This is a genomic window from Streptomyces sp. NPDC093111 (assembly GCF_040683955.1).
Lineage (GTDB): Bacteria > Actinomycetota > Actinomycetes > Streptomycetales > Streptomycetaceae > Streptomyces.
In genome coordinates this window covers 110,986-168,656 of sequence record NZ_JBFBNW010000006.1, presented here as the reverse complement: position 1 = coordinate 168,656, position 57,671 = coordinate 110,986, and the positions used below count along the sequence as shown (strand labels likewise).

Here is a 57,671-nt window from a genome sequence, read left to right as displayed (position 1 = left end):
CCCCGAGCCAGGCGTTCCACGTCGCCGCCGTACGCCCCAGCTTCCGGGCTTGCTCATACTCACCGCGCAGCCGTGTCCCGACCTCGGGGACAGCTTTGACCTGCTGCTCAAGGTCAGTCTCTGCCGCCTTAACCTGCTTCTGCAGGTCGGCGAGGAGGCTCTTGCGGTCGATCACGGAACGGCTCCTGTGGAGAAAACGGAGAGGGCGGAAGGAGATCAGGTCAGAAGGAGAAGAGGCTCAGGCGTCCTGCACAAGGTGTTTACGCGCGACCCAGGCGTCGGGCACGACAATCCACTCGTCGAACCCTGCCTGGTACGGCACGCTCTGCCCGGCCAACCGCGGCGCCCGTGCCGGGTCGGACTGGGCAACGAGCAGCCACAGCGGGCTACCGCCCTGCCGCGCTTCCTCCGCGAGCCGGCCCAGCAGGTCCAAGGCGTCATACCGGGCGAGCACCGCAGTGTCGGTGAGGAGCAGCGGACCTTGTCCCTCCGCGAGGCACTCTCGCAGCCGCGGTTCGATGCGCCCCCATGCCTTGTCGGTTCGGATGCGGAGCTGCTGGTGGGCACGGCTGCCCGGTTCGGCGGCGTCCGCCTTGAGAACGGTCTCCCAGGTCGGACGGGGCGCCTCGCCGACTACGCCGCGCAGTTCGTCCACGAAGAGACGTGTCAGTGATACCGGCCGCGCCCCGTACGACTCGCCGGCCAGGTGCCGCACCGCGTCCTCGGCGCGCCGCTGGGGCACGGTCAGGACCCGGAAGCCGTCCTGCCGCGACGAGTGCTTGAGCCGTTGCTCGGCCTTGACCGCAGCAGCGACGGCCGCGTCCGCGTCGTACTGGGTGGGGGCGGAGCGGCGCGCCGCCGAGGTACTCCAGCTCGCCGAGGTCAGGCCGGCGGTGGCGTCCCCGGACGGGCGGTCCGGGATGAGGCGGAGGACCTTGTCGTAGCGGGTGGCCAGCTTCAGGTCGAAGCCGGCCTGCTTCAGGTCGCGGACCAGGGCGCTGCCCGTGGGCAACTGGCGCGGCGTCAGCGGGTCGGTGCCCAGGTCGGGGAAGCGGGTGGTGACTCGCTTGTGCAGGGCGTCCACCGTCAGACCCGGCTGCAACTCTTCCTCGACGCCCTGCTGTACGGCGACCACACCGGCCTGGGTGATCCTCAGCGCGCGCACCAGGTCCAGGTCGCGCGGGTAGATCTCCAGTCGGGGGGTGAGGGCGGCCCCGGTGGAGGCTGCAACCGCGATCTCGGCGGTGCGCCGCTCGTCCCAGCCCAGGCTTCCCGGCGGCCGTCGCACCGCGTCCAGCTCGGTGAGGACGGTGCTCGCCGTCGGCAGGGACTCCAGCTCCGCGAGCCGGTCGGCCCGCGCACCCAGGTTGAGCGCGTAGTCCTGCAGAGCGGGCAGCGTCGGGGTGTCCGGGCCGTCCACTCCCTCCCGGACATCCAAGGCGAGCAGTCCGAGCACCGGATCGGCGCCCTTGGGCATCCGGGCATGGAAGTAGCGGAACAGCGGCGGCGACTCGTTGTCGAAGCTCTCCCGCTCCACCACCGCGCGCAGCAGCGACAAAGCGAGGGCCCGTCGATCGCGCCGCTCCACGTGCTGGGTGCCACGTCGGGCGATCAGCGCGTCGGCGAGCTCGATCACCGGCGCCACCCGGCCACGTTCGGCAAGGAGCTCCACCACCTCCTCGCGCAACAGCCCAAGAGCGGCGTCCTCGTACCAGCGCTCGCGCGCCTTCTTCACGATCTGCGGGATTCGGCCCGCGGTCAGGCCCACCGCGTCAGCGACGTCCCGCTGCCGGACCCACGCCAGGCCCTTGGGTAGCTCGCCCGCCTCGTTGGGCAGCCGCAGCAGCAGCCGGACCGCTTCGCGCTCCTTGGCGTTGGAGCGGGCGCTGCCGCTGGATGGCTTCGGGACCAGGCGAGCGGCCAGCGCGTCCAGGCTCAGTGCGCCCAGCAGCTGCGGATCGGTGACCTTTCCGCCGCCGGCGGCGACCGATTCGGCGACCGCCTGTTCCAGCTCGGTGATCTCCTGGCCAGCTGCCTTGCGGGCCTCCGCGCTCAGTGGTGCGGGGGCCGCCTTGCCGAGGCGAAGGTTCCACTCCTTCTGCCGGCGCTGAATCTCCTCCCGGGTGCGCGAGCCCATGCCCGGTGCAGTGAGGAACTTCCTTGCCGAGTAGTCCAGTACGTCCCCGACAGTGTTCAGTCCCATAGCGAACAGCTGGGACTGCGCGGAGAGTGTCAGACCTGCCACGGACAGAGGCGTCGTACGGTCAGCCCTAGCCGCCTGCTGGTCACGAACCTGCTCGACGGAGGTATCGTCGTCCTCGCGTCCGATCTGCGGCCCGGCTTCCTGCGTGGTCCCTACGGCGCTTTCCGCCGTACCGTGCCCGGAGCTCGGAGCCGTTGTCCGCTGCGCATCCAGGAAGAGTGCCTGCCAGGCACGTTCCATCGGCTTCAGGTCCGAGAACCGGTCCTTCACGTCCCGCGCCAGAGCCTTGCGGAAGAAGGCGACCAGGCCGTCACGGACCGCCGGCTCGAAGGCGTCGGCGGCAAGCTGCGGGTACGGCCACTCCTTCAGATCGGTCTGCCTGGCTGTGACGGCACCGTCACCCCATCGGGGCAGCTCGTTCGACGCCATCTCGTGCAATGTCGCCGCGAGCGCGTACCGCTCGGCGTGCCCGTCGTACGAGCCGCGCGTGATGATTCCCACGAACGGGTCGAGATACCCCTCGGTGCCTGCGTCGATCTCCTTCGCCGGGTAGCCGGCGAGGGAGAAGTCGATGAGCACGAGCTGTCGAGTGCCGTTGGGACGGATCCGGATTGCGATGTTGTCCGGCTTCAGGTCCCGATGCCAGATTCCTTCCGCCTCCAAGTGCTCCACCGCGCCGAACAGGTACTTCCCGTACGCCTCCAGCTGATCCATGCCCAGGCGGCCGTTATCCCGCAGCTGACGGGCGACGGTGTCCTCACGCCGCCTCGGTCCCTTCCCGTCACCACGGTCCTGGTCCTTCAGCTCTCGGCTGTCGCCGACGTATTCGAGCGCGAGCACCCGACGACCCGCGAGAGTGATCGGCTCCCGCTCGTAAAGCGCGATGATGCTGGAATCCCGGTGGATGCGGCCCAAGATCTGGGCCTCCCGGTCAAGGACCGCGTGCTTGGCCTCGCTCAGCGCGACCTTCAGCACAGCCACCGGCAGGGTGCCGCTACGCCGCGGCTCGCCCGCGAGATCCCGCACCAGGAACGCCCGAGAGGTCGAGCCTGTGCCGAGCCGACGAACAACCTCCCACCGCCCGGCCAATACATCCCCGGCCACGGCCTCCAGCGGGTCCTTTTCCGGCTCGCCCCGATCCTCGTCCGTTTCCGATCCCGACCCGCCGTCCCCGCCCGTGCCTGCGGCTGCGGCCGAGCCGACGGAGTCCTTTTCGGTGAACGCCTGCTCGACGTACTCCAGCATCTCCATGAAGTCGTCGACCGTGGACAAGCGCCGGCCCGGTTCGTACGCGGTGGATGCCTCCACCAGGTCATCGATGTCCGGGTTGAGTCCGTCGACCAAGGCACTCGGGCGCAGGCTCTCACCGGCTTCCAGGCGTGCCATGACCTCACTCTGGCTTGCGCCTGGCGCCTGCCCGGTGACCAGCAGATACGTGAGGACACCGAGCCCGTACACATCGAGGCGCACCGGATCAGCCTTCGGAATCCTCAGTTCCGGCGCCAGATACGGATCAGCCTGCTCCGAGACGTGGAACCCGGACACGTTTGTAGGAGCCAGGGTCAGGGGCCGGCCTCGGCTGGCGCTCTGGCCTGTAGCGATCTGCCAGTCCGCGATCTGCGGCCAAGGGCTCAGCCAGCGCTGCTCCTCGCTAAGCTCCCGCCCGCGCGGGCCGCGGTCACGCGGAATGATGTGGACCGCGTGCGCCGACAGCGTGCGGTGATGGACACGGCGAGAGTGCGCGGAGCGCACTGTCTCCGCAAGCTGCCGTACGAGCGCGAGGCGGCTCCGCAGGTCCAGCTGCTTCCCGTGCTGCACCAGAAAGTCGTCCAGCCGCAGAGTCTCCGGGTGGTAGTCAAACAGGATCGTCGGCCCGGCCGGATGGCCCGACGGCAGATAACTCTTCAGTTGCACCGCACCGGGGTGCCGGAACCGGCTGAGCACCAGCGCCTCGCGAGCAGCGGCCTGCTCTACCGAACGCCGCTCGGCGTCCGAAGCACCGCGCTCGCTGAGGAAGACCCGGACTCGCGCCAGATCGTGCAGCTGGGAGTGACGGCCCAGGTAGTCGGCCCAGGTGGGCCCTGAGTCGAACGCCTTCGCATCCAGAAGATAGGAGCCCACCTCATGCTGGCGGCGGATCGGTGCGATGCCGAGCTTCTTCAGGGCCACGTCGACGCGGCGAGAGGTCTCGGACGTTATCCGGCGCCGGGCGTCCGCCGGCGGCTCGGACAACATGTCCACGAGCTGCTTGACCGTGAACACGCCGTTCAAATCGGCGGCCGGAAGGTTCACCCGGAGCTTGTCATCGGTGAAGCAGACCGCCTCGCCCACCCAGATCTTCGGCCGATCCCCGGGCCGGCCGGAGACATCGTTGATCAGGCCGGACAGCTCCTTGGCCTTCCGGTTCGCCAGGTGCAGGGGGTTGCCGTGTCGCCGCTGGGTCCCGCCGGGCGTGGTCTGCACCCAGTCGTTACCGCCGCCGTGTACCGATCCGTGCCAGTCCTTCAGCTCGAGGAGGAACACCCCGGCCGGTACTGTCACCAGAAGATCGATCTCGCGGACATGGCCACTGTTCGCGGTGAACGTGAAGTTCGACCAGGCGCGCCACGGCTCCTCGTCCGGCATGCGCCTGCGGATCGCTTCCAGACCGCGGCGCTCGTGCTCGTGCTCGGACTCGGTGACCGTCGTCCACCGACCTTCCAGCATGCGACTCCCCGCCTGTGTCCGTTTGCGCACATTTGCGCGTACCGCGATCCTGCCGCCGTTCGCAGGAACGTCGGGCTGCCCCCGCTGGATGAATCTTAGAGGGCAGGACTGACAGCAAGAGGGGGAGTGGGCTTCCTGGAGGTCTTTGCCCTTCGAGCGTGATCACCGGGTTCCCGCTGGTCAGGTACAGATTCGGCCACCGCATGTCAGTGATGGCCCCCCGCGCTGCCGCTTGCGTAAAGGCGCAGGAAGTCATCGGCGGTGGGGCTACGGCAGGAGCGCTGTTGCCATGCATCACTGATCTCCCCCCTGCGCCGTGCCAGCCGGAGCCGAGACGAATCACGGCCTTGGCCAGGCTTGTGCGGGCCAAGCGCCGGGCAAAGAGCTCGCATGGGTGATCTGACCGAGGAATGGGCGACGCGGGTCGCGGAGGCCGAGCTCAGCAGCACGCTTCCACGGAGGTGGGCGCATTCACAGGGAGTGGCCAAGCGCGCAGTCGAAGTAAGTCAGGTTCTCGGCCAGGACGCTGGCCTCCTCATTGCTGCCGCCACGCTGCACGACATCGGGTACGCGCCGCGGCTGGCCGTGACGGGGTTCCATCCACTAGACGGAGGGCGGTTCCTTCGAGACGAGCACGGGGCCGACGAGCGGCTGGCGCGGCTTGTTGCGAACCACTCGTTCGCGCTCCTGGAGGCTGAGGAGCGGGGGCTGCGGGAGGAACTCGCGAGCGAGTTCCCCTTGCTGGAGGAGCCGCTGCTGGTGGACGCGCTCGTGTACTGCGACATGACGACCACGCCCGACGGCGGCCGGACCACCGCCGAGGAGCGTGTCGCGGAGATCCTTGGCCGCTACGGTGACGACAGTGTGGTCGGGCGGTTCATCCGCCGGGCAGCTCCGGAGATCTTCGCCGCCGTGGGGCGGGTGGAGACGGTGCTGGCGGCTCAGCCGAGGTAGGGGTAGGTGCCGGCGAGGTAGTCGCCGATCTGTTGGCGCATGCTGGCGTGGATGTCGTACTGGTCGAGGTCGGCCGGCTGGACGAAGCGGACGCCGTCGGCCTCGTCGTTGATCGTGGGCTCGCCGCCGACGGGGCGGCCGATATAGGTGTTCTCGTACTGCTGGCGGATCTCGCCGTCGGTGTACGCCACGATGTGGTTCGGGTTCGTGTAGACGCCGAGGAAGCCGGTGATCTCGGCGACGATGCCCGTCTCCTCCAGGCACTCGCGCACCGCGCACTCGGCGGCGGTCTCGCCGATGTCCTGGGCGCCGCCGGGCAGCGCCCACTGGCCGGTGTCACGGCGGCGCTGGAGCAGGATGGCGCCGCTGTCGTCGACGACCAGCAGGTTGCTGGCGGGGATGAGGGTGTTGGCCTTGGGGGCGTTCGGGTCGTTGTAGTACTCAGTCCTGCCCATGTGCGGCGGTCCCCTCCTGGTCGGGTGTCCACGGCCGTGCGCCGGCCCAGACGGCGTCGAAGCTTTGAGCGTAGTTGTCGAACCAGCCGCCTTCGGTGCCCTGTCTGAGGTGGAGCAGCGGCTTGGCGCTGGCTGGGCGTCCCCACACGTGAGGGTTGACCAGCAGGTTCTCGTCGTAGAGGAAAAGCGAGGTGTACAGGGTGGTGTCGTGCAGTCGTACCTCGCACCCGGCTTGCCCAGAAGGGGACGGTAGTAGGTCAGGAAAGCGGGGATCTTCGCCGCGAGCGTGTCGCCGATCCCTTCCTCTCGGCCTCGGACGGCGACCGCCCCACCGGTGGGGTCGCACGCACTGGTGGGCCTGGCCCAAGGTGATGCCGCCCCGCTCTGCAAAGCGGTCCGCAGCGACGTGCTCAACCATGGCCATGTGCGCCTCGAGAACGGCTTCGCTCTGGTAGGAGCCTTTCATAGAGACCACCCACGCCTGTCGGCCAGCCATCGGAGAGTGACTTCGCCGCACCATGTCTGATGTTGGCGGAGATGTGGTGACCAATCCGCCGGCGGCTGTGCGCCAGAGACGAGGAAGAAGCCGGAGAGCGCGGCGAGGGCAGCGTCGAGCTGTTCGTGAGCGACTCCGCGGGTGGTGGGATGTGCGGCGAACAGAGTGCTGGCGTCGTGACCGTCGGCAAGTGCTGTGGCGAGGAGCAGAACGAGGTCGGACCAGCTTGCGCCAATGCAGGGCCAGTTCCAGTCGCAGATCCACGCGGCATCAGTGGTGTCGATGAGCACGTTGTCCTGACGCAGGTCGTGGTGCAGGACAGCGTTGCCCGCTGTGGCCTTCCGCCATTGGCTCTCCAGCTCGGTCAGCTGTGGCGTCAGCCGGAGCGGCACCCACCCCGGAAGGATCTCCGGCTTCACGCTGCCCGCTTGGACGTCACGCCAGCCGGTGAAGTCGCCTTCGGCATCGACCGGCTTGAGCCCGAGTTCCAGCATCTGCGGAGAGGGGGTGGCGAGCGCCTCGGCCGTCGCGGCGTAGGCGTTCAGGGCGGCGTCCAGCTCGTTGGGCTGCCAGGGTTCGGCGGGCATACGGCCACCGTCGACTGCGTCGAAGCCGAGGACCACCCAGTTGTCCTGTTCCTCGATCCACTGCAGGCGTGGTGCTGGGACCTCCGGCGGGAGCGCTCGGTTGATCAATGCCTCCCGCCGGTAGCAGTTGGCGATCACGTCGTTCATCTCGCCATTGACCGCCTTGATGAACTGTGTGCCGCTGGCCCCTTGGGCCACTGCGGCGAAGCCGCTGGTGAAGCCGCTCCCTGCGCTCGGCCCCACGTCCACTGCTCCGCCCAGGTGCCGTGCGATCAGCTGGCGAATGCCCTGGGGAAGGTCGCCCCAGCTCGGTCGGGTGGCGGTGGATGCGTACCTCAAGCGAGGGGTGACGATGTTCGGCATCCAGCAAGAGTGAGGGAAATCCTCCGCCCTGTGCGAGGGATTTCTGGTGCGGCTCTGGGCCGATCCGCTCGACGGCGGCCTGTGTCGTCCGACCTCCAGAACCAATCAGCCGTGTGACCGCAGGTGTCAGCTCGGCAAGGAGACGCACTGTCTTGTCCGTGCGGTCAACCTCCTTCCCCAGTTCCGAGCTCTCGGTAAGCCAGCCGTTCCCTGGGGCCCACCACGAAGTCAGACAGAGTGACGACATGCCCGGTGCGCAAAATTGCTTCGACAGCGAGATAGCAATCAGCTTCCCTTGCAGGGCACTTACTCCCGTCAAGGAGGACGGCCATGTCCAGCAGAGGACTTTCCGCGCTGCATGTGGAGGAGTTCGTTGACAATGGCTTCGTCCGAGTGGACGAAGCCTTTCCCTCCGAGGTAGCTGCCGAGTGCCGGGCCATGTGCTGGCAGGAGACGGGCTGCGACCCGGATGATCCGAAGACGTGGACCGAGCCGGTGATCCGGCTCAGCAACTGCGCTCAGGAGCCCTTCCGCCGGGCGGCGAACACGCCGCGGCTTCACGCAGCCTTCGATCAGCTCGTCGGGCCGGGCCGGTGGTTGCCTCGCGAGAGTATCGGCACGATCCCCATCCGGTTCCCCCACCCCCGGGATCCGGGCGATGCCGGGTGGCACATCGACGGCGGCTACCACCCCGAGGGGCATAAGTCGGGCCCGCCGTGGGTGAACGTCCACTCGCGCGGCCGTGCGCTGCTGATGCTCTTCCTGTTCTCCGACACTGCGGAGAACGACGCGCCGACTCGGATCCGCGTCGGCTCGCACCTGCAGGTCCCCTCTCGTCTGGAGCCCGCCGGCGAGGAGGGCATGAGCAGTGACGACCTCGCGGCCACTGGACTTTTCGAGGCGACCTCTGGCTTCCCTCAAGTACTGGCTACCGGCAGGGCGGGGGACGTCTTCCTGTGTCACCCGTTCTTGGTACACGCGGCGCAGCCCCACCGAGGAGCGGTCCCGCGGTTCCTGGGCCAGCCACCGCTGTACCCAGCGCAGCCGATTCAGATTGCGGGGGAGGATGGTGCTTCCCCCGTGGAGATCGCCATTCGGCGAGGCTTGACGTCCTCGTAATGCAGTGGTCAGCCGGCACCGCCCCCGTTGGAAGGCTCGTCGGCGGCGGTGTCGGTTGAAGGAGATCCGGTACGGCTCTGCACTTGCCGTGTGGGTGACCTCCGAGCGGGCCGGTGGACGCCCGGCCGGCTCGACAGGGGCGGCCGGCATGGGAGGCACGTTCGGTCACGCCCTGGCCGCCGACTTTTCATCCGACCGCCAAGGTTGCGTACGGCTGACTCCAGCGTGATCAGGTCTACTCCCCCAGTGCTTCAAGGTGCTGCGCGAAACTCGATTGCAGGCTCTCCAGAACAGCCTTCCCCTTATCCGCGGTGGCCTGCGACGGGAAGCCGATGACCCCTGATTTCGTGTACTCGCTCATCCCCCGGACGAGAAGGAACGGGCGATCACCGCCATCGTGGTCTGCGTCGGCGAACCCGTCGCGGACCAGGTCGGGAGCGGCATGCAGCAGGATCGAGGTCTCTATCTCTCCGGCGTGCATGTCTCCGTGCCGGTCTGACACCAGTCCCCCGCGCTCCCGGGCACGAGACCAGTCAGGCCCCAGCGGGAACAGGGACATCGTCGGGCCGTCGACATTCGCCTCCTGAACCACGTTGGACAGGACGTAGTTCCCGCCGTGGCCGTTAATGATCACGAGCTTGTCGACTCCGGAACGCGCGAGGGACGCCCGGATGTCGTCGATCACCGCCAACAGGGTCTTGGCACTGATACTGACCGTGCCCGGAAACGCCGCGTGCTCGTGGCTGCACGAGATTGTGATCGGTGGAAGCAGGTGCACCGGGTAGGCAGCGGCGATCTCCTGGCCGACGATGCACGCGATCGCTGTGTCGGTGATCAGCGGGAGGTATTGGCCATGCTGTTCGAAGGACCCGATCGGCAGGACAGCAACGCGGGGCTGCCGCTCCAGGACATCGGTGCTGGTAGCGGTTGGCAGCAAGTTCACGGCACTCCTCTTGTCGTCAGCCACGGCGGAGGTTCACGCCGATTGCCTCGGGCTTCGCCAGCGGCTCCGCAGCAGCCCCCGGTCCTAGAATGAGGGGTGCCTCGGCCGTCCGGAACTCGCTTGGCCGCCTGTCCCGGACGGTCGAGCGCTTCTCGGCCGTTCTGGCCGGCGCTCAAATCATCGCGAAGGGTTCCAGCCTCTTCGATACGATGACAGCGGCCTGCAACCACGATCCGTCACCATGTGTGACGGTCCCTCGCGACCTCCCTGGTCATCGTCGCTTGCAGCCTCCCGCCCTGGGCCCACCGTGGCAGCGCCACCGGCGCCGTACGTACGAAATGGAGCATCCAAGGATGGCTCGACACCTGGTAACCAGCGCGCTTCCCTACATCAACGGGATCAAGCACCTGGGCAACATGGTCGGGTCGATGCTTCCGGCGGACGTGTACTCCCGGTACCTCCGCCAGCGCGGTCACGACGTCCTCTACGTCTGCGCCACCGACGAGCACGGCACGCCGGCCGAACTGGCCGCCAAGGAAGCCGGCCTGTCCGTCGCCGAGTTCTGCGCGCAGGCGCACGACGCGCAGAAGGCCGTGTACGACGGGTTCGAGCTGGCCTTCGACTACTTCGGGCGCAGCTCCTCGCAGCAGAACGTCGAGATCACCCAGCACTTCGCGCGGAAGCTGAACGAGAACGGCTTCATCGAGGAGCGGGCGATCCGCCAGGTGTACTCGCCGGTCGACGGCCGCTTCCTGCCGGACCGGTACGTCGAGGGCACCTGCCCGCACTGCGGCTACGACAAGGCCCGCGGCGACCAGTGCGAGAACTGCACCCGCGTCCTCGACCCGACCGACCTGATCGACCCGCGCTCGGCGATCAGTGGTTCCACGGACCTGGAGGTCCGCGAGACCAAGCACCTCTTCCTGCTGCAGTCCAAGCTCCAGCACGAGGTCGAGGAGTGGATCGCCACCGTCAGCGACCAGTGGCCGCACCTGTCCACGTCCATCGCCCGCAAGTGGCTGACCGAGGGCCTGAACGACCGCGCCATCACCCGCGACCTGGACTGGGGTGTCCCGGTGCCGGCCGACACCTGGCCGGAGCTCGCGGCCGAGGGCAAGGTCTTCTACGTCTGGTTCGACGCCCCAATCGAGTACATCGGCGCGACGAAGGAGTGGGCGGACGCCACCTCCGACGGTGAGACCCGCGACTGGAAGTCGTGGTGGTACGAGGCCGACGACACCGTCCGGTACACGCAGTTCATGGCGAAGGACAACGTCCCCTTCCACACGGTGATGTTCCCGGCCACCGAGCTCGGCGTGCGCGAGCCCTGGAAGAAGGTCGACGTCGTCAAGGGCTTCAACTGGCTGACGTTCTACGGCGGCAAGTTCTCCACCTCGCAGAAGCGCGGCGTCTTCACCGACGCGGCCCTGGAGATCCTGCCCGGCGACTACTGGCGCTACTTCCTCATCGCCAACGCCCCCGAGTCGGACGACTCCTCCTTCACCTGGGAGCACTTCACCGCCACCGTCAACAAGGACCTGGCCGACACCCTCGGCAACTTCGTCAACCGCGTGCTGTCCTTCTCCCGAAAGCGGTTCGGCGACGACGTCCCCGCCGGCCGCCCCGCCGGCGAGGCGGAGGCGAAGCTCGGCGAGGAGAGCGCACGACTGCTCGCCGAGTACGAAGAGCAGATGGAGGCCCTCCAGTTCCGCAAGGCCGCCGCCGCACTGCGCGCGCTGTGGTCCGCCGGCAACTCCTACCTGGAGGAGAAGGCCCCCTGGCTGGAGATCAAGACCGACCCGGACGGCGCCGCGCTGACCCTCCGCACGGCGATGAACCTCATCCACCTGTACGCGGTCGTCTCCGAACCCTTCATCCCGACCACCGCCGCCGCCATGCGCGGCGCCTTCGCCCTGGCCGACGACTCCGCGACCTGGGTGACCGCCGAGCAGGCCAAGGCCCTGGACACCGTCCCGGCCGGCACGGCCTTCACGGTGCCGCCCGTGCTCTTCGCGAAGATCACGGAGGAGGACCTGGAGTCCTACCGCGAGCGCTTCGGCGGCGCCCCGGGCGCCTGACGGACATCCCCGCTCCGTGCCGTCCCGACTCTCATCGGGCGGTAGGGGGAGCTCCCGGCATCGTTGCTGGTTTCGACACATGCGACACCGGCCAGGTCCCTCCCCCAACCTCCAGCAGGCCGAGCGAACGACATCAGCCATTGGCTGATCGGCACCCTTACGGTTCGGTGCGGCCTCCTTGATCCTGCTGTGCTGGAGCAAGGGGAGGGCCATGGCAGCGGCACGGAAGCGGCGGGTATCGGCTGCGCGTAGGCGCCGCCAGCAGCGATTCAAGATCGGTGCCATCGCTGGGGGCGTGGGCGTCGTCGTGCTGGTGGCCTTCTGGAACGTGATCTGGCCCTATCTCGTGGGTGCGCTCGTTCTCGGTGGCGTTACCGCTGGTGGGTGGTGGTTCTGGCACACCGATCGGTTCATCCGTAGCGGTGATCGGCAGTGGCGGCATGACGAGGCTGTGAAGGCTGGGCACCGGACTCTGGCCGAGGTCGACTCGATGACGGGGACGGAGTTCGAGGACTTCGTCGTGGACCTGTGCCGGCGCGACGGGTGCACCGACGTGCGGAGGGTCGGTGGCTCGCACGACAACGGGGCTGACGTCCTGGGGGTCCTTCCCGATGGGCGGAGCATGGTGATCCAGTGCAAGCGGTACACGCCCAAGAGCAAAATCCCCAGCCGGGAGGTCCGGGACGTGCTCGGCGCGAGGGTGCACTTCAAGGCCGACGTGGCGATCTTCGTGGCCACCACGTACTTCAGCGGGCCGGCTGAGAAGTTCGCCACGGAAAACGACATCCTCGCCGTCCATCGCGATCACCTCGGGCTGTGGAACAACGGCGCCTCGCTGCTGTCGCTCGGCACGGTGAATGGCATGGGACAAGGGGACCGGCGGCATCGGGAGAGATGGAAGGAGACGTACGAGTAGAGGGCGAGGACGGCCGGAAAACGATGGTGCGGGGGTGGGTGGGGTGGTCCAGAGGGGGTGTCCGGCGTCGGTACCCTGGAGGGCATGTCTACTGCTCCGGTTCGCGTTCGTTTCGCCCCGTCTCCGACCGGCATGTTCCATGTCGGTGGTGCACGGTCCGCTCTCTACAACTGGGCTGTGGCGCGACAGTCCGGCGGCACGTTCGTCCTGCGGATCGAGGACACCGACGCGGCCCGGAACCAGCCGGAGTGGATCGACGGGATCATCAACGCGCTCGCGGCGATCGGGATCCACGGCGAGGATGCGGCCTTCGAGGGCCCGTACTTCCAGTCGCACAACGCCGACCGGCACCGCGAAGCGGCCCAGCAGCTCTTCGCGGCCGGCCGGGCGTACTACTGCGACTGCACACGGGAGCAGCTGAAGGAGCGCACCGGGTCGGATCACCTCGGTTACGACGGGTTCTGCCGGGAGCGGGGGCTGGCCTTCGAGGAGGGCCGGGCGCTGCGGTTCCGGACGCCGGACGAGGGCGAGACCGTCGTGGTCGACCTGATCCGCGGGGAGCCCGCGTTCCCGAACAGCGCGATCGAGGACTTCGTGATCGCCCGCGGTGACGGGTCTCCGGTGTTCCTGATCGCCAACGTGGTCGACGACCTGGACGAGGGCATCACCCAGGTCATCCGGGGCGAGGAGCATCTGTCGAACACGCCGAAGCAGCAGCTGCTGTGGGAGGCGCTCGGCGCGAAGCCGCCGGTGTGGGCGCACCTGCCGGTGATCGTGAACGAGAAGCGCCAGAAGCTCTCGAAGCGCCGCGACAAGGTCGCGCTGGAGGACTACCTCGCCGAGGGCTTCCTGCCCGAGGCGATGGTGAACTACCTCATGCTCCTGGGCTGGGGCCCCGGCGACGACCGGGAGATTATGCCGCACGAGGAGCTGGAGCAGCTCTTCCGGATCGAGGACGTCAACACCGCGCCGGCCTTCTTCGACGTGAAGAAGCTGACGGCGTTCAACGGCGACTACATCCGCGCCCTGGCGCCGGAGCAGTTCGCCGCCGCCTGCGCCCCGTGGCTCGTTGCCCCGTACGCGCCGTGGCAGCCGGAGGCGTTCGACAAGGACGTGTTCGAGACCGTGGCTCCGCTGGCCCAGACGCGGATTGCGCTGCTGTCGGAGATCACCAGCTACGTGGACTTCCTGTTCCTCGACGAGCCGGTCGAGGACGAGGCGTCGTGGAACAAGGCGATGAAGGCGGGCGCCGGCGACATCCTGTCGGACGTCCGGGCCGAGCTGGCCACAGTCGCGGGCTGGAAGGCGGACGACCTGAAGGCCGTCCTGCTCGCCGTTGGCGAGAAGCACGGCCTCAAGCTGGGCAAGGCCCAGGCGCCCATCCGGGTCGCGGTCACCGGCCGGACGATCGGACTTCCGCTGTTCGAGTCCATGGAGCTGCTCGGCCGGGACCGCGTGCTGACTCGTCTGGACGCGGCGGCCAAGAAGCTGGCCGCTCAGGCGTAGCCGCTGGTCAGGCGACCTTCGCGAGGAGATCGCCCCAGGCATTCCCGAAGTAGTTCAGGTCGAACCGGGCCAGGGCCTCGTACGTGGTCTTGGTCTCGGTCTGGCGTGCCGCCGCGCGTTCCCGGACCTGCGCCGGCAGACGGCCGAGGTCCGGGGCCGGCTGGCCGGTCAGCGAGGCGAGGTCGCCCAGGCCGGCCACCGGGCGGATCAGGCACGGCAAGCCAAGCAACAGGGCCTCGGCCGCGCAGCGGCTCCAGCCCTCCCGCATCTGGGGGAGGAAGACGCCCACGTCGCACGCGCACAGCAGCCGCAGGTACCGCTCGCGCTCCACGTCGTAGTGGGCGCCGTCGAAGCCGATCGTGTTGCTGCCGCTGGTGATCACCCGCAGCCCGGGGGCGCCAGCCAGGGCCGCCGAGACCTCCTCGGTTCCCTTCCAGTGCACGGCCTTGCCCGCGTACACGCCGATCACGTCCTGCGTCAGGCCGAACTCTGCGCGGCACTCGGCTCGGTCGAAGCCGCGGGCCCGCTCGACCTCCGTCATGTCGAAGGCGTTGTAGATCACCCGTACGTCGCGCACGCCTCGGGCATGGAGGAAGTCCGCCCAGTAGGGGGCGACGCAGACCACGGCGGCGCACTGGGGCAGTACCCGGAACAGGTGCTCCCAGAGCATGGCTTCGACGGGGGCCGAGTCGTGCTGCAAGGGCTCGTAGTGGTGCAGGAGGAACACCGTGCGGGCCCGCATCTCTGGGGTGAAGAGCAGCAGGCTCAGGTCGTCCCACACGAAGGTGCCGCTGGCTCTGTCCAGCGCCCGGACCGTCGGGGCCAGGCGGGCGAGGTGGCGGAGCTTGCGCCAGCGGCGGACACGGTAGGTGCGCTTGTGGTCCGGGATCGTGCGCCACTCGACGTCGTCGGCCGTCGCCTCGTGGAGCATCCGCAGGTAGACCCGGCCGCCGGTCCGGCCGACCGGCTCCATCGAGTAGACCACCCGCTTCACGGACGTACCTCCTGTCGCTGTCGGACGTACTCAGCGTGGAGCAGCGCGTGCATGGCCTCCAGCTGGGGGCTGAGGCCACGGGCGGCGTCGGCGAGCGGGAGGTAGAAGTCCTCCAGGCTCTGGAGGAACCGCCGGCGCCTGTCGGCGTTGGGTGAGGCGGCGAGATCGCGCAGGTTGTGGAGGCGGTCGGCGAGCCGGACGAGGAGGTCCTCGGGCGGGAGCGCGGCCTGCTTGAAGCGCCAGCGGGTCTCGTCGCCGGCGGCCTTGGGGCGCTGTTCGAGGCGGTGGTCCGCCGTCATGGCACGCAGCCCGGCGGTGAACGGTCCGCCGAGGTGCTGGGTGAGGAGCGCCTCCGATTCGGGGGCCACTTCCAGGGCGTCGTGGAGGAGGGCGAGGAGAAGGGTCTCGGGGTGGCTGACCCTGATCTCGGCGCGCAAGACCGTGACGACGGCCAGCGGGTGTTCCAGGTACGGGGTGCCCTGGTCGCGGGTGTGGCCGTCGAAGACGGTGAGGGCGAGGGCGCCGGCGACGCGGGCACGGGACTGCTCGTCCATGCTCCACGCGGCGGCGCCGAGGATGGTCAGGACGCGGTCCAGGTCGATGGGGTTCATCCCGCTCACCTCGTACGGAGGGTTGTGGCACGGGGGTCGGGCACGCGGTCGGCGAGGAGCAGGGTGTCCCCGACTGCCAGGGCGTCGAGGCCCAGGTCCGCCGTCGCTGCCACGGCCTGTTCGGCGGTCCGCAGGATCGGGGTGCCCTTGCGGTTGAAGGAGGTGTTCAGCAGCAGCGGCAGTCCGGTGCGGTCGTGGAACTGCTCCAGGAGTTCGTGCAGGCCCTGGTGGTCGGGGGCGACGGACTGGACGCGGGCGGTGCCGTCGTGGTGGGTGACCGCGGCGATGCGGTCCGCTCGGCATCGGCGGACGCGGGCGACACGGTTCATGAAGGGGTCGCCCGCCGACATGAACCACTCCGTGGCGTGCTCGGCGAGGACGGCCGGGGCGAAGGGGCGGTACGTGGCTCGCTTCTTGATGGCGTTGAGCCGGTCGCGCGTGGCGGCATGGCCGGGGTGGGCGAGGATCGAGCGATGGCCGAGGGCCCGCGGCCCGAACTCGAGCTGCCCCTGCACCCAGCCGACAAGGCGGTGCTCCGCGAGCAGCGCGGCCACCGTGGGCGCCAACTCCGGCCCCAGGCCGGTCAGGGCGCGGTACCCGGACGGCACCCGTGTCGTCGGCACGGTGCCCGGGTGCGGACCCCATGCTGCGTCGGACGGCTCCGGAAGGCGCTCCTGCCCGAGCTGGTAGTGCCAGCCGTACAGCGCGGCGCCCACTGCGGTGCCCGCGTCGTGTGGGGCCGGTGCCACGAACAGGGTGTCGAAGCCGCTGTCGGCGGCCAGCTGGCCGTTGAGGTGGGAGTTCAGGGCGCATCCGCCGGAGAACACCAACGCCGAGGCCCTCGTGAGCCGTTGCAGGTGGCGGGCGATGTGGACGACCGATTCGGCGAAGACCTCCTGGACGGCGGCGGCCAGGTCGGCCCGCTTATGGTCCGGCTGCTCCGCGACTTTGTCGGCGGTCCAGGCCCGGCCCCCGAGCAGCAGCGGTGTGCTGCTGTCCGCGGAACCCCAGGGGTGATCGATGCGGACCTCGCCGTCGTCGCCGAGCCGGATAAGCTCGCGGATCTGCGCTCCGTAGCGCTGGGGATCGCCGAAGGCCGCGAGCGCCATCATGCTGCCCTCAGGTTCGTCGCCGGGCGGGATCACCCGCCGGGCGAGGTTCCGGTAGAAGTGTCCGAGGGAGGAGTGGACGCGCCGGGGCCCGGCCGGGCTGGGGACGACGGTCGGAATGCCCTGGTGGAGGCGGTCGATGTGATCGGGCCGCAGGTCGTACCCGGTGATGCGCTCGCGGCCCGGGCCGAAGTCGGAGCCGAGGGAGGAGCCGCCGGCGTCGATGACGAGGCCGGCCGCGTGGTCGTGGCCGGAGAGCAGGTAGCCGGAGAGCACGTGTGCGGTGTGGTGGGAGAGGAGGCGGAGGTGTTCGCCGAGCGGGGCGGGCAGGAGGGTGGCGAGTTCGTCGCGCTCCTCGGCCAGCCACCAGCCGGCGGCGGGGTTGGGGCGCATGGAGGCGGCCCAGACGGCGTCGATGTCCTGCGGTTCGAGGCCGGCGGCCTCCAGGCACCACTGGAGCGCGCGGGTCGGGGCGGTGAGCGTGCCCTTGCGGGTGGGGTGGTTGTGTTTGACGCCGCTCCAGCGTTCTTCCTCGGCCGCGTAGAGGCGGCCGTCGACGACTAAGGCGGCGCTGGTGTCGTGGTGGAAGTTCAGTCCGAGGACTGCGGGCATGGTGGTGTACCTCCAGTCTGAGGTCAGGCGGTGAGGGCCGGGGTGGGGAGGAGGGCGGTGCCGGAGTCGGTGTACTCGTGGCAGCGCAGGCAGAACCGGAAGTGGTGGCTGCGGGGCGCGAACACCTTGGCTGCGAAGTCCTCGTCCCAGATGCTGAATTCGCTGTCGTCCTTCGCCATGGCGTTGAAGCAGCGGTAGCAGGAACCGTCCATCTCGATCATCAGGTGCTGGTCGAGGTAGCGGTCGCAGATGCCAAGTAGCTCGTTCGCCGGCTGGCCGACGTCGACGTGGTGCACATGGTTGGTGACGTGGACGGCTCCGTACGTGTCGCACAGCCTCGCGAGCTGAGTGAGGCGGGAGGAACTGATGCCTTCCAGGACGCTGTTGATCACCACGGTCTTGCCGGCCTCACGGAGGCGGGGCACGACGGTGTGGACCTCGTCGTAGTTCTCGTGTTCGTCGTCGCAGCCGATGAGGACCTGGTCGTACGAGCGGAGGGTGGCCTCCATGATCCGCTTGTTGCGGGCCAGGGTGATGGCGTTCGTGCCCAGGACCATGACCTTGTCGGGCAGGCGGGTGCGGGCCGCGTCGCTGAGGGCGGGGAAGTCCCGGTGCACGGTGGGCTCGCCGCCGTTGATGTGCAGCTGCTGGAAGGGGATGGTCTCCAGCCGGGCCAGGATGGTGGAGAACAGCTCCATGGACATGTTCTCGCCCTGGGCGCCGTCGGCGAAGATGCAGAAGTCGCAGGAGCGGTTGCACTTCGTCGTGATCTTGATCTTCGCCGTCTTCAGGGCGCGGGGCAGGGGCGCACGCGCGGGCATGGGGGAACTCCTTGGGTCAGGGGTGGACGTCGCCGGGGGCGAGGCTAAGGAAGTCCTGCACGGCCGACTTCTGCCGGTGCCAGAGCGAGAGGGTCGCGCGCAGGGTGCCGACGGTGCTCGGGCAGGTGGGAATCAGCGCCGCCATCCGGGCGGCCAGCCGCTGGGCAGGGGTGGCCTCGTCTGCCGCGAGCGCGTTCAGGGTCTGAGCGGCGGCTCGGAGTTCCTTCGCCTCGCGTCGGATCAGGTAGTTGGTTGCCACGCCGGGCGGCGGGTCGAGGTAGTACAGCCAGCGGGCGACGCGTACGCGGAGCATCCCGGCGGTCATCACCCAGTCGGTACGGGCCTGCTCGGCCTGGCCGGCGGGGCGGTTCGCTTCGGGGACGCGGCGCATGGCCGCCTCCAAGGCGACGTGGGCCGTGCGGAGCAGGTGACGCGGACTCCGAGGACGGGCGTCGGATCCGTCTGCGGCGTGCCGGAGGAACAGGTCGGCGTACCCATCCAGCCCGTCCGGACGCCACTGGATGAGGGCTGCGGTTTTGCCGGGGCAGCGGGTCCGCGTCGCGAGCGCGGCTGCGGCGAACCAGCACGGGGCAAGGTAGTGCCAGGCCACGCAGTGGCGCCGGTACGCGGCGATGTCCTCCACCACGTTGTCGGTGCTGTCCGCCGCCAGCTGGTACCTGCCGCCCAGCCGTCCCTCGAGGATGCCCCGATAGAACCGCTCGTCGACCTCGCACCACGGCGCCATCTGGGCCCGGGACTTCCAGCGCTGGAACTCCCGGGCGCTCCCGCTGATCAGCGACCAGGTCGCGAGCTCGGGCGCGGAGACGAGCCGTCCGTCCGCCTCGGCCACGGTGAACGCGAAGCCGGGCGGGTGCTCCAGGAGACGCCGATGCGAGACCTCCCGGCCGACCGCGGCGGTGTGCGCGGCGGCCAGGCGGTGGTTCCACTCTTCCCAGTCCACCGGGGCCTGGGAGAGGAGGACCCGTACGTCAATGTCGGAGTGGGGAGCCAGCAGGTCGGCCGGCTGCCACTTGTGGGTGAGCATCACCGCGCCGACGCCGTGGGCGTCCAGCTCGCGTTCGTACAGCGCTCCGAGCCCCATATAGAGGGGCGGCGCTTCGACCACCGCCATCACCGTTCCCCCGAGGAGGCGCGGGCGCAGGCGGGCCGGGCCGCGTCCGTGGTGAGCAGAGGCAGCACGGGCAGGACGGGGGCGCCTTCGGGACGCTCCATCCGGTCCCAGCGCAGGTCGTAGTCGACGTAGTGAAAGCCCTGCCACGCGTCGTTGGTGTTGCGGTCGAGCATGGCCTGGAAGAGGTGCGCGAAGGCATCGCCGAGGGTGCCCTCGGCGAGGTGGGGCTTCAGGGGAATGTCGCGGTTGTGGAGGATGCAAGGGCGGGCCACGCCGGTGGGCGTGATCTTGATGCGGTTGGCGTCGGAGCAGGTGGCGCAGCTGGAGTTGGAGATGAAGCCGATCGAGCCCGCCCAGCCGTCCGGCCGGAGGTACTGCCCGGGGCTGCGCACCCCGAGCTCGTCCCTGCCGACCTCGCCGGCGTTCGCGAACCACTCGTGGAGGCGGTCGCGGACCGTCGCCTCGCTGATGAACTCGGTCTCGAACAGCGCCTGCGCGGGGCCGATGTTCTGGAGCTCGATCAGCCGGACGGCGATGGGCAGGTCGCGGGCAAGCTCCGCCACGGCGAAGGCGTCGTCCAGGTAGGTGCGCTGGAGAACGCAGTTGATCTTCACGCGCAGGCCGAGGGCGAGGGCGGTGTCGAGGGTGCGCCGGGTGATGCGCGGATCGCCGCCGCCCATGATCTCGGCGGACCGATCGGGGTCGAGGCTGTGGAGGCTGAGGTTGAGGTACGTCAGGCCGGCGCTGTGGAGCTTCTCGACGCTCAGGCCGCGGCGCAGGTTGCCGTGGCTGGTCATGCCGATCGCGGCGTCGCGCCCGAGGCCGTCGGCGAGGCCCGCGATCACGTCGAGGATGTCCGCCCGCAGGGTCGGCTCCCCGCCGGAGCAGTGCGCCTTCCTGATCTTCCAGGCGCCGGCCTCGGCGGCGATGGCCGCATAGTCGGAGGCGGTCAGGGGACGGTCCTTGTGCCCGTAGTCCGGCATGCAGCGGGGCTTGCAGAACACGCAGTCCAGGTTGCAGAGCGAGTTCAGAGTGAAGGCCAGGTAGGGGTGGTTGCGGCCGGTCGCGGTGAAGGCGGCGGCGAGGTCGAGGTGGCGCGTGGTGGGCATCGGTCAGCCTCCTACGAAGGGAGAGCGGGCAGCGGGTACCTCGGCCAGTCCGTTGAGCGGCTGGTCGGTGAGGTAGCGGCGCAGGTTGTCGGCGAAGAACGTGACCGCCTCGTCCATGTAAGTGCGGCTGAGCGTGGAGCTCTTCGGCGTGAGGACGACCCGGGGGTGGAGCCTGAGCGGATGGTGGGCGGGCAGCGGTTTCGGGTCGAAGACGTCCAGGGCGGCGCCGCGCAGGCGGCCGGCGTTGAGGGCGGCCAGGAGGGCCGCCTGGTCGACGGTCGCCGCGCGGCCAAGGTTGAGGAAGACGGACCTCGGCTTGAACGCCGTGAAGAGGTCGTGGTCGAAGAAACGGTCCGTGGCCCAGGTGGAGGGCAGCAGATCGACCACCACGTCGGCGACGGCGACCGCCTGGTGCACCGCCGACGTGTGCATCCACGTGATCCCACCCTCATCGGCCACCGGCGGCGTCCGCCGTACGCCGATGACGTCCATGCCGAAGGAGCGGGCCGCACGAGCGAGGTGTCCGCCGATGCTGCCGCAGCCGACGATGGTCATCGTCGCCCCCGCGAGGTCGAAGAACTCCTCGGCCAGGTCGTCCTTCCACCAGGTCCGGTTGCGCTGGGCGAGCTGGCTCATGAACAGCCCGCGTGAGAAGCCCAGGACCATCCCCATGGCGTGCTCGGCCATGGGCCTGCCGTGGAATCCGTACGAGCGGGTCAGAGCCACTCCGACGGAGTGGGCCTCGGCGACGGGCAGGTGGTCGGTGCCGGCGGCCGGGGAGGCGATCCACCTCAGGTGAGGCGCGCCGAACAGCCACGACGGTTTGAACGTCCAGCCGAAGTAGATGTGCGCCTCGGCCAGGTGGTGCGGCACGGACTCCTCGGTCGCCGTACGGAACTCGAACCCGGGGAAGGCGGCCGACAGCGCCCGCTCGTGCTCGGCAGACAACCGCCAGAAGGAATGCGGGGACTGCAGACTGATCAACACCACCGGCCGGTTCATCGCGCTCGGCCCTCCGTGCTGGACGCCGGCGCGAGAGCCCAAGGGGCGATGCGTTCGATGACGGACCCGATGCTGGCCTCGTAGTCGTGGCGCGAGCGCACCAGGGCCGCCCCGGCGCTCCGAAGCCGGTCGCGTTCGCGGGGCAGGACGGTCAGGGCGCGGTGTAGCGCGGAGGCCAGGGACCGGGCGTCACGTGGTGCGGCGGTGAAGCCGGTCTCTCCCTCGACGACGGTCTGGGCCAGCCCGCCGGCAGTGGTCGCCACCACCGGGCCCGCTCCAGCTGCGAACGCCTCCAGGGGGATGCGCCCGAAGGGCTCCTCTCGGGAAGGAACGACGACCGCGCGCAGGGCCGGGTTGTGCAGCCAAGCGCGGATCGCGGGGGTGAAGCGCGTGATCAAGGTCGCGTCCAGGCCGTAGGCGCGGATGCGCGCCGCCAGGTCCTCCTGGTACGAGGTCGGCCGCTCGTGCTCGTCCGAGGTCACGGCCGCCAGGAGAAGGTGCGGAGCGCGGACCCCGCGCTCCTTGAGGATGTGCAGCGCCTCCAGGAGGTCGTCGAAGCCCTTCGTCGGCACGGCGCGTCCCATGGCGAGCAGGAATCCGGCTCGGGCCTTGAAGGGCAGGGGCGGGGCGCTGGCCGGCCTGGCCATCTCCTCCTGGATCAGCCCGTTCGGAATGCTGACGACGCTTCCCCGAGGGACGGCGTAGCTGACGACGAGGTGGCCTCGCATGTGGGAGGAGATGGCGCCGATCCGCCCGCCTCGGACGGTCGCCGCCCGCAGAGCGTCGCGCTCCCAGCGGATTCGGGACATGTCCTTGGGGCGCGTCAGCGCGGTCGTGGAGCGGGGAATGAGCAGCAGTTCCGTGGTCGGCGAGGTGTAGGGGGCGAGCCCGAGGAACGGGATGTCGAGTCCGATGAGGAGGCACTGGCTCGCTCGATCGGCGATGCGCACGGCCGCCTCGCCGGCCAGGTCGCACAGCTGCACGGAGCCGTGGATCGTGTCCGGCGCCGCCGGGACCCCCGGGATGGTGATGACGTCGGCTTCGGCCTGCCGCAGCATCTGCTGGACCTCGCTGGTCCACCGCCGGTTGTGCGCTCCCGCGCTCTCCGGAACGTGCGGGGTGATCACAGAGAGGCGGCCCGGCGGAAGCAGGCGGGCCAGCGCCGTGAGGAAGGCTCGGTTGCTGAAGCCGGTGCCGGACTCCGCGCCGTAGAAGCCCTCGTGGAGGGCGACAACGACGCTGGGCCGGCGGACCACTTCCGGTACGGCCGTGGGCGGGGGTGGTGGAGTCGCATGGTCGATGCGCACCTTATGGTGCCTCCTTCGAAGACGGGTTATCGCGGGCGTGGGCTTCAGGTGCTGGCGGTCGAAGGGCTGACCGCGCGGGTGAGCCGGCACCAGGCGCGCGTGCCGTGGGCGCCCGTCGTCAGCGACCAGGCGTCGGCCAGGGCCTCGACGATGACCAGGCCCCGGCCCGATTCGGCTTCCTCCTCAGAGACCGGAGGAGAGGCGGGGGCGGGGTGGGAGCAGCCGCCGTCGGTGACGGTGATCTCGACCTCCAGGCCGCCGGCGGCCGGACACCTGCGGTCGACGCACAGGACCAGGGGCGGGCTGCCCGAGGCGAACGCGTTCGTCGCAAGTTCCGACCCGATCAGGCGCGCGTCATCGAGCAGTTCCTCCTCGGTGCCGTGGAGCGCGACCGCCATGGCTCCCCGAGCAACCTCGGCCGCCTTCGGCCCGTACGGCAGATCCGTGATCAGCGTGGTCGCGCCGCCGCGGCCGGTGTGCCCGTGTCCGGGGACGCAGGCCGGACGCTCGGTGTCGTGGTCCGGCACGATGCCGAGACGGCCTCGGGAGGTGCTCGTGTGGTGTCTCAAGGCCCACCTCTTTCTCCGTCGGCATCGAAGGCGGCGCCTTCCAACGGGATCCAAGAACACCGGAGGAGGCCGGTCGCGCAGGACCCGATCAACGGGTCAACTCGGTCAACTTCCTTGAGAAGGAGGTGAATCAGCCGCCCGAGGGCGTCACCATGAGGGAGCGCGAGAAGTGATGGATGAACCACTGGGGCAAGAGGTGGTCGCACGTGGCACCGCAGGCAGGGGAACCCAACGCCGTACTGGCGGGGTGCCTCGACGAACTCGGGTGGAGCCCGAAGGCGCTCGCTCGCAAGCTCAACAGGGTGTTCGGAGCGGGAACGGTGGCCGAGTCGGCGCCGTACCACTGGCGGGACGCCAGCTCCCTGCCGCGCTCGCCGTTACCGATGATGGCCGCCTACGTGCTCTCCCAGGAACTGGGTAGACCTGTCTCGGTGGCCGAACTCTGGCAGGGCCGCGTGGGCGACTCCTCGGCTCTCGTTCCGGCCGACACGGATCTCGCACGGCCTTGGACCGTGCAGGGCATGGAGGCGATCGTGGAGGACTGGGTGATGGGAGGGCTCGTCGACCGGCGCCGGTTCCTCGCGATCTCGGGCGCGGGGCTCCTCGCGATCGTTGCCCAGTACCTCGACGGCACCGCAGGGCGTGGCCAGTACGCGCCTCGGATCACGCCGTCTCTGGGTGCCGATCCGCTAGTGGACCAGGTCGAGCAGCACCTGCCCATGCTCTCCGCGCTCGACGACGAGCATGGTGGAGCACGCCACCTCCCCTACGTGGGTGCCCAGTTCCGTGCGGTCGGGCTGCTGATCCGAGAAGGTGGTCACGCTCCCGCCGTTGCGAGCCGCCTCATCCGCGCGCTCGCGGAGATCGGCCAGCTGGCTGGTTGGATGGCCTTCGACGCCGCCGATCACGGCCTCGCGCAGCGCTACTTCGCCACCGCACTGCGGGCAGCACACCAGGTCAACGACCTGCCTCTGTGCGCCCACATCCTCGGCGACCTCTCTTTCCAGGCGGCAAGCCGGGGCCACCCCGCGGACGCCATCGCCCTCGGCGAGGCCGCCCGCCGCGCCGGCGACGCTGCCCCGCCAGTCGTCCGGGCATCCGTCCTGTCGCGGCTCGCCTACGCGTACGCCGCCGCCGGCCGGGACAACGACTTCGCCCACACCCGCGGGGCCGCCCGTGACCTGATTGCCAGCCGGGACGGCGGCCAGGAGGAGCCTCGCTGGATGTACTTCCTCACCGACAACCACCTGGACTGCCAAGCCGGCTACGGCCTCATTCAGATGGGCCGTGCGCAGCTGAAGACGGACGGTGGCACGAGGGGGCGACGCTTCCTCGCCCAGGGAGCGGAGATGCTCCGATCCGGGGCGTATGACGTGCCGCGCGGCGACCCCAGTCAGCGCAGAGCCATGTTCGAAGGGGCCTGGCTGGCCCTGGGTCACAGTGCCCATGGTGACCTGGAGGCCGCCTGCGAGGTCGGCCAGATCGTCGCTGACCGCCTCGACGTCGTGCGCTCGCCTCGTAGCGCGGCCCTGCTCCACCAGCTCGCCGCCGACCTGCGCCGCCGGCAGCGCAACGCCCACGTGCGCAGCTTCCTACCGGTCCTGGAGCACGCCCTCGCCGAACACGCCCCGTCGACGCCACCTGGCCGTTAGGGTCAGGATCATGACCGCAGGGGAGCGCGTTGTCGTTGTCGGGGCTGGGGTGGCAGGGCTCACCACCGCCGTCGTTCTCGCCGAGGCCGGAGCCTCAGTGCACGTGATCGCCGAGCAGGTGCCGGGCGTCACGTCTCTGGCGGCCGGGGCGATGTGGGGGCCGTACCTGGTCGAACCGAAGGACAAGGTCGACCGGTGGGGGCAGCGGTCCCTGGAGGTCTTCCGCGATCTCGCCGAGGACCCGGCCACGGGCGTCCGGCTCACCAGCGGCATCGAGGCGTCTCGCACAGCCGAGGCCCCGCCTGACTGGGCCACCACTCTGCCCGGCTTCCGGCCGTGCGAACCGGAGGAACTACCGGCCGGGTTCACTGCCGGGTACCGGTTCACCGTGCCGCTGATCGACATGCCGACCTATCTCGACTACCTCCTGCGCCGCTTGCACGCCGCCGGCGGAACTGTCGAGCAGCGTCGCTTGGCCTCACTTGCGGACGTCGGCCCGGCCCCCGTGATCGTCAACTGCGCCGGCCTGGGCGCCCAGGACCTGGTCCCAGACCCCGACCTTCGGCCCATCCGCGGCCAGCACGTCGTCGTCACCAACCCGGGGCTGACCGAGTTCTTCTCCGAGGACACCGGCCTCTCCCCGGACCTGATGTGCTTCTACCCCCACGGCGACACTGTCGTTTTGGGCGGCACCGCCATCGACAACGAAGGCGACCTCGCCGCCGACGACAAAGCGGCAGCCGGCATTCTGGCCCGCTGTTCCGAGGTCGAGCCCCGTCTCGCCCAGGCCCGCGTCCTAGAGCACCGGATCGGTGCCCGGCCGACCCGCTCCGCAGTCCGCGTGGAGGCCGAGCGTTGGGAGGTTGACACCGTGGTCGTACACAATTACGGGCATGGAGGCGCCGGCGTCACGCTCTCGTGGGGCTGTGCCGAGGAGGCTCGGAAGCTGCTTGAACTGAAGTGACCTCAGGTCTCTGGTCGATACGTCTCTCGTTCCTCCCAGCGCCTTGAAGGGGTAGACGTGACGCAGCAGAACGCGGTGGATGGACTGTGACGGACGGCGCAGCAAATACCCCTGTCATCAGGAACTTCGATGCCCGCACCTCGCTCGACATGTTCAACGAGGCGGCGCAGGACACGAGTGAATCGTTCAGGGCGTGTGGGACGCGATCGCGCCCATCAGCCGTCTCTGTTCCCAGCCCCGCTGCCCCGCAGCCGGGGCGGCAGGTAGAACGAACCGCCGAATGCAACTCGACCTGACCAGCCGCCCTGCCGGATCGTATGAGGGAGTACGGCCCGGCAGCCCCAGCAAAACGAATGCCATCCCACCTAGGTCGCGACTACGCTTCACCGCTCACCGCTCTCCCAGATCTGGAGGCACCATGAGCATCAGCCGCTTACGCCCCGCCACCAGCGCCCTCGTCGTCAAGGACGACCACGTCCTGCTGAACGTCGGAGACTTCCCATGGCCCGGCACCTGGTCGCTACCCGGCGGCGGCCAGGAACCCGGCGAGACCTGGGCCGAATGCGTCGAACGGGAACTGCTGGAGGAAACCGGCGTCCGCGGCCGCGCTGTCGACCTGATGCGTATCCGCGAGTACATCCCGGACCGCGACCCCAACTACGAGCCCCGAAACGGCACGATCAGCCACAGGGTCGATGCCCTGTTCTGGTGCAACATCCTCGACGAGCCAGCCGCCCTCGGCGGCCACCACCGCGACCAGACACAGACAGGCGTCGAATGGGTCCCCATCACCAAGGTCCCCACCCTGCTGATGGTGCCCGCCACCTTCCCAACCGAATTGCCCACCATGATTGACACTTACCGGGCCGGCCAGTGGCAGTTCCAGTACGTAGGGCACACCCTGTGATCCTCACCAGCCGCCGCCTGACCCTGCGCCGCCCCGAAGCCGACGACATCGACTGGGTGACGGCCGAAGCGCAGGATCCGGAGATCCAGCGGAACACCACCATCCCCAGCCCCTACCACCGCACGGACGCCGAGCACTTCGTCGACAAGGCCAACACCGACGACACGCCCACGACGTTCGTGATCACCCACAGCCACACCGGACAGCGCCTGGGCGTCATCAGCCTGCACCAGCGCCCCAAGCACGCCCCCAGCGTGGGCTACTGGATCGGAAAGAACGCCCGCGGCCAAGGGATCGCGACCGAAGCCCTGGCACGGATCTGCCGCTGGGCCTTCGACGATCTCGACGCACCGATCATCGTGTGGACCGCCAACGTCGGCAACGAAGCCTCCCGCGCCGTCGCCGTGAAGACCGGCTTCAAGATGGAGGGCACCCTGCGCCTGCGCATCGCATCCCAGGGCCGCCTTCGAGACTGCTGGACAGGATCACTCCTGCCCGAGGAGCTCACCAGGAACGACTGAGCGTCGACCGCCGACGGTCGGCTGCGGCACCCGCTCGCGCACCACACCGCAGCCGACCGCAGGGAGGACACCCATGCGCAGCACCACCGGCAAGCGTGTGTGGGGCGCTGTCGCGTTCACCAACGCCGCCGGCCGCACGCTCGCCCATGGTGCGGTTCAACCGTACGGCGAGACAATGCCTGCTATGGCGACATGCAGCTCCTGAAGGTCTTCCAGAGTCTCGAGAACTACATCCGCCCCTGCGTCTCTCAGGGCGGGAGCCGGGGTCTTCCCGGAGGCGACCGCGACGACTGCCGCACCTCCCTCGAGGCCGGTACGGACGTCCTCGAGGGAGTCGCCGATGATGACGGTGTTGGAGCGGGTAAAGATCGTCCCGTGCTTGACCTGGGCGCGCTTCTGCGCGATGCCGACGAGCGCCGGCCGGTGCTGGTCGTCGGAGGCGTATCCGCCGATTTCGGCGTCGACGTAGCCTCCGAGGTCGAAGGCCGCGAGCTTCAGCAGGGCGTTCGGCTTGAGGTTGCCCGTGACTATGGTCGGTACGTAGTCCGGGCGCTCGTGGACCGATCGCAGCGCTTCCACCGCGCCGGGCATGAGGACGCCATGGTCACGCAGGTCATCCGTGTGGGCGGCGAGGCGTTGGGGGACGAGGTCCACCATCCGCGGCAGCAGCTCGGGGACGTCGCCCTCCGAGACTCCGTTGCCCAGGAGGAGGGCTCGAATCGCGACGGGCATCGTCACACCCGTACCACGAGCTGGGAGGTGCTCAGCCGGGCGACCGACAACCTCTGCGAAGGCTTCACGGTAGACCTGCCGGTCGATGTCACCGACGTACAGCAGCGTACGGTCGATGTCCCACAGGATCAGAACCTGCTCGGCCTGCGTCACGTTCGGCTCCTCGTTCCCATCACAGCGGCAGCCCGCTCCTGCAGGTCCCGAGCGTATGGGGTGTGGTTCACCGGCTGCAGCTCGGCCAGCATGTTCTGAATGTGGTCGTTCAGCCGGGCGGACTGGAGCTGCTCGGCGAGGTCGAGTGCTTCGTGCGCCGTGGCGCATCCTGCGTCGACGTCACCTTCCCGGATGTGAGCGGATGCGGCGCGGGTGAGGAACAGGCCACGGGTGCGCTGATCAGCCGGATTGAGCGCCTTCCGCGCCTGGGTGAAGCTGGTCACGGCCCTGTCGGGCTCGCCGAGGTCGAGATAGCAGCTGCCGGACTGTCCGTGGATCTCGCCGGTGTTGATCCAGTACAGCCAGGCCGGGTCGTTGTCAGACCGGCCTCGGGAGCAGAGTTCCGCAGCGCGGTCGAGCGCCGCGACTGCCGCGTCCTGCTCGCCGAGCTTCGCGTGTCCTCTAGCCTGCCGGGTCAGCAGCATGGCCTCCAGGGCCGGCGCGTCCAGGTTCCTGATCTTCTCGCGGGCCGCTGATGCCGCGATCACCGCACTGCGGGGAGATCCGGTGGAGTAGCCGTGGATGGCCATGTAGGAGAGCGCGCCAGCTCCCAGCCGGACATCACCCGAAGCCTTCGCCGCGCGGAGCGCGGCGAGCAGGTACGCCGGAGTGCCGTCGTGATTCCCGGAGTCGAAGGTGAACCAGCCTGTCTGGGTGGCTGTGTCAGCGATGATCGAAGCGAGGCGCCTGCCTTTCACCTCGTCGTACGACGCATGATGAACGAGGCGCTGGAGGAACACGAGGTGTGCGTCGCCGAGCTCGGCGAGGGTGCCGCTGCCTGTACTCGCATCCATGACCCGCAGGCTGTCCGTGGTCTGTTGCAGGCTGTCGAGCAGCTCGTTCGTGAGCTGGCTTCCGTCTGCCGCTCGCACGAGCGGCTCGACTTCGGCGGTGCCCCATTGGTGTACGAAGGCGGTGAGCGCCACACCACTCACGACGAGGAATCGACGACGGTCCATCGCACTGCCTCCAACCGCTGCGCCCAGTGCCGCCACCATACGGGCCGCTGTCCAAGGCAGCACCGGGTCCAAATCGTCGTGGACCGGCTCGGGTGGCTGAGACGGGGTGGTCGCTGGGTGTGGTAGCGGAAGCGGTACGAGTTCGGCGGGCACGCCGAGACCGGTCAGGAATTCGACGATCTTGTCGATGTTGGTGAGGCGCCGGTTCCCCGACTCGAGCATGGATAAGAACGCCTGGCTAAGCCCAGTCAGTTGAGCGAGATCCTCTTGCCGAAGGGATCCTCGCTGACGGACCAGTCGGCTGGCCCGGCCCAAGTCCCAGGCCGCGAGCGCCTGGCGCACATCAGGGTCGCGCCACACGCGTGCCGGTACGGTCGGGGTGTGGCGATCGAGGGCATGTGCGCGGGCACATGCGGAGCACAGTGCGTCAGAGTTGTACTGGCTCAAACGGCAGCCGCATCGATCACAGCGCCTCGGCGACTGCTGGAGCACCTCTTGCCTCCCCGTTGAGCGAGAGCGTGCGGGTTCAACTACCTCTGGTGAAGCCGGAATCACTCCAGTGATATCACCCGGGGAATGTGTGCACCGGGTATTCGGCCATCAGTCTGGGAGCGCACGGCAGGCCAACGGCTCAGACGAACGACCCGAGAGTGTGATCATTCGGGCGGACCTGAGTAGGCGGACCTGCGGTGGAACATCCGCTCTTCGCCGTCTCTTCAACGGAGTCCAGAGTGCCTTCGGCCTTGCACGCAGAGTTGGCGGGAATCCCGCCGCCGACAGCGACGGTTCCCACGCGGCTCGGTGCCGCACCGTCCGACGCGTGCGGCGGGAGCGCGTTTCCGGCTGAGGACGAACGATGACCGTCAGCATCTCCGCCGTCGTGCTTCTCTCGGTCCTCACCTTCCTGTTCGTCAAGAAGGCCGGGCTCAAGGTCGGCCACGCCATCGTCTGCACGCTGCTCGGCTTCTACCTCGCCAGTTCGTCGCACGCTCCGACGATCGGTGAGGCCGCCACCAGCGTGGCCCGGATGATCGGCGGGATCCGCTTCTGAAGGGCACCTTGGCTGTGCCGAATCCGGCACAGCCGATCTCGTGGCGAGAGACCCTTCCGCCCTTCTCCGAGCCGCTCGCCCCATCTCAGCTACCGCCCCTTTCCGGAGGTACGAAGGTGACAGCCGACACCACCATCGCGTGTACGGGAGCGCTGCCCTATTCGTCCGAGGCCGGCCGAGCGAGGCAGCAGTGAGCCCCCGCCCCGCCTTTGACCGGCACCCGGCATTCGACGACCGCTCCCTGCGGAAGGTGGTCGAGGACGCGGCGATGGGGCGCTGGGAAGGCGCTCGGGAGCTCCTGGCCGCGACGGGCGCGGACTGGGACCGGCGTGTCTTCCGGCTCCAGGTCCTCGCCCGCGCCGGAGTGCGACTGACCTTCGCGGATACCTGGGCGCAGGCCGAGCCCCGCTCGCCGCACGCCTTGGCTCTGCTGGCCCATGTGCAGGCCCTGCGGTCGATGTCCGTGGGGCGGGGTCGTGGCCGCAGCGAGGCGATGGAACGGGCGTGGGAGGCGTGTGACGCCGCTGCCGACGCCCTGCCACCGGACCCGTCGCCGTACATCGTCATGCTCGCTCTGCTCCGCTTCCACTCTCCCGACCGCGATCCGGCGTGGCGGGCCACCGTGCGGCAGGTGTGGGAGCAGGTGGAACAACGGGACCGGTGGAACCGTGAGGCGCACCACGAGCTGCTCACCTACATGTTCCCCGTCTGGCACGGCACGGGCGGCGAGATGTTCCACTGGGCCCAGGAGCGGTGCGCGCACGCGCCCCGGGGGCTGCCGCTGCACGTCCTCCCGTTGGTCGCCCTCGCCGAGTCCCACCGGCAACGGATGGAGAAGGACGGCCATCGATACGGACTGACCGTCCATCCGTGGACGGACAACCCGTCCACCTGGCAGGCGTGGGAGAACTGGTGGGCCTACCGGGCCCCTACGCGCCTGCACGCCGGCTTCCACGAGGACGCCAACTACCTCGCCCACGCCCTGTCGTTCGCCAACCGGCACAGGGAGGCCGCCGAGGTGTTCGATGCCATCGGCCCGTACGCCACCGATGCGCCGTGGAGCTACTGCGGCGACGCCCGGCAGTTGTTCACGCGGCACCGCGGCTGGGCGGTGAAAGCGTCTGCACCGTACCCCCAGCGGCACTGATCAGCGCACCGCTCGCGCCGAATCTCCTGCATCACCGACCTGAGAGGGCATCCCTATGCCTTTGGACATACCCAGCGTGGCTCCTTCCGAGGAGGAGCGTCTCGCCGAGCTCGGCATAACACAGACCCTGGACCGCTCCATGTCCGGGAAGCAGAACTTCGCCGTCTCGTTCACGATCATCAGCATCCTGTCTGGCTGCCTGACGATGTACGGCTTCGGCATGAACGCCGGCGGGCCGGCCCTGATCATGTGGGGCTGGGCGTTCGTCGGCCTGATGACCCTCTTCGTCGGGCTGTCCATGGCGGAGGTCTGCTCCTCCTACCCGACGTCCGCCGGCCTCTACTTCTGGGCCCACAAGCTCGCCCCGCGCAGGTCCGCTCCCGCGTGGGCCTGGTTCACCGGCTGGTTCAACACCCTCGGGCAGGTCGCCGTCACTGCAGGCATCGACTTCGGCGCCGCCTCGTTCCTCAACGCGTACCTGAACCTCGAATTCGGCTACGCCGCCACGCCCGGCCACACGATCGTCCTCTTCGGCCTCATCCTGCTGCTCCACGCCGTCGTGAACACCTTCCGCGTGCGGATCGTGGGCTTCTTCAACACCGTGTCCGTCTGGTGGCACCTGATCGGCGTGGTGGTGATCGTCGGCGCGCTGATCGCCATCCCCGGCACGCACCAGTCCCCCGGCTTCGTGTTCACCGAGTTCGTCAACAACACGGGTTGGGGCTCCGCCGTCTACGTCGCTCTCATCGGCCTGCTGATGGCCCAGTACACGTTCACCGGCTACGACGCGTCCGCACACATGACGGAGGAGACGAAGAACGCCTCCGTCGAAGGACCGAAGGGGATCGTCCGGTCCATCCTCGTCTCCTGGGCCGCCGGCTTCGTCCTGCTCTTCGGCCTGACCTTCGCCATCCAGTCGTACACCGGCGCACTCGACTCCGGGACCGGAGTGCCTCCCGCGCAGATCTTCCTCGACGCGCTCGGCGCGAGCACGGGCAAGCTGATGCTGCTCATCGTCATCGGCGCCCAGCTGTTCTGCGGCATGGCCTCCGTCACCGCCAACTCCCGCATGATCTACGCCTTCTCCCGCGACGGCGCACTGCCCTTCTCCACGGTGTGGCACAAGCTGCACCCCGGGACGCGCACGCCGACCAACGCGGTCTGGCTGGCCGCCGGCGGCGCATTCGTACTCGGCCTGCCCTACCTCTTCAACAGCACGGCCTACGCGGCCGTGACGTCGATCGCGACGATCGGCCTGTACATCGCCTACGTCATCCCCACCTTCCTCCGCCTCCGCCAGGGCGAGCTCTTCCAGCGCGGTCCCTGGCACCTCGGCCGCTGGTCCAAGCCCGTCGGCGTGCTCGCCGTCGCGTGGGTCGCGGTGATCACCGTGTTGTTCATGCTGCCCCAGTCCGCCCCGGTGACCGTCGACACCTTCAACTACGCCCCGGTCGCGGTCGGCGTAGTGCTCGCCTTCGCCGGTACCTGGTGGCTCGTCTCCGCCCGCAAGTGGTTCCTCAACCCGGGGCATCCGAGGAACGTCCTGGCCGAGCCCGTCGGGAGGTCGGAGAGGGCATCTGCCTGACGCCGACATGCAGGTCGCCTTCGCCCCGTGATCGACGTCAGGAAGGGAACTACTCGGCGACACCAAACGGAACGCGAAGCGGCTGACGACTGCCGCCCCATGGCCAGACCCGGCCGGGAGCATCCCTCTCGGCCGGGGATACATCGCCCCCACGAGTACCTGCTGCACGACGGCTCTACCGAAGACCAGCAGGCGTCCACCATCGCCTTCTGGCTCGGCCGCTGGCTGAGCGGGAATCTGCTGCCGCTCTCCTGAACCCTCCACGCCATCGCCGGCCACCTGCACCAGTCCAGATCGCCACCTCCTGGCGCCCGCGCACCGGCGGTTAGCTTCCGCTCCGACCACCAGGCAGCAGGAGCAGCCCGTGGTGCCAGCCGCTTCGGGCAACCACGATGAGGCACCCGTAGCTCACCCTGACCGCGTACAGCTGGCAGCGCCCGAGCATCGGCGTTTCGGCCAACTCGCCGACGGTGGCGCGCCCTTGCGCCGCAAGGGTCGGTGCACGGCGCACCTTCGAACAACCGCTGAATTCCGGTGCGCGAAAGCCGTCCGAAAGAACACGTGCTCGAAATCGGGACTGCGTCGTTGAGCACGCTGACGCCACCGCCACACCTCCTGGAGGGAACACATTGACGCAAGTCGAACCAGGCAGCGACGAGACCTCGACCCCGCCGAAGGCCGCCGCGACGGCCACGACCAGCATCTCGGACGCCGAGCGCGAGCTATACGGCGGCCGGCTGCGCTACGACCAGTCCTACGTCCAGCACGAAGGGCCGCTGACCCGACTGGGCTTCGGGCACATGGCGGCGGCGCTGCCCCGCATGGTGGGCATGGTGCTGCGCACCGGCTGGCAGACGGACCGGCGGGCGCTCGCGGGGGTCGTGGCGGCCCAGCTCGGGCAGGGCGTGACGGCGGGCTGGGGGCTGGTGGCGGTCAACAGCGTCCTCACCCAGCTGTTCGCCGACGGTCCGACCGCGGACAAGCTCCGCGACGCCCTGCCGTCGCTGGCCGTGCTCGCAGTCACAGCGGTGGCGACCGCAGTGCTGTCGGCGTGGTCGACAGCCATGTCAGGTCGGCTGGAGCCGCAGGTGGAGCGGGCGGTCTCGGCCCGGTACTACACGGCCGTCACCAACGTCGAGGTCGAGGCGACCGAGCGACCGGAGGTCCAGCGGGTCCTGGAGGCGGGGAAGTTCGGAACGGACTCGGCCCGCAGCATGCTCCGGCTGTCGGTCGGCGTGGGCAGCGTGGTGATCGGCATGGCGGCGGCCGCGGTCGTACTCGCGGCGCTGCACTGGGCGCTGCTGCCAATGCTGCTGGCCATCGCCCTCCCCAAGGGATGGGGAGCGGTCCGCTCCGCGCGCCGCGAGTACCTCTCCCGCCTGAACTGGGTCGACCACCGCCGCGCGATCGCCTCCCTGCTCGCCTACCTGACCCGCCCGCACGCCGCCGGAGAGATCCGCGTACACGCCGCTGGCACCAAGCTGCTGTCCAGCTACGAGGAGATGTCGAGGCAGACGGAGGCGGAACAGCGGCGCCTGGCCCGGGCACAGGCTTCCACGGACCTGATCGCCGGCGGCTTCGCAGGGCTCGCGTCGCTGGCCTGCTACGGGGTGCTGTGGTGGCTCCTGGCGACCGATGGTCTGCCGCTCGCCGTCGGCGGCACGGCGGTGATCGCCATCCGCACCTCGACGGCACGGCTCACGTCACTGGTGCAGCAGGTCAACCGCTTGTACGAGGAGCTGCTGTTCCTCACCGACACCGAGGACGCCATCAAGGTGGCAGGCGAGAACGCCATCCCGTCCTCCGGCACGCCGCTGCCCACAGCTACTCGGGAGGTGTTGGTGGAGGGGGTGTCGTTCACCTACCCGGGGGCCGACAGTCCTTCGCTGAAGCGTGTGAGCGTGCGGGTTCCCCGGGGGAAGGTGACGGCCCTGGTGGGTGCGAACGGCTCAGGGAAGACCACGCTCACGAAGGTGCTGGCCGGAGTGCTGCTGCCTTCCGAAGGGAGCGTGTGGTGGGTGGGTGAGTCGGGCGAGCGGGTCGAGCTTCGTGAGGCGGACCGCTCCCAGGTCTTCGGCGCCGTGGGTCTGCTGGCGCAGGACTTCCCGCGCTGGGAGATGACGGCCGCCGCGAACGTGGCCATCGGGATCGGCGACCGTCCCCGGGACATGGACCGCGTCCGCCAGGCCGCCAAGGAGGCGGGCGTGCTCAACCTGATCGAGGGCCTGCCGCACGGCTGGGACTCGATCGTCTTCAAGGGCTACGAGCGCGGTGTCCAGCTCTCGGGCGGACAGTGGCAGAAACTGGGGACCGCTCGAACAAGATACCGGCAGGCGCCGTTCCTGCTGGTCGACGAACCGACGTCGGCGCTCGATCCCCATGCGGAAATCGCCGCGTTCCAGGGACTGTGGTCCCTGGCCGCGGAAGGACACGCGGTCGTCCTCGTCACCCACCGGCTCGCCGCGACCATGAACGCCGACCACATCTACGTCCTCGATCAGGGGCGCGTCGTCGAGGACGGCACCCACGACGAGCTCATGGCCCGCGAGGGCGGCCTGTACCAGGGGATGTTCTCCGCCCAGGCCGCTCAGTACGGGCTCTCGCCCGCGGCCGACACGCTTCCAGGCCCCCGCAGCGCCCAGCCGCCCGACCGCGAGACGGCGAGCTGACCACCCACGGGACCTTCACCAGCCCGGTCCCGCAGCACCCCGCCCCCTACGTCGAAGGCGAGACGACGCTCATGCCCCCCAGCTCCTCCTCGATCCGCAAGACCATCGAGGCGTACCTCGGCCGCCACCCTGACGAGCGTGATGCCTTGGCCGGGCTGCTCGCCGCCCTGGACCGGCCCGTCGACGTGACTGCCCGCACGACGCTGGCCGGCCACATCACGTGCAGCGCCGTCATCATCGACCGCCACTGCCGGGTGCTGCAGATACGGCACCGGGTCACCGGCCTGATGCTCGCCCCCGGCGGCCACATCGAGCCCGAGGACCGCACGCTGCTCGCCGCGGCTCTGCGCGAGGTTGCGGAGGAGGCCGGGATCGCGCCCGAAGCCCTGTGCCTGACGCGGCAGACGCTCGGCTCCCCGGTCGACATCGACGTCCACGACATCGACGCCAACCCCTCGAAGGGAGAACCGGCTCACCGGCACTACGACTTCCGCTACGTGTTCTACCTAGCCGGCAACGAGCCGCCGGCGATCACCCTGCAGGACGAGGAGGTGTCCGGCGCCCAGTGGATCGCCGTGCCGGAGGTCGCCTCGCCGACGCTGCACGCAAAGCTCCTCCAGACGGAGTTGGACGGGCAGCCGGAGCCGGTGAACGCGTCCGCCCTGATCCATGACGGCCGGGGCCGTTACCTGCTCCATCTACGCGACCACAAGCCCGGCGTCATCTGGCAGCCGGGGGCGTTCGCCCTGCTCGGCGGCGGCCGCACGCATGACGACCAAGACCTTGAGGGCACGCTGCTGCGGGAGCTGTCCGAGGAGGTCCCCGACCTCCTTCTGGAGGACGTAAAGCCGTACGCCGTGGAGACGGCCACCAGCGTCGACGGCCTCAGCGTCCCGATCCAGGTGTTCACCGGCATCTGGCGCGGCGACCCCGACCGGCTCCGGCTGCACGAGGGCGTGCTGCTGCGCTGGGTCACCCCCGACGTACTGGACCGGCTCCGTCTGAGCCCCGCGACGCGGGACCTCATCCGCCGGCACGCGGCCGAGAACCCTCCGGGCGGCGCGCCCAGCGCCGCCACTCCGTTGCACGAAGGGGGCAGCCAGCCCGTGCTCAACGGCATCGGCGTCCACCTCCACCTGGAGGACGACGACGGACGGGTGCTCCTGGGCCTGCGCCACCCCGACTCGGCTTTCGCGGGGAACACCTGGCACTACCTGGCCGGCAAGTGCGAACAGGAGTCCGCGGTTGCGTGTCTGGTGCGGGAGGCGCGGGAGGAAGCCGGGCTGGTCATCGACCCCGCGGACGTGGATCTCGCGCACATCGTGCACGTCGTCGACGCCCCGGGCGGACCACCGTTGATGCAGCTCGTGTTCCGCGCCCGCCGCTGGAAGGGAGAGCCGAAGGTCCTGGAGACCGACAAGTGCCTGGCCTGGAAGTGGTGGCCGCCCCACGAGCTCCCGGACCGGCTCGTCTCCTACACCCGGACAGCCCTGGCCGGCATCGCCGAAGGCCGCGTCTACTCCCAGTTGGGCTGGTGAACGACGTGAGCACGCCTACCGGGAACGGGGCGCGCCCTGTCTGTCCGCGGGCCGGGACCGCTGGGGGTGCCGGGATGAGTGCCGAGTCCGATGTCACGGCCGTGACCGGGGCCCTGGCGCTGCTATCTCGAATCACGCCGGCCGCGGTTGTCGAGGGGCCGGCGGGAACGGCGACTCGTAACTACCTGGCCCGCGAAGGCGGGCGATGGTTCGTGAAGGCGTACCCCCGTGGGACGCGCGACCTGGCCGAGGAGCGGCAAGCGCTGGCCCTGGGCGAGTCGGCCAGGCGGAGCGGGGTTCCGGTGCCGGCCGTGCGGCGGTCGGTGTCCGGCGAAGTGATCGCGTCGGCCGGCGGACTGTCGCCCAGCCCAGCCGTGCCGGAGCCCGCACGTACTGACGACGCCCGGCAAGTCAGCTCACGTGGAGGCGATGCGGCGTGAGCGAGGAATCAAACACGGCGGCAGCGGTCGTGTCCTCCGCTTCTCCCGAACCGCCAGATCCCCTGGAGGTCACCGTGCCGTCCCACCACACCGCGCCCGTAGCATCCCGCGCGGATCCGGAGTCCGCCGTCGACGACTCCCAGGCAACGACCGCCCGAGCAGCGATGGTCGCCCGGCTGAAGGAATGCGGTGACGTGGGGCCCAGCCCCGTACGTGAGGCCCTGCTGGCGCTGCCGCGCGAGGTGTTGATGCCGCAGGCGTACGTGCGGCGCTCGGCGCCCGACGAGACGCCGCCGCGCTGGGATGCGCTGGACTGGGCGCGGCCGGACGACAGGGACGAGCTGCTGCGTCTGCTCTACAGCGGGGACAGCGTGGCAATCCAGCACGACGGCGAGCCGGTCCTCGGCCGGACCCCCGGGCCGCGCTCCGGAGGCGCCATGACCGCGATGTCCAGCACCATGGGCATGACCGCCGGCCTGCTCCAAAGGCTGGACCTGCGGCCAGGGCAACGGGTACTGGACGTCGGCACAGGAGCGGCGGTCACTGCCGCCGTGGCGTGCTTCGTGTGCGGCCACGACAGGATCGTCACCGTCGACGTCGACCCCCACGTCAGCGAGGCCGCCAGGGCCCGGCTGCTGGAGCTTGGCTACCGGCCCGCCGTAGTGACCGGGGACGGCACCGCAGGATGGTCCGAGACCGCGCCATACGACCGGATCTTCGTGTCCTTCGCCGTGCCCCGGATCCCGCCGGCCCTGGTGAGCCAGCTCGCGCCGGGCGGGCGGGCGCTGATGACGCTGGGAACCTCTTCGCCGTCCTGGCCGGGCCTGGCCGTGGTCACCAGGACGTTAACCGGGGCGGTGGAGGGCACGCTGGTCGCGGTGGAGTTCGGGCACCGCGGAGGGTGGGGCTTCGACCGGCTGTTCCTCTCACGCAAGTTCCGCGACCGCATCGCCACCTCGCACGGCGACTGGACACAACGAACCCGACTGGAGCCCCCGCCGGACACCGCGCGGGGCCTGTGGCTGGCCCTGGATCACCACTTCCCCGGGCTGGTCCGGCACTTCGGCGCCGAGGACCTGACGATCGGGGCGCCTAAGTGCGGCTCGTGGATGCAGGTGCGTGGGGCCGGCTACCGCCGCTGGGACGTCACCGTGGCCGGGCCTCGCGACATCTGGGCGGAGATCCAGGACATCGCCAGCCGCTGGCGAGCTGCCGGATCACCACAGACGTACCGGCTTCAGATCGGCGCCGACGGCACACAGCGGGTGACCACCGACAGCGGCGCCCTGTCCTGGCTCCTGCCCACCCCACGCTGTGACAACGGAGAGACACGATGACCCACCCTCAAGTCCCCAGCAACGCCTCCTCGGAGAACAGCTTGTTCGGCACGGCGGCCGCTGGCTACGCCCGCTACCGTCCCGGCCTGCCGGACGCGGCGGTCCGCCTCCTGGCCGCCACCCAGCATGGTGTGCCCGACCCTGTCCTGCTCGATCTGGGGACCGGCACCGGCCAGGTGCCCCTCGCGCTGCGGCCCGTTCTGCACCGGCTGGTTCACATCGACCTGGTCGACGTGAACCAGCAGATGCTTCACCAGGCCCTCGCCGCGCTCGAGCCGGTCCGCGGCGCGTGCACAGTGGCCGCTTTCACCGGCGAGGCCCACACCTTCCTCCCCGCCCGGCCCAACCAGGCACCCAGTCTGATCACCTGCTGCCGGTCCTTCCATTGGATGAACCGCCCATCCGTATTGCGGATGGCGGACCGGGTGGCCGCGCCGAACGCCGTTGTGGCGATCATGGGAGACGGCAGCCTCTGGACCCACCAAGCGGACTGGACGGCCGCCTTGCGGGAGCTGATCCAGACCTTCCTGGGCCCGGACCGGCGCGCCGGCACCCACGGTACGTACACCGGGCCATCCCGTTCCTACGAGGACGACCTCGCCGACTCCACGTTCAGCGACGTTGCCGAACACAGCTTCCCCATCGCCCGCTCCTGGACGCCCGAGGACGTCCTCGGCTACCTGCGCACCACGAGCTTCGCCCGCGCCGCCCTGTTCGCCGACCGCCACCAGGACTTCGAGGCCGAGGCACTCCAGCTGCTCGAGGCGCATGCCCGCGGTGGTGTCCTGAAGGAGTACGCGGTCTTCACCGTGCTGCTCGCCCGCCGGCCTGGCGGTGACGCATGACCGGCGGCCAGCGGCACACCGAGCCGCTCGACGTCCACCTGATTGCGGTGCGCGACGGCACAGCGGGGCCCGAGGTGCTGCTCTCTCGACGGGCCGGCGACGTCTACGCCGCCGGTTGCTGGCACCTTCCGTCCGGACATCTGGACGGCCCGTGGGAGGACATGGTCACGGCACTGGTGCGCGAGACCCGCGAGGAGACCGGCATCGTGGTCGACCCGACCGATGTCCGCGCGGCCGTCACCGTTCACCACCGCTCACCCGGCGGCGGAGCACGCGTCGGAGTGTTCTTCGAGGTGCGGCGCTGGCACGGCACCCCGCAGGTCACGGAACGCAAGGTGTGCGATGCCATGGGCTGGTTCTCGTTCGACGAGCTGCCGGAGCCAATGGTCGCGTACTGCCGGGCGGGACTGGACGCCTACCGGGCCGACGCACACATGGGCGTGCACTTCCAGGAGCCCGGCGACCCGATCGCCTACGACCCGGCGGTCGACCGGCTCGTCTTGGTCCCCGACCACGGCAGCCACGGCGCCGTCCCGGAGGATGCCGTGCGCGACTTCGCCGAGCGGGCGGTGGGCCGCATCGCCGGCTGGACAGACGTCTCCTGGGCGCGTGAGGAAAGCCACGTCTGGCGGGCGCGCGCTGCCGAGGGTGGCGAGTGGTACGTCAAGATCCACCAGAACGAGATCTTCCACCAGCGCGAAGTGACGGCCCTCCGTGGATGGGTTCCCGCTCTCGGCGCAGCCGCACCCCGCCTGGTAGCCGCCGACACGGGCCTTCGGGCGGTGGTCCTCACTGCCGTGGGAGGCCGCTCCCTGCACGGCGCCACGTACCCGCCTGAGCAGCAGCGTGGGATCTTCCACCGAATTGGGCAGCTCGCGGCGGCCATCCACACCAGCGCCCCGCCCCGGCCGGCCGACGGCACCCTGCCCCTCGGGAAGCTGGAGCGGCACCTGGACGGAGCCAGGCTCTACCTCGCGCCCGGGGATGAGGAGTTCATCCGTGCCACGGCCGAGAAGGCCGCCGACCTGTCCGCCTTGGACGTGGTGCCCACGCACGGCGACTTCCAGCTACGCAATCTGCGCTGGGACGAGGACGCTGGCGCCCTGTACGTGATCGATTTCGAGCGATCGGAAGAAGGCCCGGCGGTACGCGACTTCGTCCGCCTGTCCGACGCCTGGCACGGCCGCCCCGACCTCTTTCAGGCCGTGGTGCACGGCTACGGCCGTTCCTTCACTCCGGCGGAAGAAGCCCAGTTCACCATCCTGTCCGTGCTGGATTCCGTCTCCGGCATCTCCTACGGCGCCGCACACGGCGATCCCGAGCTGGTGGAGCGCGGTCGCCGCACCCTGGCCCGGCTCCGCGCCGCACAACGCCCTTGACCACCACAGCACCTACGCACGAGGAGCAGCACGTTGACGTACACGGCCCGCGATCAGTGGGACAAGCACTACAGCGACGGCAAGAACTTCCGGGAGGTCGGTGAGCGCGAGCGGGAGCTGCTCGCCGAGCAGGCCCCCGCCCCCGGCGGCGGTGGCCGGGCGCTCGACGTGGGATGCGGGACTGGGGAAATGAGCGTCTTCCTCGCCTCCCTCGGCTACACCGTGGACGCCGTCGACTTCGCCGACAGCGCGATCGCCCGAGCCCGCGAAGAGTATGCCGACGTCGAGGGCGTGCGCTGGCTGCATCTGGACATCGAGCGCGACGACCCGGCCACGCTGGACGAGGAGGGTTACGACCTGGTCGTCATGCGACTGATGTATCCCTTCCTGCACGACCGCGGTCGCGTCCTGCATGGGCTGGGTGAGCGGCTGCGGGACGGCGGCGCCCTCGTCGTCATCACACCGGTGGTGGAGAACACGCCTGAGGAGCGGCGCGGAATCGCCCTGGACGATGACGAGATCGCCCTGCTCTCCGCCAACTGGAAGACGGTGGAGCGGCTGGACGCGGACGGCCTGGCCTTCCTGGTGCTGCGCGGCCCCTGCCACACCGACACCCGGGCCGTCGAGAAGAGGCCGCCCACCGGCCACGCCCTGACCGGCGCTCTCGCCATCGTCACCGACGATGCCGGCCGGGTCCTGCTCGGCCGGTCCCGGCGCGGCATGCTCGAACTGCCCGGCGGCAAGACCACCGGTTCCGAGGACTTCGCCGCCGCGGCAGTGCGCGAACTCGCAGAGGAGACAGGTCTGGTCGCCGAGCCGGGTGACGCGTACGTGGTGACAATGCTCGTCGACGACAGTCATGGAGTCCCCCGGCTCACGGCGGTCGTCCGCATCGCCGCCTGGACGGGAGTCCTGGCCAACGGTGAGCCAAGGCTCTTCGACCGGTGGGAGTGGCATGATCTGCACGCCCTCGCCTGCGTCGGCGACATCTTCACGCCTGCCGCGCAGGCGCTGGACGCCGTCTGGCCCGGGGTCATTCCCGACCTGCCGCCGGCGGCGTCCTATCCCATCGCCGTCGACCAGCCGGCCGTACCGGGTGAGCCGGCCGAAGCCGTCCGGCTGCGCCACGCGATGGCCGGGACGGTGATCGACGGCGGCTGGGCCCCGTCCGAGCCGGTCCAGGACGCGCTGCGGACCGTGCCTCGTCACCGCTTCGCGCCGGAGGCGAGCCTGGCGGCCGCGTACGACGGTGGCGACCGGGCCGTCATCACCCGTCGCGACAAGACCGGAGCGGCGATCAGCTCGGTGTCCGCCGCCTGGCTCCAGGCCGACATGATCGAAAACCTGCGCCTGAAGCCTGGCGCGATCGTGTTCGAGGCGGGATCCGGCGGCTACAACGCCGAACTCATCGCCCACGTCGCAGGCCCCAAGGGTCGCGTGGTGACCGTCGACATCGACCCATGGGTCGTACGCCGCACCCGCCGGTTCACCACGGAGGCCGGCAGCGGACGCGTCACCGTCGTCGAGGCCGACGCGGCGCTCGGAGCACCCTCCCACCTCGTGCCGCGCGGCGACTTCGACGGCAGCGTCATCACGTACAACTGCTGGGACATCGCCCCGGCCTGGTGGGACCAGCTGGCCGAGGGTGGACGCCTGGTCCTGCCGCTGGAAATCGGCGGCTACACCAGGGCGATCGCCTTCGAGCGGCGCGGCCAGGTGCTGCACGCCCGCCACTTCACCTACTGCGGCTTCGTCCGCGACCAGGGACAGCAGGCCCGCACCATTCCCGTCACCGGCCTCCTCGACGGCGAGCTGACACTCCGCTTCGAGCACGGCGACGCCGCTGAGGCGGCGGGCCTGGAAGAGGCGCTGCGCGGGCATCGGCACGAGATCGCCACCGGCGTGACCATGGGGGCGGGCGCCTACTTCGGCTCCCTGCAGCTGTACGCGGCCACCACCCTGCCTGCCTTCTGCCGACTGGCCGCCCACCGCGACAGGGGTGTCACCGATATCGCGAAGGACCGGGACGCACCGGCCATCGTCGGCGACGCCTCGCTCGCCTACCTGACCCACGTCCAGACCCGGCACGGCAAGCTCCCCGAGGACAAGGAATGGGAGTGGGTCGTCCACGCCTTCGGCGAGCACGGACCCCATCTCGCTGAGCAGCTCGCGGCCACGGTGCGGGCCTGGGACCGCCACGTACGCGCCGACGACAACGACAAGCACGCTGATCCCGTCCTGACCGTCCACCCGGCCGGCACACCCGACGATCTGCTGCCCGCCGGACACGTCCTCGACAAGGAGCAATGCCGCCTGGTGTTCCAGTGGCCGGGCCGTGACGGGCGCCTGCCAGGTCCGGCTCGGCACCACCGAGCCGCCGCACCTGCACCGGTGCTGGAAGACAGGTGACCAAGCCGCGCGACGCCACCTGATCGACAGCGTTTCCCGACCGCAGCTCACCGCCGCACCGCAGCGCGCATGCCTCACCACACGGAGACCAGCACCGTCATGACCGCCAACCCCTCCACCCGCTCCCTCCGGCTCGGCACCCGCCCGAGCCCGATGGCCATGGAGCAGACGGCCCGGTTCGCCCACGCCTTCCGCACCCGGTACCCGCACATCCCCCTCGACATCGTCACCATCACCTCCGAAGGGGACCAGCACCGCGGTCCGCTCGCCCAGATCGGCGGCAAGGGCGCCTTCACCCGGCGCGCCGACGAACACCTCCTCGACGGCAGCGTCGAAGCCACCATCGCCTGCGCGAAGGACCTGCCAGGCCCCCACGACCGCAAGCCGGGAATCTCGGCCGGCGCGGTCCTGCCCCGGGAAGACGTCCGCGACGCCCTGGTACTGCCCGCCGGGCACCCACCGGCCACGCTCGCCACACTGCCGCCCGGCACCCGGGTCGGCACCAGCGCTCCCCGCCGCGCCGCCCTCCTCAAAGCCCTCTACCCCAAGCTGGTTGCGGTGCCGATCCGAGGGAACGCCGACAGCCGCCTCCGTGACCTGGATTCCGGCGTACTGGGCGCCGACGTGATGATCGCCGCCCTCGCCGGTCTGCGCCGCCTCAACCTCGCCGACCGCGCCGCCGAGATCCTCGACCCCACCCTGTGGCTACCCGCCTCCGGCGCCGGGATCGTCGTCATCGAGCACCGCACCGACGACCACGCCACCGGCAACGTCCTCACCCCGCTTACCCACTCCCCCACCCGGATCCTCCTCGACGCCGAACGCGCCACGCTCGCCGCCCTCCACGGCAACTGCCTGACCGCCGCCTCCGCCCACGCCACCCTCAACCCGACAGCCGATCTCGTCACCGTCCACGCGGTCGTCCTCGACTCGGAAGGAGGCACCCCGATCCGCACGACCACCACCGGTCCCGCCGACCAACCCGACGCCGTCGGCCAACGGGCCGCTCAGCAGCTGCTCGACGCGGGAGCCACCCACCTCCTGGGAACCCGCCCATGAACCGCAGCGCACCACCCACCGACCGGGCGGTGTTCACGCCGCCCAGCGAGAAGGCCGACCGGGTACGGATGCGTACGGCACACCGAGCCGCGGCCCGGGCGTTCGCGGTAAGGGCGGGCGGGCCGGAGGCATGGGGCTGGCAGGGCCGCACTCTCAGCCGCCGTGCTGGCCGCTGGTGGCTCCGCCTGGTCTGCGCGCCCGAGGACAAACGCGAGAGCCCGCTATGGGAGGGAAATGCCTCCGCCGACGCGTCCCTTCCCCGCACTGTGCCACGGCCCCGCCTCCATCAGGTCAGCGAGTGGACCCGTGGCGGCCTCGCCTACCGCGCCGAGCTCTCCGAGTACATCGCTCAACCGGCCCTCCAGACCGGCGGCCCCGTCCTCACTTCTGAAGCCAACCTGCCGAGCTCATGGTGGGGTGATCTACGCACCGCCCTCGCCACCACCGCGACGGTGCCAACCAACCGCCAAGCCGTACGCCGGCAGTGGATCGACCGCAACTTGGCCCGCTTCCTTGGCATCCCCACACCCACAGCCATCTCCTGGACCACCGGCCACGGCGACCTGCACTGGGCCAATCTCACCGGCCCACCCCTGGTCATCCTCGACTGGGAGGGATGGGGCCTGGTGCCCGTCGGCTTCGACGTCGGGCTCCTGCACGCCTACAGCCTCACCCGGCCGACCATCGCCGCCCGGATCCGCGACGAGTTCGCCCACGTCCTGGACACGCACGCCGGACGGGCCGGTGAACTCGTCGCGCTCGCCCAGCTCCTCCAGGTCGCCGGTCGCGGCAGCCACCCGGACCTCGCGCCCCACCTCGCCCGCCACGCCGAGCACCTCACCGGCACCCCAGTCCCCGCACCGTGACCGCCCCGGAGATCCCGTGCTGCCCAGCCTGCTTGCAGTCTTCGCACACCCGGACGACGAGTCCCTCCTCGCCGGGGGCGTCCTCGCCCAGCATGCCGCATCCGGGGCCCGCACGGCGGTCGTCACCGCCACCTGGGCCCCCGACAGCCGCCGGGCTCCCGAACTCGCAGACGCCCTGGCCGTCCTGGGCGCCGGCGCCCCACGCATGCTCGGCTACAACGACGCTCGCAACCCCGAGGCGGCCCCCGGCCGCCCCCGGCTCGTCGACGCCTCCCTCGACGAAGCAGTCGGTCACCTCGTCGCCCACATCCGTGACTTCCGGCCCGACATCGTCGTGGGACACGACGCCCTCGGCCAGCTGACCGGCCACCCCGACCACGTACGCACCCACCAGATCACCCTCCTCGCCGTCGAAGCCGCCGGCCTCGCCCACCTGCATCCCGAAGCAGGCCCGCCCTGGCGGCCGGCCGCGCTGTACGCCGCCACGCACTCCGAGTCCGGTGTCGGCCTGCTCGGCCCGCTGCTGGAAGGGGTGGGCAAGGACGTCCTGGCCGTACCGGACTCGTACGTGACCACCAGCGTCGACGTCACCCCATGGGCCGACGTGAAGTGGCGCGCGATCCTCGCGCACCGCGGCGAGGTCGCACGCGAGCGGCCCCTGCCCGGCATCCTCGCCAGCCTTCCCGAAGCCGACCGCAACCAGATCATCCAGACCGAGCAATTCACCCGCCTCACCCCGTCCCCACGAAGGGCGACCCGGCCCAGCTGACCACCTGATACCCCCTCCCCGTGTCAGCCGCCCACGAGCAAGCACTCAACGATCGGAGAGAGATGACGACGACTTCTGCGCCCGACGAACGTCCCAGTGTGGCGATGAACGAGGCTGCGTACGGGGCGTTGCGCGCCTCGGCCGCCCTGTGGGTCGGAACCTCCGTCCTGATCACCAACCAGCGAGGGCAGGTCCTGCTCCAGCGCGTGACCTACCGCCCCACCCGCCTGCTGCCCGGCGGCGCCGTCGACAAGGGCGAATCCCCCGCCCAGGGCGCCGCCCGAGAGCTGGAGGAGGAACTCGGCGTCACGGCGACTGTCACCCGCGGGCTGGCTCTCGACTGGGTCTCCCCCGCCGGCCGCACAACGCCCCCCGCCATGAAGTTCCCCGGCGAGCTCCTGCACGTCTTCGACGGCGGCGTCTGGGACGAGGAGCAGATCGCGGCGATCCGGCCCGCACCGGGCGAGATCGAGGCCGTCGAGTTCGTCGAACCCGCCGACCTGCCCGCTCTGATGTCTCCGGGCGACGCCCGCCGCGCCCTGTCCGCGCTCCGCGCCCGCATCAGCGGCGCCGGTCCGGCGTTCCTTGAGGACGGGCTCCCGATCGCCCCCACCGTGCTTGACCGGGTCGGCGCCCTGCGCACCGCCCGAGCCCGTCACCACTTCCCTTTCCACCCCGTCCCCGTCCCCGAGGACCTCACGGTTCGCCAGTCCTGGGCGTGGACCTTCGCCCCGGACGGGCGTGTCCTCGTCCTCCTCGACCCCGACACCGGCGCGGGCTGCCTGCCCGGCGGCACTCCGGAACCCGCGGACCACGCAGACCCCGAGACCACATTGATCCGTGAAGCCCGCGAGGAGGCCGCCGCCGAGCTCGCCGGCATCCGGTACCTCGGGTACGTGTCCGACGCCGACGAACCCTGTGCGCGCGTCCGCTACGCCGGCGCCCTCACAAACCTCGGCCCGGTCCCCGTCGATCCATCCACCGGTCGCACCTACGTCCGGATCCTGGCTACCCCGGAGCAGACCCTGCTGTTCTTCGACTGGGGCCCATCCGCGGCCGAGCAGCTCCAGGCAGTCCACCAGGCCCGCGTCCTCCTCGGCATCCCCAAGGCCGCTCACCAACCCGTCACCGAACTCGCTGACAGCACCTCCTGGTAGCAACGCTCCCCTGCAACGAATCGAGAAACTGATGACCGCCGCCTCCTCGACCGGCCAGTCCTCCTGGCCGGCCGATAACGCACGAGGCCCGGGTCTCGTCTCGGAATCCACTCGATCCGAGACCGTCCGGACCGGACATTGTCTATGCCTTCGCATCGCCTACCGGGTTGTCGGTGACCCGATCGACCCGCACCTGTGCTCGTGCGAGCACGAGACGAGGATCAGCGGCGCACCGGCCGTCCTCTGGGTCGGCTTCCGCAGGGATTCCCTGACCTGGACCGGCCCTGGCCGAGAGCCGAAGTGGTACTCGACCTACCCCACACTTCACCGTGGCTTCTGCGCCGAGTGCTCAAGCACCATCGCCTCCGTCGACGACACCGCACCGCACCTGATCGCGGTGAGCGGCTTCAGCCTCGACGACCGCAGCGGCACCGACCCGGTAGGACATTCCTATCGCCACGAGGCCGCTCCGTGGATGACCATCTCCCTCGCTCCCGATCCGCTCCTGCATCGTCCATCGTAGTGACGTCCTCACGTCGCTGCTGAGCGCGCCACAGCCACTGCACCCGAAGGTGCTCGTCGAGGAAACCGTCGACGGTCTGGGCCTTGCCGAGGGTGCCGTGCACGTGGCGGACGTAGGCGCGCAGCGCGCGGGCAGGGGTGGAGGCGGGCACGGGCGCCTCCTTCGGGCGGCGGTGGCCGGGACTGAGCGTTCCGGTCCGGCCGACGGTGGCAGACTGCCGGGGAGGAACGCTGAAAGTGGTGAGGGAAGTTGGCGGTGGGCGAGCGCGACGCTCCGACGGTCTTCCTGCTCGTGGGGCTCACCGGCTCGGGGAAAACGACCTACGCCCAGCAGGTGCTGGAGCCTCAGGGTGCGGTGCGACTGTCTGTGGACGAGGTGGTATTCGAGCGGCACGGCCGGTACGGCGTCGACTACCCGGGGAACGCCTACTTCGAGAAGGAGGCCCCGGTCGTCGCCGAGCTGCACGAACGGCTGGTGGAGTTCGTCGCCGAGGGCCGGGACGTGGTGTGGGACCACGGGTTGTGGCCCCGCAAGGACCGCGACGCGATGAAGACGCTGGTGGAGTCGGCCGGCGGACGGTGGCGGCTGCTGTACTTCCCAGTGGCCCGTGACGAGCTGCTGCGCCGACTGACGGAGCGCAACGAACGCGGGGACGCGAACTCCTTGATGGTCACTCCGGGTGCCCTGGACGACTTCTTCGCCCGCTTCGAGGAGCCTCAGGGTGAGGGCGAGGAGATCGTGGAGCCGGACTGGCCCTGAGACGTCGGTGCACGCCAGGCGATGATGATCGTGGCCTCTTCGGCCGCCCAGCGAGGTGGTCGGGGGTGGCGCGACGGAAGGCCAGGCGGGGGTCGGAGACGTCGATCCGGCCAGAGTGCCAGCCGGTGTGCTCCAGCAGCCGGACGCCTCGCTGGGACGGCCGGCGTGTCTCGCCCCACTCGCCTGGAGGAGCACCGCTCGCCCCGCCGCCGCAAGTCGTCCAGGACGGCAGCTCAGTACCGGAGGGGTACGGCGTTATCGCTGGCCAGGGCGGCGGCATCCTCAGCCGTCCCGCCTGGCGCCAAGCCGCCCCGCATGCCGTGTGGCAGAGGGGATGAGCGTGTCGAGGATGCGCTGGTAATCGGCACGCGCCAGGGGTTCATCAGCCCAGGCTGGATCAGCACGCTCGCTGATGAGGTCGAGAAACTGTCCTGGTGGCGTCGACTCCACAGCCCATGCCTCACGGTCGGGCGCAGCCCACCAGATCTCCTTGTGCTCTGGATCGAGGACGAGTCGGACGGGGCCGAGGTGACGGCCAAGCGCGTCGAGACGGCGCAGGCCCGTGCCTGCGAGATCTGCGATCAGGGCCTGGGCTTCGTCTGCGGTCTGGACGTGGGTGAAGAAGGGCACGGTGCGGCTGCGCTTTCTCGTGGTCAGGCGACTAGCTGGGGGTTCCGGCCACCCTGGGTGGCCGCCAGGCTGATGAGCTGGGCGGCCTCGAGGACCTGGTCGATGTAATCGGTGATGTCGTTCGGGATGTCACTCAGGGGTTTGAGGAGCAGGACGACGCCGAGTGCCGTGTCGCCCCAGAGGGCCGGGGCCGCTACGGAGTCCCAGCCGGGCAGGCATTCCTGGCGTCCGACGGCGTAGCCCCGCATACGGATTCCGTCGAGGGTCGCGAGAAGGTCGTCGTTGCTGAGTGCGCCCGGGCCGGCGGTCTCGGGGATGGGTTCGGCAAGCGCGATCTCGCGGAGGCTCTCGGGAACGTAGGCGAGCAGGGTGCGTCCGGAGGCGCCGGTGCGCAGGGAGCAGCCGGCAGTGAAGATGTCGTACGCGGTCATGCCGAAGTCGTCCGGACAGTAGTTGCCGATCGCGTAGTCGGTGCAGACGCGGCGCGCGCCGACAGAGGCGAGGCTGTAGAAGAGGACGAGGCCGCCGCAGTCCGCTTGCAGATCGACGAGGATCTCGTGCTGGTCCATGCCGTCATACATGCCGGCCATCGCCTGCATCCCGGCGCGGGCCGCGTGACTGCCGAGCCGGTACCTGCCGCGGCCTACGCGCTCAACCCATTTGGCGGCCACCTGGGCCGCGAGAATGCGGTGAACCACCGCAGGATCCAATTCCGTGTGATCGGAAATGGCTTTCAGAGAATGCGTGTCTCCCGGCAGCTCGGCGAATGCCTGCATGACCCGGATCACTCGCTCTGCGTGGCTGCTCCCCTTGGGGCGCTCGGATGCCATGTTGAATCCAGAACTAATAGCGGGATGATTGGTGCCCGACGTGCAAAGTTCAGGGACGGAAAGCCGTCTCCGTCCCCTGCTTGCACACGTTCTCAGGGCGGAATCGGAACTGGAGTACCGGAACACGGCTACCGGAACACGACTACCGGTCCGGGCTGGGCTTCTGAGGAATCTGCAGGAGAAGGGCCTCGCGCCCCTGCCGGCGTGACTCGAGTTGTCGCCTCCTTCGGGCTGCCTCAAGCTGGCGGCACGTGATGGGAGCTGGTGCCGCATGAGTCTCGGAGAAAGCGACGAGGGAGAACTCGGCCCGGAAGAGCTGATGGGGCTGGCCGGTCTGCTCAGGGCGTGGCGCCTCGCTGCGGGCCTGAAAGAGGGACGCGGGCGCGCGATCCCCCAGGCAGAGGTCGCGCATGCCATCGGCATGTCCGAGAAGTGGTATGGGCAGCTGGAACGGGGCGCGGTTCCCCGCCTCCCGCATGACGCGGTCGAGAAGCTGGTCGGGCGCCTGCACCTGGGGCCCGACGAGCGTCAGACGCTTCTGTACTACACCCCTGGCGGTGCTCTGATCGGCCGCGTCAGACCGAGGGGCGAGCCTCCGGAGCTGCGCACCCTCCAGTTCTTGCTCGACCAGCAGATGCCTCACCCCGCCTACGTGGCCGATGCCCGCTGGTCCATGATCGCCTACAACCGGGCGATGGCGGACTGGTACCCCTGGGTCCTTGAGCCGGGCGCCAACCTGATGCGCTGGGCCCTGCTCCACCCGGACGCTCGCAAGCAGTACGTGGGCTGGGAAGATCACGCCCGCGTGTACCTGGCCATGATCCGAATGTTTCTGGCGCGCCATAAGGCCGACCGCTTCATGACCTCTCTGCTGCGCGAGGTCTACGAGGACCCGGACTGCCGCCGGCTGTGGGATGAGAGCCCCCATGTGGTCGCCCATCGCGACGGCCACCGGTTCCGCATGCGCCTGCCGCGGTTCGACTTCCAGGAGGTCGAGGTCGTCTCGTACCTTCTCTTCCCGGCCGGCCACCCGGACCTGCGGGCAGTCGTCATCGCCTGGCTCGGCAGCGAGCACGAGCTCCAGCCCGGATCCACCCAGCAGCCGAATGCCCTGCCGGCGGGTGGGGCAGCAGCCCCCGAGGCGATCGGGGACGCTTCTTGGGCGCATGCCGGGTGGGCCGATTCAGCAGAGGACGCGGCAGCGCTCGCGGGCAGCGGGGCGATCAGCCTGCCGGAGCTGAGCGCGCTGGCCGGACCCGGATGCCGCCTCACGCTCAACCCGCAGGACCGGACGGTGGTGTGGGCGTATCGGCAGGACGGAGGCGGGTGGCGCGTAAATACGCTCTCCCTGGAGGCGACGCTCAACCGCCTCGTGCCGCAGTCGTCCAGCCCAAGCATCGTGCGCGAGTACCAGCAGCTCCTGCGCACGACACTGCCAGCCACTGCGGGAGAGGCCGGCAGCGAGCTAGACACGATGATCACCGAGCTGTCGGAGCGCCTGGTGGTTCTGCGTGACCTGCGCGAGCGGCTGGATGAGCCGGTCGATTGACGGCAGCGGAAACGCGACCTCGGGCCTCGCCCCTCCCCTCGTGGGGGCGGAGCACCGGGGGCCGAGCCGCGCCGGATACCGAGCCGAGTCAGGAAGCGGGGTTGAGGACGACCTTGCCGGTGGTTCGGCGGGCCGCCATGTCCTCGTGCGCGCGAGCCGCTTCGGTGAGCGGGTACACGGTGGGCGCCGGGACGGTGAGTTCCCCGTCCCGTATGGCCTGGAAGAGGTCGGTCATGGAGTCGCGCAGCGCGGTCCGGTGCCCGAACAGCAGGGGGAGCCAGAATCCGCTGACCGTCTTGCCGGTGGCCATGAGGTCACGGGTGGCGATGGTGGTCTCGATGCCGCTGACGCTTCCGTAGACCGCCATCCGGCCCATGGGCGCCAGCGCTTCCAGGGTCGCGTGGAGGGTGTCGCCGCCCGTCATCTCCAGCGCCGCGGCGGCTGTGCCATGGGTCGCCTCTTGCAGGTCTGCGGCCAGGCTTGTCGAGTTGCTGTCGACGACGGCATCTGCCCCGAGGCCGAGGGCCAGAGCTCGCTTGGCATCCGTGCCAGCCAGAGCCACCACGCGGGCTCCGGCCCGCTTGGCGAGCTGCACCGCTAGGGACCCGACGCCGCCGGCAGCTGCGGGCACGATGACAGCCTCCCCCGGGTTGATGCGTAGCACGGTGTGCAGCAGGTGCCAGGCCGAGTTGCCCTGGAGAGTCAACGAGATCGCCGTGGCATCGTCGATGTCGTCCGGGACCGGGATCGTGGAGCGGTGGTGGGCCAGGGCGACCTGCGCGTACCCTCCGCCGCGCGTCAGGGCCACCACCCGCCGCCCGTCGCTGTAGCCCATCACTTCGTTGCCGGGGACGTACGGGAGCGTGACACCGGCCAGGTAGTCCCCTTCTCGCACATGCAGGTCCGCGTAGTTCACCCCTGCCTGGAGGACCTCGACCCTGTGGTGTCCGGCCGTCGGCTCCGGTTCAGGGATCTCCGTGAGCCGGAGGACCTCCGGGCCGCCGTGGCTGGACATGGTGACAGCTCGCACTTTCTCGCCTCTCAACGCTTCACGATCATTCGACGAAATTGCGTCAGGCGCAATTTGAAAGAATTGCGCCACGCGCAAATTCCGGAGACATTAAACCACTCTTGACGCGCAGGGCCCGGCAGGCATAAATTCCACCTCAATTCTTAGAGCCCTACGGACAGGAAACAACTCCCACAGTGAGCCGCATCACTTCCGTCGAATTGCGCGTGGCGCAATTTGTGGCGGCCCGCACACCGGACAGCGCCCATCGCGCAGCCCGTCAGGGCACTAATCCCAGGCAAAAGGTGACGGAGTCCGGGAGAGGCCACTCCCCAGGGCGAATGACGGGCGTCGTCACTGCCCCGCCAGGAAACGATCTCTCTGCGGTGCAAGCTGCGCCTTCGGTGCCTGCACCTGATGGGGCAACAAGTTCTACAGAGTTTAAGAACCAAGTCTGGATCTTGACGCGGGTCCGTGCGTATGTTCGTCGTCCCCCGGGCACGGTGCCCGGCACGTCGGACGTAAGGAGCGCGGCAGATCGACCAGACCGTGTAGGTCCGCGTAACAGCGACGGCGCCCGGGAGCGGGAACTCCCAGACGCCGAACGCTAAGTGGCATGTCCGCCCCGGCAAGGGCGGGGATTGCCCACCATCACCACGCTGAGTCCTTCCGAGGGGCGCATCAGCGTGGCAACACTGCAACGAGGAGTATCGCATGCCTCCTGCCCTGCGCAATAGGCCCTTCCGCCTGGCCTGCGCGGCAGCCACCTCCGCCCCGGCGCGTTCACGTACCACGACGGAGCCCGCCTTCCCTGCCCCGGCGAACCGCCGGCTCCGCCCCGTCGTCGGGAGCGGCCGATGAGCAGCGAAGCCCGCGAGTGGGTCTGGGAGCACAGCTCCAGCCGGGGGACCGCACGCCTGGTCCTGCTGTCGATCGCCGACCGGGTGGCCGACGAGCAGTGCGTCTCCTGGGCCTCGCTGTCCAGCCTGGCCAAGCGCACGCGCGCGTCCGTCTCCACGGTGCGCGAGGCCATCGACCGCCTGGTCCACGCCGGCGAGCTGGAGCAGCTCGACGACCTCATCGGCCCGCAGCGCAGCACGGTCTACCGCCTGCCCCTCGCCGCCCAGGCCGTCGCAGAGACCGCACAGGACGAGGACGCCGATCAGGCGCCGGCGGGCGAGCACGAGGCCGCCCCCACCCTGCGGGTCTCGGTTCTGCGGCGGTACGGAATCCGGCCGCGTGAGGTACCGGAATCCCCCGCGAGGGACCGGAATCCGGCAGTACCGGAAACCGGCAGGTCCCGGCGGAAACCAGCACCCCGACGTACCGGAAACCGGCACAGCGGTGTACCGAAAACCGGCACACAGAACCGTAGTGAACCGGATTTGAACCGTAGGTACAGCAGTGGTGCTGACATCCTCTCGGCTGCCGAGTGGCAGGTTGACCCCGCCACCCACGCCTGGGCCCGCGAGCAGGGACACCTCGACCGCCTCAGCCAGGAGGGCCTGCGAACGGCCGACGCGAAGTGGCGTGCCCACCGGGCGGCCTTCAAGCCGAGGCCGGCGGATGCCTGGGCCACCGACTGGCGCTCCTGGATCGCCCGGGAGCACGCCCCCAGCCGCCCGAACCTCTACGCCGTGCCCGGCGGAGCCTCCGCCGCCCCCGGCGGTATGACGCGGGCCGAGGCGCACACCGCCGCCCTTCTCGCCGCCCTCGACGAGCCGACCGGAACGGAGGGCTGACCGTGGACCGCCGCGAAATCGCCGCCCTGCTGGCCTACATCGGTCGGCTCGACCCCCGCACCATCCGCACCGATCAGGGCGAGGCCCGAGACCAGCTGGCCCAGTGGCACGAGCTGCTCGGCGACGTGCCGATGGCTACCCCGCACGGCTGGGACGCCCGCGTCGCCGCCCGCCAGCACATCCGCACCTCGCCGTACCAGATCCTGCCCGCGGACGTCGCCCGTCCCTGGGAGAGCTACCGGCGCGACCGCCTGGCGAGGCACTCCGACCCCACGCCGTCCGTCGACCCGGACGACCAGGCCGCCTGGACCGCCGAACTGGCCGGCGCCCGCCGCGCCGTCGCCTCCGGCCTCGCGCAGCCCGCGCAGGCTGGGGCGATCACCAGCGGGCGTAGCGGGATCGACCCGAGGCTGGAGACCCGGCTGCGGGAGATCGGCTCCTGCATACCGCCCGCCGCCCGAGCCGCCCTCGCGCCCTACCGGCCCGCCCGAGCCGCACGCGAGGCCGCCGTCGCACAGGGCCAGCCCGACCCTCTCGGCGTCCGCTGCAGCTGGTGCCTGGCGCAGCCCGGTGAGCCCTGCCGCCGGCGCCGGATCGGTCCCGACGACGGGGTTCGCGGAACAGCCCCGCGTGCCACCCCGCACCCCGGCCGCCTCGACCTCGCCGCCGTACAGCAGGCCCAGCAGGTCCAGCAGCCGGCCATGGTCTGACCGGCGTCCATGGCTGGTGCACCCCGCACCGCCGACCACCACCGTCCCTCCTCGGCTGCGGCGCACGCTCCCGCGCCGCAGCCGGCACCCGACGCCGCGCCCGCCGAGCACCGCCCTGGCCCGACGGCGCGGCAGCACATCGGAGAACCCTCTTGCGCCACATCACCACCCACGACGCTCCGGCCACCGGCCTGCGCGGCATCGCAGACACCAGCTGGCACACCCGCGGAGCCTGTCACGGCATGGACGTCGAGGACGCCGACGCCGTCTTCTTCCCCCTCCCCCGGGACCACGAAGCCATCGCCGAGGCGAAGGAGCTGTGCGGCTGGTGCCCGGTGCGCAGCGACTGCCTCAACTACGCGCTGGAGAACGTCCTCAAGGAGGGCATCTGGGGCGGGCTCACCGAGGCCGAGCGCCGCCCGTGGCACGACGGACTGCCCCAGCGCCTCGACTACCGGCGCGTGATCGCGTTCTTCCAGGGCCGCGACGTCCACCTGACCGAGGCCGAGCGCCAGGCCGTCGTCGACCACGCCTATGTCCGGGGCTGGCAGCCCGACCGGCTCGCCGTCGGCCTGCAGATCAGCCACAAGCACGCCCGTGACCTGCTCCGGCAGGCGGCCAACAAGGTGCTCGACCGCGACCGCCGCCAGGGTGTTCCTCGGCCCAAGAAGAAGCGGCAGAAGACCGCTCCAGCAGCGGGCCGCCCCGTGACCACCAAGCCCGGCACCCGACAGCCGGTGTCCCGCCAGGCAGCGTCGCCCTCGACGCCCGCCTCTTTCGGAAAGGCCGCATGACCCACCCCGTCCTGTCCCTGGGTGCCGCTCCGGACCTCCCTCTCCTCCTCGTCGCCGGCGTCCCCGCCGCCTTCGCCCTGGTGCTGGTCGCCTGGACGATCCGGCACCGAGGAGCCCGCCCGCAGAAGCGCGTCGGCGGTCCGGCGGTCAAGGTCGCTGCCCTCGCCGCCCTCGGCTGCACCGCCTACAGCGCCGACACGAGCTGGCGCTTCGCGGCCGACTACCTCGACATGGCCGGCACCGCCGAGCGCGCCGGGATGTTCGCCGCCGCCGAACTGGCGCTCTTCGCGACCGCGCTGATGGCGCGGCAGAACCTGGCCACGCAGGGCGCCCCGGGCCTGCCCGGCACCCTGGTCTGGGTGATCACCGGAGTGCAGGTGATCCCCGCCTACGCCGAGAGCGGTCCCGTCGGTGGCACCGTCCGGGCCTTCGTCGGCCCGGTCATGGCGGCCATGCTGTGGCACCTCGCCATGGGAATCGAGCTGCGTCTTCACACCCCTGGCGCTGCCTCCCACGGGCTGCTCGCCGTCCTGGGGCGGGAGGTGCGCGAACGGCTGCTGTCCCGCCTCGGCATCGCCGCCCGCGACCGCGACGCCGCGCAGATCACCCGCGACCGGGCCACCGCCCGCGCGGTCGACCTGGCCGCCCGCCTCGCCGAGCGCGCCCCCGAGCGGCGGGAGAGCTGGCGAGGTCGGCGGCTCGCCCGACGGCTGTCGAAGGCGGTCGCCAGGGCCTCAGTCGGCACCGACCCCCTCCAGCGCACGCAGCTGCTCGACCAGCTCGCCGCCCGCCGGCACGCGCTCGCCCTCGCCACGGTCCCGCTCCCCTCTCCCTGGTCCCCGGTGCTTACCACCACTGCGGCTGCCACGGTCCCCGCCCAGCAGACCTCGGAAGGACCGGTCCCCGTGGCCGGTCCCCACGGTCCCGGCGAGTCGGAGGACAGGGACCGGGGACCGGGGGGACCGGGGGGACCGGGGACCGAGAACTGGGACGTCAGCGCACCAGCAGTCGCGGGGACCGAGGGCGATGACACGGGGACCAAGACCCCAGACGTGAGCGCCGGCCCGGGGACCGTCCCCGTCGAATCGGACCCAGGCGAGGGGACCGCCGGCGGCGCGGGGACCGACGGTCCTGCTGTCCAAGTGCCTGCTCAGGCGGGTGATTCGCATCGGGGACCGAGGGGCGCCGAGTCGGGGACCGAGCCCACCGGGGACCGGGGACCGACCGACACCGACACGGGGACCGAGCCCACCGGGGACCGGGGACCGACCGACACCGACACGGGGACCGAGCCCACCGGGGACCGGGGACCGACCGACACCGACACGGGGACG

Annotated in this window: 48 protein-coding genes and 1 pseudogene (1 of these 49 running past the window's edge); 29 read left to right on the top strand and 20 right to left on the bottom strand. The window is 70.1% G+C overall.

Translation table 11 applies throughout. The features are described 5' to 3' along the window. Positions 1 to 175: the beginning of a BREX-2 system adenine-specific DNA-methyltransferase PglX gene (pglX, locus tag AB0Q96_RS12230; protein WP_365324357.1), read on the bottom strand. 3,569 nt of this gene lie to the left of the window's left edge; the window shows 175 of its 3,744 coding nt (coding positions 1–175); the start codon lies at positions 173 to 175; the stop codon falls past the left edge of the window. Between the two features lie 63 nt (positions 176 to 238). Beyond that, a complete protein-coding gene (gene pglW, locus AB0Q96_RS12225) occupies positions 239 to 4,909 on the bottom strand; it encodes a BREX system serine/threonine kinase PglW (protein WP_365324355.1) in 4,671 nt (1,556 codons plus the stop codon). 390 nt (positions 4,910 to 5,299) lie between these two features. On the opposite strand from pglW, the gene AB0Q96_RS12220 reads away from it, so the two are divergent. Next, positions 5,300 to 5,863: an HD domain-containing protein gene (locus AB0Q96_RS12220; protein ID WP_365324353.1), complete on the top strand. Its 564-nt coding sequence runs from the start codon at positions 5,300 to 5,302 to the stop codon at positions 5,861 to 5,863. Here AB0Q96_RS12220 and AB0Q96_RS12215 read toward each other — a convergent pair. The 3 genes and pseudogenes from AB0Q96_RS12215 to AB0Q96_RS12205 all read right to left on the bottom strand — a co-directional run bounded on the left by AB0Q96_RS12215 (position 5,851) and on the right by AB0Q96_RS12205 (position 7,764). Continuing rightward, entirely contained in the window at positions 5,851 to 6,318 is a 468-nt protein-coding gene (locus AB0Q96_RS12215; RefSeq protein WP_365324351.1) for an NUDIX domain-containing protein, read from the bottom strand. The two genes, AB0Q96_RS12220 and AB0Q96_RS12215, sit on opposite strands and share 13 nt — an antisense overlap. Beyond that, positions 6,305 to 6,660 (bottom strand): annotated as a pseudogene (locus AB0Q96_RS12210) (XRE family transcriptional regulator); the annotation flags it as partial. The gene AB0Q96_RS12215 and the pseudogene AB0Q96_RS12210, both read right to left, overlap by 14 nt. Positions 6,661 to 6,780: 120 nt before the next feature. After that, a complete protein-coding gene (locus AB0Q96_RS12205; RefSeq protein ID WP_365324349.1) occupies positions 6,781 to 7,764 on the bottom strand; it encodes a hypothetical protein in 984 nt (327 codons plus the stop codon). 330 nt (positions 7,765 to 8,094) lie between these two features. Here AB0Q96_RS12205 and AB0Q96_RS12200 point away from each other — a divergent pair, with 330 nt between their 5' ends. Continuing rightward, positions 8,095 to 8,883: a phytanoyl-CoA dioxygenase family protein gene (locus AB0Q96_RS12200; RefSeq protein WP_365324347.1), complete on the top strand. Its 789-nt coding sequence runs from the start codon at positions 8,095 to 8,097 to the stop codon at positions 8,881 to 8,883. Positions 8,884 to 9,118: 235 nt separating this feature from the next. On the opposite strand, the gene AB0Q96_RS12195 is transcribed toward AB0Q96_RS12200, so the two are convergent. Next, positions 9,119 to 9,826 (bottom strand): creatininase family protein, encoded by a 708-nt coding sequence (locus tag AB0Q96_RS12195; RefSeq protein WP_365324345.1) that lies wholly within the window; start codon positions 9,824 to 9,826, stop codon positions 9,119 to 9,121. Positions 9,827 to 10,179: 353 nt separating this feature from the next. Between AB0Q96_RS12195 and metG the strand changes: the two genes are divergently transcribed. The 3 genes from metG (at position 10,180) to gltX (ending at position 14,326) form a co-directional block, all read left to right on the top strand. Further along, positions 10,180 to 11,904, top strand: a complete 1,725-nt coding sequence (gene metG / locus AB0Q96_RS12190; RefSeq protein WP_365324343.1) for a methionine--tRNA ligase — start codon at positions 10,180 to 10,182, stop codon at positions 11,902 to 11,904. 211 nt (positions 11,905 to 12,115) lie between these two features. Beyond that, a complete protein-coding gene (locus AB0Q96_RS12185) occupies positions 12,116 to 12,820 on the top strand; it encodes a restriction endonuclease (protein WP_365324341.1) in 705 nt (234 codons plus the stop codon). A 132-nt stretch (positions 12,821 to 12,952) separates the two neighbouring features. After that, positions 12,953 to 14,326: a glutamate--tRNA ligase gene (gene gltX / locus AB0Q96_RS12180; protein WP_365324731.1), complete on the top strand. Its 1,374-nt coding sequence runs from the start codon at positions 12,953 to 12,955 to the stop codon at positions 14,324 to 14,326. Positions 14,327 to 14,333: 7 nt separating this feature from the next. Here gltX and AB0Q96_RS12175 read toward each other — a convergent pair whose 3' ends face one another. The 9 genes from AB0Q96_RS12175 to AB0Q96_RS12135 are packed head-to-tail and all read right to left on the bottom strand — an operon-like array spanning position 14,334 to position 23,592. Then, complete coding sequence (locus AB0Q96_RS12175) at positions 14,334 to 15,320, bottom strand: glycosyltransferase (protein WP_365324339.1); 987 nt, start codon at positions 15,318 to 15,320, stop codon at positions 14,334 to 14,336. Further along, a complete protein-coding gene (locus AB0Q96_RS12170; protein WP_365324337.1) occupies positions 15,317 to 15,931 on the bottom strand; it encodes an HD domain-containing protein in 615 nt (204 codons plus the stop codon). Before AB0Q96_RS12170 ends, AB0Q96_RS12175 begins: the two co-directional genes overlap by 4 nt. A gap of 5 nt (positions 15,932 to 15,936) precedes the next feature. After that, on the bottom strand, positions 15,937 to 17,652 hold the full coding sequence (locus AB0Q96_RS12165) for a carbamoyltransferase C-terminal domain-containing protein (protein ID WP_365324335.1): 1,716 nt from the start codon (positions 17,650 to 17,652) through the stop codon (positions 15,937 to 15,939). A 23-nt stretch (positions 17,653 to 17,675) separates the two neighbouring features. Then, complete coding sequence (locus AB0Q96_RS12160) at positions 17,676 to 18,473, bottom strand: radical SAM protein (RefSeq protein ID WP_365324333.1); 798 nt, start codon at positions 18,471 to 18,473, stop codon at positions 17,676 to 17,678. Positions 18,474 to 18,489: 16 nt separating this feature from the next. Further along, complete coding sequence (locus tag AB0Q96_RS12155; RefSeq protein ID WP_365324331.1) at positions 18,490 to 19,605, bottom strand: hypothetical protein; 1,116 nt, start codon at positions 19,603 to 19,605, stop codon at positions 18,490 to 18,492. Beyond that, positions 19,605 to 20,714: a GTP 3',8-cyclase MoaA gene (locus tag AB0Q96_RS12150; RefSeq protein ID WP_365324328.1), complete on the bottom strand. Its 1,110-nt coding sequence runs from the start codon at positions 20,712 to 20,714 to the stop codon at positions 19,605 to 19,607. The genes AB0Q96_RS12155 and AB0Q96_RS12150 overlap by 1 nt, the downstream gene beginning before the upstream one ends. Positions 20,715 to 20,717: 3 nt before the next feature. Then, on the bottom strand, positions 20,718 to 21,716 hold the full coding sequence (locus AB0Q96_RS12145) for a D-2-hydroxyacid dehydrogenase (protein ID WP_365324327.1): 999 nt from the start codon (positions 21,714 to 21,716) through the stop codon (positions 20,718 to 20,720). Continuing rightward, on the bottom strand, positions 21,713 to 23,023 hold the full coding sequence (locus AB0Q96_RS12140) for a glycosyltransferase family 4 protein (protein ID WP_365324325.1): 1,311 nt from the start codon (positions 23,021 to 23,023) through the stop codon (positions 21,713 to 21,715). Before AB0Q96_RS12140 ends, AB0Q96_RS12145 begins: the two co-directional genes overlap by 4 nt. Positions 23,024 to 23,067: 44 nt before the next feature. After that, on the bottom strand, positions 23,068 to 23,592 hold the full coding sequence (locus tag AB0Q96_RS12135) for an ATP-binding protein (protein ID WP_365324323.1): 525 nt from the start codon (positions 23,590 to 23,592) through the stop codon (positions 23,068 to 23,070). A gap of 206 nt (positions 23,593 to 23,798) precedes the next feature. Here AB0Q96_RS12135 and AB0Q96_RS12130 point away from each other — a divergent pair, with 206 nt between their 5' ends. The 4 genes from AB0Q96_RS12130 to AB0Q96_RS12115 all read left to right on the top strand — a co-directional run bounded on the left by AB0Q96_RS12130 (position 23,799) and on the right by AB0Q96_RS12115 (position 27,636). Further along, on the top strand, positions 23,799 to 25,244 hold the full coding sequence (locus AB0Q96_RS12130) for a carph-isopro domain-containing protein (protein ID WP_365324321.1): 1,446 nt from the start codon (positions 23,799 to 23,801) through the stop codon (positions 25,242 to 25,244). A 10-nt stretch (positions 25,245 to 25,254) separates the two neighbouring features. Next, positions 25,255 to 26,208: an FAD-dependent oxidoreductase gene (locus tag AB0Q96_RS12125; protein ID WP_365324318.1), complete on the top strand. Its 954-nt coding sequence runs from the start codon at positions 25,255 to 25,257 to the stop codon at positions 26,206 to 26,208. A gap of 418 nt (positions 26,209 to 26,626) precedes the next feature. Further along, positions 26,627 to 27,115: an NUDIX domain-containing protein gene (locus tag AB0Q96_RS12120; protein ID WP_365324316.1), complete on the top strand. Its 489-nt coding sequence runs from the start codon at positions 26,627 to 26,629 to the stop codon at positions 27,113 to 27,115. Then, entirely contained in the window at positions 27,112 to 27,636 is a 525-nt protein-coding gene (locus tag AB0Q96_RS12115) for a GNAT family N-acetyltransferase (RefSeq protein ID WP_365324314.1), read from the top strand. Before AB0Q96_RS12120 ends, AB0Q96_RS12115 begins: the two co-directional genes overlap by 4 nt. A gap of 156 nt (positions 27,637 to 27,792) precedes the next feature. Here AB0Q96_RS12115 and AB0Q96_RS12110 read toward each other — a convergent pair whose 3' ends face one another. Both AB0Q96_RS12110 and AB0Q96_RS12105 read right to left on the bottom strand, forming a co-directional pair. Then, positions 27,793 to 28,521 (bottom strand): haloacid dehalogenase-like hydrolase, encoded by a 729-nt coding sequence (locus AB0Q96_RS12110; protein ID WP_365324312.1) that lies wholly within the window; start codon positions 28,519 to 28,521, stop codon positions 27,793 to 27,795. Beyond that, positions 28,518 to 29,882, bottom strand: a complete 1,365-nt coding sequence (locus AB0Q96_RS12105; RefSeq protein WP_365324729.1) for a helix-turn-helix transcriptional regulator — start codon at positions 29,880 to 29,882, stop codon at positions 28,518 to 28,520. The genes AB0Q96_RS12110 and AB0Q96_RS12105 overlap by 4 nt, the downstream gene beginning before the upstream one ends. A gap of 514 nt (positions 29,883 to 30,396) precedes the next feature. Between AB0Q96_RS12105 and AB0Q96_RS12100 the strand changes: the two genes are divergently transcribed. From AB0Q96_RS12100 to AB0Q96_RS12030, 15 genes are all read left to right on the top strand, one after another. Next, entirely contained in the window at positions 30,397 to 30,591 is a 195-nt protein-coding gene (locus tag AB0Q96_RS12100) for a hypothetical protein (protein WP_365324310.1), read from the top strand. A 190-nt stretch (positions 30,592 to 30,781) separates the two neighbouring features. After that, positions 30,782 to 31,738 carry a hypothetical protein gene (locus tag AB0Q96_RS12095; protein WP_365324308.1) on the top strand — a complete coding sequence of 319 codons (957 nt, stop codon included), beginning with the start codon at positions 30,782 to 30,784 and terminating at the stop codon, positions 31,736 to 31,738. A gap of 55 nt (positions 31,739 to 31,793) precedes the next feature. Beyond that, a complete protein-coding gene (locus tag AB0Q96_RS12090) occupies positions 31,794 to 33,323 on the top strand; it encodes an amino acid permease (RefSeq protein ID WP_086825121.1) in 1,530 nt (509 codons plus the stop codon). A gap of 629 nt (positions 33,324 to 33,952) precedes the next feature. Then, positions 33,953 to 35,992, top strand: a complete 2,040-nt coding sequence (locus AB0Q96_RS12085) for an ABC transporter ATP-binding protein (protein WP_365324306.1) — start codon at positions 33,953 to 33,955, stop codon at positions 35,990 to 35,992. 71 nt (positions 35,993 to 36,063) lie between these two features. Continuing rightward, on the top strand, positions 36,064 to 37,530 hold the full coding sequence (locus AB0Q96_RS12080) for an NUDIX domain-containing protein (RefSeq protein ID WP_086825116.1): 1,467 nt from the start codon (positions 36,064 to 36,066) through the stop codon (positions 37,528 to 37,530). Between the two features lie 514 nt (positions 37,531 to 38,044). Next, complete coding sequence (locus AB0Q96_RS12075; protein WP_365324304.1) at positions 38,045 to 39,307, top strand: protein-L-isoaspartate O-methyltransferase; 1,263 nt, start codon at positions 38,045 to 38,047, stop codon at positions 39,305 to 39,307. Next, the gene (locus AB0Q96_RS12070) at positions 39,304 to 40,152 is read left to right on the top strand and encodes a methyltransferase domain-containing protein (protein WP_365324302.1); all 849 of its coding nucleotides are present in this window, start codon (positions 39,304 to 39,306) and stop codon (positions 40,150 to 40,152) included. The genes AB0Q96_RS12075 and AB0Q96_RS12070 overlap by 4 nt, the downstream gene beginning before the upstream one ends. Continuing rightward, positions 40,149 to 41,531, top strand: coding sequence for a phosphotransferase (locus AB0Q96_RS12065; RefSeq protein WP_365324300.1), 1,383 nt, complete (start codon positions 40,149 to 40,151; stop codon positions 41,529 to 41,531). The genes AB0Q96_RS12070 and AB0Q96_RS12065 overlap by 4 nt, the downstream gene beginning before the upstream one ends. Positions 41,532 to 41,564: 33 nt before the next feature. Continuing rightward, the gene (fxlM, locus tag AB0Q96_RS12060) at positions 41,565 to 43,940 is read left to right on the top strand and encodes a methyltransferase, FxLD system (protein WP_365324298.1); all 2,376 of its coding nucleotides are present in this window, start codon (positions 41,565 to 41,567) and stop codon (positions 43,938 to 43,940) included. A 69-nt stretch (positions 43,941 to 44,009) separates the two neighbouring features. Then, complete coding sequence (gene hemC / locus AB0Q96_RS12055; protein WP_365324296.1) at positions 44,010 to 44,999, top strand: hydroxymethylbilane synthase; 990 nt, start codon at positions 44,010 to 44,012, stop codon at positions 44,997 to 44,999. After that, on the top strand, positions 44,996 to 45,865 hold the full coding sequence (locus tag AB0Q96_RS12050; RefSeq protein ID WP_365324294.1) for a hypothetical protein: 870 nt from the start codon (positions 44,996 to 44,998) through the stop codon (positions 45,863 to 45,865). The genes hemC and AB0Q96_RS12050 overlap by 4 nt, the downstream gene beginning before the upstream one ends. Before the next feature lie 19 nt (positions 45,866 to 45,884). After that, the gene (locus AB0Q96_RS12045; protein WP_365324727.1) at positions 45,885 to 46,634 is read left to right on the top strand and encodes a PIG-L deacetylase family protein; all 750 of its coding nucleotides are present in this window, start codon (positions 45,885 to 45,887) and stop codon (positions 46,632 to 46,634) included. Positions 46,635 to 46,738: 104 nt separating this feature from the next. After that, entirely contained in the window at positions 46,739 to 47,791 is a 1,053-nt protein-coding gene (locus AB0Q96_RS12040; protein ID WP_365324292.1) for an NUDIX domain-containing protein, read from the top strand. A 31-nt stretch (positions 47,792 to 47,822) separates the two neighbouring features. Further along, entirely contained in the window at positions 47,823 to 48,314 is a 492-nt protein-coding gene (locus AB0Q96_RS12035; RefSeq protein ID WP_365324289.1) for a GFA family protein, read from the top strand. 255 nt (positions 48,315 to 48,569) lie between these two features. Then, positions 48,570 to 49,073 carry an ATP-binding protein gene (locus tag AB0Q96_RS12030; protein ID WP_365324287.1) on the top strand — a complete coding sequence of 168 codons (504 nt, stop codon included), beginning with the start codon at positions 48,570 to 48,572 and terminating at the stop codon, positions 49,071 to 49,073. A gap of 282 nt (positions 49,074 to 49,355) precedes the next feature. On the opposite strand, the gene AB0Q96_RS12025 is transcribed toward AB0Q96_RS12030, so the two are convergent. Then, positions 49,356 to 49,703 (bottom strand): hypothetical protein, encoded by a 348-nt coding sequence (locus AB0Q96_RS12025; protein WP_365324285.1) that lies wholly within the window; start codon positions 49,701 to 49,703, stop codon positions 49,356 to 49,358. A gap of 23 nt (positions 49,704 to 49,726) precedes the next feature. Continuing rightward, positions 49,727 to 50,533, bottom strand: a complete 807-nt coding sequence (locus AB0Q96_RS12020) for a helix-turn-helix domain-containing protein (RefSeq protein WP_365324283.1) — start codon at positions 50,531 to 50,533, stop codon at positions 49,727 to 49,729. 271 nt (positions 50,534 to 50,804) lie between these two features. Between AB0Q96_RS12020 and AB0Q96_RS12015 the strand changes: the two genes are divergently transcribed. Then, a complete protein-coding gene (locus tag AB0Q96_RS12015; RefSeq protein WP_365324281.1) occupies positions 50,805 to 52,082 on the top strand; it encodes a helix-turn-helix transcriptional regulator in 1,278 nt (425 codons plus the stop codon). An 88-nt stretch (positions 52,083 to 52,170) separates the two neighbouring features. Here AB0Q96_RS12015 and AB0Q96_RS12010 read toward each other — a convergent pair whose 3' ends face one another. After that, on the bottom strand, positions 52,171 to 53,112 hold the full coding sequence (locus AB0Q96_RS12010) for a zinc-binding dehydrogenase (RefSeq protein WP_365324279.1): 942 nt from the start codon (positions 53,110 to 53,112) through the stop codon (positions 52,171 to 52,173). Positions 53,113 to 53,948: 836 nt separating this feature from the next. Here AB0Q96_RS12010 and AB0Q96_RS12005 point away from each other — a divergent pair. From AB0Q96_RS12005 to AB0Q96_RS11990, 4 genes are all read left to right on the top strand, one after another. Then, positions 53,949 to 54,833: a helix-turn-helix domain-containing protein gene (locus AB0Q96_RS12005; protein ID WP_365324276.1), complete on the top strand. Its 885-nt coding sequence runs from the start codon at positions 53,949 to 53,951 to the stop codon at positions 54,831 to 54,833. Positions 54,834 to 54,835: 2 nt separating this feature from the next. Further along, positions 54,836 to 55,543 carry a hypothetical protein gene (locus tag AB0Q96_RS12000; RefSeq protein WP_365324274.1) on the top strand — a complete coding sequence of 236 codons (708 nt, stop codon included), beginning with the start codon at positions 54,836 to 54,838 and terminating at the stop codon, positions 55,541 to 55,543. A gap of 152 nt (positions 55,544 to 55,695) precedes the next feature. Continuing rightward, positions 55,696 to 56,337 (top strand): WhiB family transcriptional regulator, encoded by a 642-nt coding sequence (locus AB0Q96_RS11995; protein WP_365324272.1) that lies wholly within the window; start codon positions 55,696 to 55,698, stop codon positions 56,335 to 56,337. Then, positions 56,334 to 57,671: hypothetical protein (locus tag AB0Q96_RS11990; protein WP_365324270.1), on the top strand; the 1,338-nt coding region annotated here is incomplete at its 3' end. The genes AB0Q96_RS11995 and AB0Q96_RS11990, both read left to right, overlap by 4 nt.

Bases quoted from the DNA above. Each gene is read 5' to 3' on its own strand.
- pglW (WP_365324355.1), bottom strand. From the start codon at position 4,909: ATGCTGGAAGGTCGGTGGACGACGGTCACCGAGTCCGAGCACGAGCAC.
- AB0Q96_RS12220 (WP_365324353.1), top strand. From the start codon at position 5,300: ATGGGTGATCTGACCGAGGAATGGGCGACGCGGGTCGCGGAGGCCGAG.
- AB0Q96_RS12215 (WP_365324351.1), bottom strand. From the start codon at position 6,318: ATGGGCAGGACTGAGTACTACAACGACCCGAACGCCCCCAAGGCCAAC.
- AB0Q96_RS12205 (WP_365324349.1), bottom strand. From the start codon at position 7,764: ATGCCGAACATCGTCACCCCTCGCTTGAGGTACGCATCCACCGCCACC.
- AB0Q96_RS12200 (WP_365324347.1), top strand. From the start codon at position 8,095: ATGTCCAGCAGAGGACTTTCCGCGCTGCATGTGGAGGAGTTCGTTGAC.
- metG (WP_365324343.1), top strand. From the start codon at position 10,180: ATGGCTCGACACCTGGTAACCAGCGCGCTTCCCTACATCAACGGGATC.
- AB0Q96_RS12185 (WP_365324341.1), top strand. From the start codon at position 12,116: ATGGCAGCGGCACGGAAGCGGCGGGTATCGGCTGCGCGTAGGCGCCGC.
- gltX (WP_365324731.1), top strand. From the start codon at position 12,953: ATGTTCCATGTCGGTGGTGCACGGTCCGCTCTCTACAACTGGGCTGTG.
- AB0Q96_RS12170 (WP_365324337.1), bottom strand. From the start codon at position 15,931: ATGAACCCCATCGACCTGGACCGCGTCCTGACCATCCTCGGCGCCGCC.
- AB0Q96_RS12165 (WP_365324335.1), bottom strand. From the start codon at position 17,652: ATGCCCGCAGTCCTCGGACTGAACTTCCACCACGACACCAGCGCCGCC.
- AB0Q96_RS12160 (WP_365324333.1), bottom strand. From the start codon at position 18,473: ATGCCCGCGCGTGCGCCCCTGCCCCGCGCCCTGAAGACGGCGAAGATC.
- AB0Q96_RS12155 (WP_365324331.1), bottom strand. From the start codon at position 19,605: ATGGCGGTGGTCGAAGCGCCGCCCCTCTATATGGGGCTCGGAGCGCTG.
- AB0Q96_RS12150 (WP_365324328.1), bottom strand. From the start codon at position 20,714: ATGCCCACCACGCGCCACCTCGACCTCGCCGCCGCCTTCACCGCGACC.
- AB0Q96_RS12145 (WP_365324327.1), bottom strand. From the start codon at position 21,716: ATGAACCGGCCGGTGGTGTTGATCAGTCTGCAGTCCCCGCATTCCTTC.
- AB0Q96_RS12125 (WP_365324318.1), top strand. From the start codon at position 25,255: ATGACCGCAGGGGAGCGCGTTGTCGTTGTCGGGGCTGGGGTGGCAGGG.
- AB0Q96_RS12120 (WP_365324316.1), top strand. From the start codon at position 26,627: ATGAGCATCAGCCGCTTACGCCCCGCCACCAGCGCCCTCGTCGTCAAG.
- AB0Q96_RS12100 (WP_365324310.1), top strand. From the start codon at position 30,397: ATGACCGTCAGCATCTCCGCCGTCGTGCTTCTCTCGGTCCTCACCTTC.
- AB0Q96_RS12090 (WP_086825121.1), top strand. From the start codon at position 31,794: ATGCCTTTGGACATACCCAGCGTGGCTCCTTCCGAGGAGGAGCGTCTC.
- AB0Q96_RS12080 (WP_086825116.1), top strand. From the start codon at position 36,064: ATGCCCCCCAGCTCCTCCTCGATCCGCAAGACCATCGAGGCGTACCTC.
- AB0Q96_RS12070 (WP_365324302.1), top strand. From the start codon at position 39,304: ATGACCCACCCTCAAGTCCCCAGCAACGCCTCCTCGGAGAACAGCTTG.
- AB0Q96_RS12065 (WP_365324300.1), top strand. From the start codon at position 40,149: ATGACCGGCGGCCAGCGGCACACCGAGCCGCTCGACGTCCACCTGATT.
- hemC (WP_365324296.1), top strand. From the start codon at position 44,010: ATGCCTCACCACACGGAGACCAGCACCGTCATGACCGCCAACCCCTCC.
- AB0Q96_RS12050 (WP_365324294.1), top strand. From the start codon at position 44,996: ATGAACCGCAGCGCACCACCCACCGACCGGGCGGTGTTCACGCCGCCC.
- AB0Q96_RS12040 (WP_365324292.1), top strand. From the start codon at position 46,739: ATGAACGAGGCTGCGTACGGGGCGTTGCGCGCCTCGGCCGCCCTGTGG.
- AB0Q96_RS12035 (WP_365324289.1), top strand. From the start codon at position 47,823: ATGACCGCCGCCTCCTCGACCGGCCAGTCCTCCTGGCCGGCCGATAAC.
- AB0Q96_RS12020 (WP_365324283.1), bottom strand. From the start codon at position 50,533: ATGGCATCCGAGCGCCCCAAGGGGAGCAGCCACGCAGAGCGAGTGATC.
- AB0Q96_RS12015 (WP_365324281.1), top strand. From the start codon at position 50,805: ATGAGTCTCGGAGAAAGCGACGAGGGAGAACTCGGCCCGGAAGAGCTG.
- AB0Q96_RS12005 (WP_365324276.1), top strand. From the start codon at position 53,949: ATGAGCAGCGAAGCCCGCGAGTGGGTCTGGGAGCACAGCTCCAGCCGG.